We start from the raw sequence: 57,671 nt of genomic DNA on the forward strand, positions 1-57,671 counted from the left end.
GGCTCCACCGCATCACGGTCAATGCCTGTCTCGACCGGGCTCGCAAGGCTGCCTCCCGCAAGACCTCACCCGTCGACGACACCGAGCGGCTTGAGCAGCTCCTCGAGCCTCATGAGTCCGCCGAGGCGCCCGCAGAGCGCCAGGACCTTCACCGGGAGCTGCTGGCCGCGCTGGCGACACTTCCCGCTGACCAGCGAGCGGCGCTGGTCCTGGTCGACATGCAGGGATACCCCGTGGCAGAGGCGGCACGGGTGCTCGACGTACCCACGGGGACCGTGAAGAGCCGTTGTGCGCGCGGCCGGGCACGATTGCTCCCGATGCTCACTCATCTGCGCAGTGACACCGGGGATAGCCGTGGTCTTGACGGGGGAAGGAACCGGACGCCAGGGACATCCGTCCCACCGGCATCGGGACCAAAGGATGCAGGACCGAGTGATCCTGCTGCTGTGAAGGGCGGAGGTGGGCGCGCGTGACCTCCACGACCGGCACGGCTCAGCACCCGGATGTCTCCGAGATCTCCGATCTCACCGAGGGCCTCCTCGCACCGTCCCGCCAGGCCGCGGTCAGGCAGCATCTCGACGGCTGTGATCTCTGTGCCGATGTACGAGCATCGCTGGAAGAGATCCGCGGCCTGCTCGGCACGCTGCCCGGGCCGCAGCGCATGCCTGCCGACATCGCCGGCCGTATCGACGCCGCCCTGGCCGCCGAGGCGCTGCTCAACGCCACCGCCCCCGACGATGAGCCCGCGCATGTTTCACGTGAAACAGAGCCCGCGCTGCAGCAGCCCGACCGAGCACCCACCGACCGTCCCGCAGGACGCCCGCGCGCTTCCGTCGGCCCCGGCCGAACGGCGCAGGCTCGACGGCGCCGACGTACCGCCATTCTGAGGACCGCTTTCAGCATGGCTGCCGTGGGGCTCAGCGTTCTGCTCTTCCAAGCGGTCCGCACGGGCGACGATGCCGGCGGCATGAAGGCGGACCAGGGAATCAGCGCCACACAGACCGGAACGGTCTTCTCGAACGACTCCCTCCAAGGTCGCGTTCATACGCTGCTGGCCGCCGAGACCGTGAAGCAGGAGATCCCGGACGATGCCTCGAAGCAGGGGCCGCGCACGGGGCAGGAACCCTCTCTCAGCATCGAGTCCAGCCCGAATTCTCCGCTGCGATCCGGCGCACCAGTGCCTCCCTGTATCCAGCGGGGCACCGGCCGTACCGATCCCGCCCTTGCCGTCGAGCAGGGCACCTACCAGGGCACCAAGGCGTACCTCGTGGTGCTGCCGCACTCCAGCGACAGCTCTCAGGTCGAGGCGTACGTGGTCGATGCGGCGTGCGTCGACACCGCGCCAACAGGTAAGGCGGAACTCCTGCTGAGCCACGCCTACCCTCGCCCCTGAGACTGCCGCCGTGCCGCTCGGACACCGCGGGAATGCGCGCCCCGTAGGATCCGTTGGGTGGGGTGAGAGTCGTTGACCCGGCCCCAGTAGGCAGCAAGCAGTCTGCAGAGACGAGGAAGAAACCCGTGAGCGACGTCCGTAACGTGATCATCATCGGCTCCGGGCCGGCCGGCTACACCGCTGCGCTGTACACCGCGCGTGCGTCGCTGAAGCCGCTGGTGTTCGAAGGCGCCGTCACCGCCGGTGGTGCGCTGATGAACACCACTGAGGTGGAGAACTTCCCCGGCTTCCGTGACGGCATCATGGGGCCGGACCTGATGGACAACATGCGGGCGCAGGCCGAGCGCTTCGGCGCCGAGCTCGTCCCGGACGATGTCATCGCCGTGGATCTCTCCGGTGAGATCAAGACCGTCACGGACACCGCGGGTACGGTGCACCGCGCCAAGGCCGTCATCGTCACGACGGGCTCCCAGCACCGCAAGCTCGGCCTGCCGAACGAGGACACCCTCTCGGGACGCGGTGTCTCCTGGTGCGCCACCTGTGACGGATTCTTCTTCAAGGACCAGGACATCGCCGTCGTCGGCGGCGGCGACACTGCCATGGAGGAGGCCACGTTCCTCTCGCGCTTCGCCAAGTCCGTCACCATCGTCCACCGCCGCGACAGCCTCCGCGCCTCCAAGGCCATGCAGGAGCGCGCCTTCGCCGACCCGAAGATCAAGTTCGCCTGGGACAGCGAGGTGGCCGAGATTCACGGTGACCAGAAGCTCTCCGGTCTGACGCTGCGCAACACCAAGACTGGTGAGACCTCCCAGCTGCCTGTGACCGGCTTGTTCATCGCCGTCGGCCACGACCCTCGCACCGAGCTCTTCAAGGGCCAGCTGGAGCTGGACGACGAGGGCTACCTGAAGGTCGAGGCACCGTCCACCCGGACGAACCTCACCGGTGTCTTCGGCGCCGGTGACGTGGTCGACCACACCTACCGACAGGCCATCACCGCCGCAGGCACCGGCTGCTCCGCTGCCTTGGACGCCGAGCGCTTCCTCTCCGCCCTCGCGGACGAGGAGAAGGCCGCCGCCGCGACCGCCGTCTGACTCTGAGCCCCACACCCCACACCAGCAAGTTAAGGAGACCCCCGTGGCCCTCAAGACAGTGACCGACGACACCTTCGAAGAGGTAGTCCTCAAGAGCGACAAGCCTGTGCTTGTGGACTTCTGGGCCGAGTGGTGCGGTCCGTGCCGCCAGATCGCCCCGTCGCTGGAGGCCATCGCTGCGGAGCACGGCGACAAGCTCCAGATCGTCAAGCTCAACATCGACGAGAACCCGGCCACGGCCGCCAAGTACGGCGTGATGTCCATCCCGACGCTGAACGTCTACCAGCACGGCGAGGTCGCCCAGACCATCGTGGGCGCCAAGCCGAAGGCCATGCTCGTCCGCGAGCTCGACGCCTTCATCGGCGATGAGGCCACCAAGGTCTGACGCGCTTCGTTTCACGTGAAACACGGATGGGCCAACCCCGCTACGGGGTTGGCCCATCCGGCGTCTCCGGACACCCGTTACAACGGCCGCAGTGCGGGTTCCTTCTGTACCGCTCCCAAAAGCCGGTCCAGTGCCAGCTCCACGTCTTCCTTCCAGGAGAGCGTGGTGCGCAGCTCCAACCTCAACCTGGGGTAGGTGGGATGCGGGCGGACGGTCTTGAAGCCGACGGCCAAGAGATGGTCGGCAGGCAGGACACATGCCGGCTCTGTCCAGCGCGCGTCCCCGAAGGCCTCGATCGCCTTGAAGCCACGCCGCAGCAAGTCCTTGGCGACGGTCTGCACCATCACTCGACCGAGCCCCTGTCCCTGGTAGCCCGGCATGATCCAGGCAGTCATCAGCTGCACGGCATCCGGCGAGACAGGACTGGTCGGAAAGGCGGTGGAGCGCGGCACGTATGCGGGCGGGGCATAGAGAACGAACCCGACCGGGACCTCGTCGACATAGACGACGCGGCCGCAGGATCCCCACTCCAGTAGCACAGCAGAGATCCAGGCTTCCTTCTCCAGCTCGGGTCTGCCCGCTTTTACTGCGGCTTCTCCACTGACTGGATCAAGCTCCCAGAAGACACACGCTCGGCAGCGCTTGGGGAGGTCTGGAAGGTTGTCCAGCGTGAGTGGTACGAGCCGACGGCCCATGAAGGCTGCTCCTCACTTCCTTCGACTGCCGCGCCAAGAGCAGCGGACAACGCGCTCCGTTCCCGGAGCAGGCTGCCGATGAACCCGCCGACTGCGCCAAGGCTCAGGCCGGCCGTTACTAGCTGGCTGCGGCTCACCGATCGCATGGCTCGCCTTCCTCTGAGATGGGTCAAGGTGGATGCGCCATACCAGAACGCATCGTATCCACCCAGCGAGGACACGCCTACCGTGAGACGGCAAAGGGCGGACCGTGTTCCGCCGACTGCCGGACACGACCCGCCCTTGATCACTGCGCGGAGGCCTCAGGCCTCGTCGTCCTCCGAGGCTTCCTCGGAGAGACCGTTCTCCATGACTCGCCCCTCTCCCGGGGCAAGGGTGCCGAGGATGCGGTCCAGATCTTCTATCGAGGCGAACTCGACGACGATCTTTCCCTTCTTCTGACCGAGGTCGACCTTCACCCTGGTCTCGAAGCGGTCGGAAAGGCGAGACGCGAGATCAGTGAGCGCCGGCGACAGCCGGGCCCCGGCTCGAGGCCCCTTCGACTTCGGGGCGCTCGTGGGCCGCGAGCCCATCAGGGTGACGATCTCCTCGACAGCCCGCACCGACAGGCCTTCGGCCACGATCCTGTGTGCCAGCCGGTCCTGCTCCTCGGAGTCCTCCACCGAGAGCAGGGCCCGGGCATGACCGGCGGACAGCACACCGGCAGCCACGCGGCGTTGGACGGGGGGCGAAAGGCGGAGCAGTCGCAGCGTGTTGGAGACCTGCGGACGCGAGCGCCCGATCCGGTCGGCCAGCTGGTCGTGCGTGCAGTTGAAGTCCTTGAGCAACTGGTCGTAAGCGGCTGCCTCTTCCAGCGGGTTCAGCTGGGCCCGGTGGAGGTTCTCCAGAAGGGCATCCAGCAGGAGCTTCTCGTCCTCCGTGGCCCGCACGATCGCGGGGATGCGCTCCAGGCCCGCCTCGCGGCAGGCGCGCCAGCGACGCTCGCCCATGATGAGCTCGTACCGCTCGGGGGCCAGTTGCCGGACAACAACGGGCTGGAGCAGCCCAACCTCTTTGATGGAGGTGACCAGCTCGGCGAGCGCGTCCTCATCGAACACCTCACGCGGCTGGCGGGGGTTCGGCGTGATGGAGTCCAGCGGCACCTCGGCGAAGTGCGCACCGGCACTCGACACCGCATCGGAGGAAGGCTCTGGCTCCGACTCAGGCACACGCTGCTCGGGCGTCACAGGTCCCGGAGGAAGCGTGGCCACCTTCGCTGCGGCCACACCCCGCTCAGCTGTCAGTACCGGGGTCGCACCCGGAGACGTCGGGCCTGCCCCATCGGAGGGCAGCGGCTTCTCCTGCGGAGCGGCCGGGATCAGCGCACCGAGCCCACGCCCCAAACCTCTACGTCGCTCGCTCACTGGATCCCCTCCGACATGCTCTGCTGATTGTTCTGGCTGACCACATGCGCGGACTGGGCCTCATCGTGGACCCCGACCCCGCGCAGTGCGATCTCACGGGCTGCCTCAAGATACGACAGCGAGCCGCTGGAGCCCGGGTCGTACGTGAGCACCGTCTGCCCATAGCTGGGCGCCTCCGAGATTCGCACGGATCGAGGAATGCTCGTCCGCAGCACCTCGTCGCCGAAGTGGCTGCGGACCTCGTCCGCCACCTGCGAGGCGAGCCTGGTCCGACCGTCGTACATGGTGAGCAGGATCGTCGACACATGCAGCGCGGGGTTGAGGTGCCCGCGTACCAGGTCGACGTTCCGCAGGAGCTGGCCCAGGCCCTCCAGGGCGTAATACTCGCACTGGATGGGGATCAGCACCTCAGCGCCCGCGACGAGGGCGTTGACGGTCAGCAGGCCGAGCGACGGTGGGCAGTCGATGAGGATGTAGTCCAACGGCTGCTCGTAGGCCTGGATCGCTCGCTGAAGCCGGCTCTCCCGTGCCACCAAGGAAACCAGCTCGATCTCCGCACCGGCGAGATCGATAGTGGCCGGGGCGCAGAAAAGGCCTTCGACGTCCGGGACCGGCTGGACCACCTCGGAGAGCGGCTTACTCTCCACGAGGACGTCATAGATCGAGGGGACTTCGGCATGATGATCGATCCCCAGCGCCGTGGAGGCATTGCCCTGGGGGTCGAGGTCGATCACCAGAACACGGGCGCCGTGCAACGCAAGCGAAGCGGCAAGGTTGACCGTCGTAGTCGTCTTACCTACCCCACCCTTCTGGTTGGCGACCACCATGACGCGTGTCTGCTCAGGCCGTGGGAGACCCTCGCCGGCACGGCCCAGAGCCTCCACCGCCAGTTGGGCAGCACGACCAATGGGGGTGTCGTCCATCGGGGGCGGTGTTTCACGTGAAACATCCTCCCCCGCCAGCTCGGTACGGGGACCAGGGACCGGATCGGTCATCGGTCCCGCGATGTTGGCGTCGGACCGCAAGGATTCACTCTCCTCGGCTTCAGGCTCGCGATGAACAGAGCCTGCCATGCTTTCGGGGTCGTGAACCAGCGAGGCCGGTGGTTCTGTGGAGAATTCCACCTCTGTGGACAAGTCCGTAGCCCTCGCGAGGGGCTTACGGTCGCGCGGCGCGGCAGCCGCGCGACCGCGGCTGATGATTCCCTGCAGCAGTGAGCGACGTTTCACGTGAAACACGATGCACGCGCCGCACGGTCACATCGTTACGACACTCCGAAATGCGTACGTATGGGGACGGGGGCGGCAAGCAGCCGACAAAGTGCTCCCAGCTCGCCCGACTGGACTTATCGACGGCGACGGGTGCGCTCGGTACGGGCAGCCTTGGCCCGCTTGGCCGCGAATCTCACACCGCCCGGACTCTCTCCGACCTCGACCCGTACGACAGTGGAGAGCGGATCAACGATGCCCTCTCCGACATGCAGCACGGAGGTCTCCACGACCCCGAGTTTGCTGAGGGCCGCCCGGGCACCGTTGATCTCTTCCTCCGCGGTGTCCCCCTTGAGCGCCAGCATCTCCCCGTACGGGCGGAGTAGCGGAACGCCCCAGCCGGCCAGCCGATCCAGTGGCGCCACCGCGCGAGCGGTCACCACATGCACGGGCGGCAGCTTTCCGAGCATCTCTTCGGCCCGGCCGCGTACCACCGTGACATGGTCCAGCCCCAGCAGCTCGACGACCTCCTGGAGGAAGTTCGTGCGCCGCAGCAGCGGCTCAAGGAGTGTGATCTTGAGATCCGGGCGGACGAGAGCCAGCGGAATGCCGGGAAGCCCAGCGCCGGAGCCGACGTCGCAGACCGTGACGCCCTCCGGCACGACCTCGGAGAGCACCGCACAGTTCAGCAGATGCCGCTCCCAAAGCCGCGGCACCTCACGCGGACCGATCAGGCCGCGCTTGACTCCCGCATCCGCGAGCAGCTCCGCGTACCTGACGGCCTCAGGGAAGAACTCACCGAATACCGTCCGCGCCTCTTGTGGCGCCTGAGGAAGCTCTGCTGCCTCCGTCACCGGAACCGTCCTTCCATACCGCATTACCGCGCTGTGGTGGCTGACTAACAGGCTGACAAAATTCGGCCCCGTCTGCGAACACAGACGGGGCCGACAGAACGATGAAGGTCAGGCCGGGAGCACGACGACGAAGCGCTGCGGCTCCTCGCCCTCGGACTCACTGCGCAGACCCGCGGCCGCGACCGCGTCGTGCACAACCTTGCGCTCGAACGGCGTCATCGGCTTGAGCTTTACCGGCTCGCCCGTGTTCTTGACCTCGTCCGCGGCCTTGGCGCCGAGCTCGGCGAGCTCGGCGCGCTTCTTGGCGCGGAAGCCCGCGATGTCCAGCATCAGCCGGCTGCGGTCCCCGGTCTCCCGGTGCACCGCAAGCCGCGTCAGCTCCTGGAGCGCCTCCAGCACCTCGCCGTCGCGGCCCACGAGCTTCTGCAGATCCCGGCTGCTCGCGTCACTGATGATCGAGACCGCGGCTCGGTCCGCCTCGACGTCCATGTCGATGTCGCCGTCAAGATCGGCGATGTCGAGCAGGCCCTCGAGGTAGTCAGCGGCGATCTCCCCCTCCTGCTCCAGGCGGGTCAGGGTGTCGCCACCCTCGGCGGCGGCGGAGGTGGTGCCTTCCGTCACGGATGGACTCCTTCTTACTTCTTGGACGACGGGTGCTTGGGCCTCTGCTGGCCCTTGCGCTGTCCTGACTTGGCTTGGCGAGCAGTACCAGGGCCGGTCTTGCCGGCCGGCTTCGGCGTGGCGTCCTGCGGCTGGTCCTGCTTCTCCAGCGACGGCTTCACCGAGCCGGCTTGCTGGGGCTGGGCACCACCGGACTGGCGCTGGGCCTTGCTCTGACGCTTGGGCTGTCGCCGCGCGGCTGCGGCGGCCTCGGCCTCCGTAGCGACGGCATCGCTCTTGGTCACGGTGCCGTCCGCCTGGGCGGCGAAGCCCGCCTTGGCCAGGCCTGCGATGAACTTGCGCTCGTTGTCGTTGCGGTCGGAGCCCTTGGCGACGATGGCCTGGACCACGTTGCGCTTACGGCGGCCGCGCACCTCACCGTGAGCACTGACGCTCTTCAGCAGACGCTGCAGGTAGTTGTCCTGCGCCTTGGACCCCGGGGTGGGGTTCTGGTTGATCACGTACATCTGCTGGCCCATGGTCCACACGTTGGTGGTCAGCCAGTAGACAAGGACACCGACGGGGAAGTTGATGCCCATCACAGCGAAGATGATCGGGAAGATGTACATCAGCATCTTCTGCTGCTGCATGTACGGCGTCTTGACGCTCAGGTCGACGTTCTTCTGCATCAGCTGGCGCTGCGTGTAGAACTGCGACGCCGACATCAGGACGATCATGACCGCGGTGACGATGCGTACGTCAGTGATCGAAGCGTGGAGCGCCGCGACCTTCTCAGCGGAGTCCGTGAACTTCGCGGCGATCGGAGCGCCGAAGATCTCGGCCTGCCGGGCGCTGTCCACCAGACTCTGGTTGAGGACGCCGATGGTCTTGCCCGAGGCGATATTGCTGAGCACGTGGTACAGAGCAAAGAAGAACGGCGACTGCGCCAGGATGGGCAGGCACGAGGACAGCGGGTTGGTACCCGTGTCCTTGTACAGCTTCATCATCTCTTCGGACTGACGCTGTCGGTCGTTCTTGTAGCGCTCCTGGATCGCCTTCATCTTCGGCTGGAGCGCCTGCATGTTCCGCATCGACTTGATCTGCTTCACAAAGAGCGGGATCAGACAGATACGGATCAGCACCACCAGGGACACGATGGACAGTCCCCAGGCCCAGCCCGTGTCGGGACCGAAGACCGCCCCGTAAAGAGAGTGGAACTGGACGATGATCCAGGAGACGGGTGTGGTGATAAAGCTGAAGAGACTGGCAATCGTGTCCACTAATCAGGCTCCTTGAGCATTGGGCGAGGTCTCTGCGGCCGGGCTGGTCTCAGGTTGTTGCCCGCCCCTGCCGCTGCGCAGGTAGTCGCGCAGCAGCTCGTGCCAACGAGGTCGTTTGCGCGGTGGGACATGGTCCACGCCACCGGGCGACCACGGATTGCACCGCAGAATGCGCCAGGCGGTCAGCGCCGTGCCTTTCACCGCGCCATGCCGGTCGATGGCTGTGTATCCGTAGTGAGAACACGACGGGTAGTACCTGCAGACGGGCCCCAGCAGCGGGCTGATCGTCCACTGGTACAGCTTGATCAGAGCCAGCAGCGGGTACTTCATCGCGCGCCCCCTCCCAGCAGCCGCTGAAAGGCGGCGTCCAGGTCTCGGGCCAGCTGTGCATGGTCGGCGTCGCCCGCTCCGGGCAGCGCCCGTACGACCACCAGGCTACCGGGGGGCAGCTTCGGCAGGCGGTCGCGTATCAGGTGCCGCAGTCTGCGCTTCACCTGGTTCCGTACGACCGCGCCACCTACTGCCTTGCTCACGACGAAACCCGCACGCGTCGGGGGAGCGCTCTCCCCAGGCGCGTGCGGGTCCGTTGCACCGCTGCGTAGATGGACGACCAGAAGCGGGCGTCCGGCCCGGCGTCCTCGGCGTACCGCGATCGCGAAGTCCTCGCGCCGCCTCAGCCGATTCTCGGTAGGCAGCACGTCATGACCTGTTAGCGATCAGGCGGACAGGTTGGCGCGACCCTTGCTGCGGCGGTTCGCCAGGATGGCGCGGCCGGCACGGGTACGCATGCGCAGGCGGAAACCGTGGGTCTTCGCACGACGACGGTTGTTCGGCTGGAAGGTGCGCTTGCTCACTCGGGGGCTCCAGAAATGATTTGTGTGGTGGCGGGGCATCGCCTGGCTGTCACCGTGCGCCCACGAGTAGCTCGCAATACGCCCGAGTGCACCGCTTCACAATCACTGATCGTGATCTTTGCCCATCGGAGGCAGGCGGCAGCAGCCATCGACAACTCGACCTGGTTACGGTACGCGCGGCTACGCCATCCGGTCAAACCAGGGCCACCGCCGCGCCGACTGTGCACAGGCTGTGGACAACAACTTGAACCGCACGGGTCGGCCTGACTACCGTGACTGGACTCGAATTCCTTTCCTACCCGCCTGCCGGGCCTGACCGACCCGTCCCGAGAACCACACATTCGTGGGACCTGTGAGAGAGCGTGCCTTGTGGCTGACGTACCTGCCGATCTTGCCGCAGTGTGGCCACGAGTGCTGGAGCAACTCCTCGGAGAGGGCCAGCAGGGCATCGAGCCCAAGGACAAGCAGTGGATCGAGCGCTGCCAGCCGCTCGCGCTGGTGGCCGACACTGCTCTCCTAGCCGTCCCCAATGAATGGGGCAAGCGCGTCCTGGAAGGCCGGCTGGCGCCGCTGATCAGCGACACCCTCAGCCGCGAATGCGGCCGCCCGATCCGGATCGCGATCACCGTCGACGACTCCGCGGCCGAGCCGGCCGCCCCGCCGCCGCCCGTCCAGCAACAGCACCGCTATCAGGGCCCGCAGCACGACGAGTCCCGCCCGAGCGACACCTACGAGGGATACGGCCACCGGCCGCCGAGTGACGACGGTCTGCCGAACGTCCGCCCCGCCTATCCCGAATACCAGCAGCGCCCCGAGCCCGGGGCCTGGCCGCGCACCCAGGAGGAGCTGTCCTGGCAGCAGCCGCGGCTCGGCGGTTTCCAGGAGCGCGACCCCTACGCCACGGCCCGCCCCCAGCAGCCGCAGCACGACTACCGCTCGCCGATGCCCGACCGGGGGCAGTACGAGCAACAGCGTCCCGAACGGCACGAGTTGCCCGAACCGCAGACGCCGCGGCACGGCGGCCCACCCGTCGGGGGAGTACCCGGCGGTGGACCCGGCCCGTTGGGCGCACAGCCCGCGCCGGCCCCGGGCCCCGGCGAGCCGCACGCCAGGCTGAACCCCAAGTACCTCTTCGACACCTTCGTCATCGGCGCGTCCAACCGGTTCGCGCACGCGGCCGCCGTCGCGGTGGCCGAGGCACCGGCGAAGGCGTACAACCCCCTCTTCATCTATGGGGAGTCGGGACTCGGCAAGACCCATCTGCTGCACGCCATCGGGCATTACGCGCGGAGCCTCTACCCGGGGACCCGGGTGCGGTACGTGAGCTCCGAGGAGTTCACCAACGAGTTCATCAACTCGATCCGCGACGGCAAGGGCGACACGTTCCGCAAGCGCTACCGGGATGTGGACATCCTGTTGGTCGACGACATCCAGTTCCTCGCGAGCAAGGAGTCGACGCAGGAGGAGTTCTTCCACACCTTCAATACGCTCCACAACGCGAACAAGCAGATCGTGCTGTCCTCGGACCGGCCGCCCAAACAGCTGATGACCCTCGAGGACCGGCTGCGGAACCGTTTCGAGTGGGGTCTGACCACCGATGTCCAGCCGCCCGAACTGGAGACGCGGATCGCGATCCTCCGTAAGAAGGCGGTGCAGGAACAGCTCAACGCCCCGCCGGAGGTACTGGAGTTCATCGCCTCGCGGATCTCGCGCAACATCCGGGAGCTCGAGGGCGCGCTGATCCGGGTCACGGCCTTCGCGAGCCTCAATCGGCAGCCGGTCGACCTCGGGCTCACCGAGATCGTGCTCAAGGATCTGATCCCGGGTGGCGAGGACACCGCACCGGAGATCACCGCGAGCGCGATCATGGCGGCGACCGCCGACTACTTCGGACTGACGGTGGAGGATCTCTGCGGCTCGTCGCGGAGCCGGGTGCTGGTCACCGCGCGCCAGATCGCGATGTACCTCTGCCGTGAGCTAACCGATCTGTCGCTGCCGAAGATCGGTGCGCAGTTCGGTGGCCGCGACCATACGACGGTGATGCACGCGGACCGGAAGATCCGCGCGCTGATGGCCGAGCGGCGATCGATCTACAACCAGGTCACCGAGCTGACGAACCGCATCAAGAACGGCTGAGCGGGCTTCCACAGAGCCCTGAACAGGCTGTGGGCAGGGCTCCGAAGGGCGCCCCGGGACGCATTCCCGGGGCGCCCTTCGCGGTTCCGGGCCATCGCCACGCAACCGCGCCGCCACCGCCGCGCCATTGCTCTGTTCGAATACGGACCGCCGAGCGGCGGTTCTCCACAGATGTGGGAACGATCTTCCGTCCACAGCCTGGGGACTGCCGAGTTGTCCAGATTGCATCCACAGGGCCGACTGCTGAAGCATGATCGCGGCAGGTCAGCAGGTTGTGGATTTGTGGCCAACCGTGCTCCACAGACTGTGGACGGGCAGCTCGTCCACAGGGCGCGATCAAGGTTGTCCCCACCCGGCCCACAGGCCCGGCCGTGTTGCCCACAGCTTCTCCACACCCCTGTCCACTGTTCGGCAACGAAACGCCCGAGCTCACCGGACCGAGTGAAAGGCGTCACACCAAGGTGCTGGATTGGGCTGTGGGGAACCTGGGTAAAGCTGGGGACAGCGCTGGGGAGAAGTCCCTGTGGCCTGTGCATCGGGTGTGCAGAACTTTCGGTCGTCCACAGACAGCCAGGGTTGTCCACTGCTCCCGCCCACAGGACCCGTGGACAAAAAATCGGGTCTGACCTGCGTGGATGGCGTTATCCACGGTTTCCACAGGCCCTACTACTACTCCCACTTAGAGTTACCGGGGAATTCGCTTCGAAGAGGGCCCTGTGCACAACTCGGTGCCGGACCTCTGGCCGCCGCTTGTCTCGACTTGACCCCGAGCCGCACCGAGTGTCGGTGCGGTGCGTCAGACTGGTCTCCGGCATCGGCCCCTGGCTCCGGCTGGGAGCCCCGTGCCGACGACGAAGGCCAGCAGGGCGAGCGAGCAACAGCAGGAGGCGGTTCCGGTGAAGATCCGGGTGGAGCGCGATGTACTCGCGGAGGCGGTGGCGTGGGTGGCACGGAGCCTCCCGGCCCGTCCGCCGGCGCCCGTTCTCGCGGGCCTTCTTCTGAAGGCCGAGGACGGCGCTCTCAGCTTCTCCAGCTTCGACTACGAGGTCTCGGCGAAGGTCTCGGTCGAGGCGGAGGTCGAGGAGGACGGGACGGTTCTCGTCTCCGGCCGTCTCCTCGCCGACATCTGCCGCGCTCTCCCCAACCGCCCGGTGGAGATTTCCACAGACGGTGTACGGGCGACCGTGGTCTGCGGTTCCTCCCGCTTCACCCTCCACACCCTTCCTGTGGAGGAGTACCCGGCCCTGCCGCAGATGCCGACCGCGACCGGCACGGTCCCCGGCGAGGTGTTCGCCTCCGCCGCCGCCCAGGTCGCCATCGCCGCCGGCCGCGACGACACCCTCCCCGTCCTCACCGGCGTCCGGATCGAGATCGAGGGCGACACCGTCACCCTGGCCTCCACCGACCGCTACCGCTTCGCGGTCCGCGAGTTCCTCTGGAAGCCGGAGTCCCCGGACGCCTCCGCGGTCGCCCTGGTGCCCGCCAAGACGCTCCTGGACACCGCCAAGGCACTGACCAGCGGTGACACGGTCACGCTCGCGCTCTCCGGCTCCGGTGCCGGTGAGGGGCTGATCGGTTTCGAGGGCGCCGGCCGCCGCACCACCACCCGGCTGCTCGAGGGTGACCTGCCGAAGTACCGGACGCTCTTCCCCACCGAGTTCAACTCGGTCGCGGTGATCGAGACCGCGCCGTTCGTCGAGGCCGTGAAGCGTGTCGCCCTCGTCGCCGAGCGGAACACGCCGGTGCGGCTCAGCTTCGAGCAGGGCGTGCTGATCCTGGAGGCCGGCTCCAGCGACGATGCACAGGCTGTGGAGCGGGTGGACGCCCAGCTGGAGGGCGACGACATCTCGATCGCCTTCAACCCGACGTTCCTGCTGGACGGCCTGAGCGCCATCGACTCCCCGGTGGCCCAGCTCTCGTTCACCACCTCCACCAAGCCCGCGCTGCTCAGCGGCAAGCCGGCCGTGGACGCGGAGGCGGACGAGGCGTACAAGTACCTGATCATGCCGGTGCGACTGAGCGGCTGAGCGATGGAAGGCGCGTCAGCCCTTGCGCCCCTCGGTCGGGGTGCGGGGGTTGTCCCCACAAGATCGCAGTATGCCGGTGCGACTGAGCGGCTGAAGCCCCGCTCGGCCGCGCGGCCCGCTCACCTGCACTGTCCGTACGTATGAGCGGCCGACCCCACAGGTGTGTACCCGTGCCCCGGCGTAGGCTCGGACGCGGGTACGAAACGCCACACCGTAAGGAATCTGTCTGATGGAGCTCGGTCTCGTCGGCCTCGGCAAGATGGGCGGCAACATGCGCGAGCGCATCCGCCGCGCAGGCCACACCGTCATCGGTTACGACCGCAATCCGGACCTCGCCGATGTCCCCAGCCTTCAGGAGCTTGTGGACAAGCTCAAGGGTCCGCGCGTGGTGTGGGTGATGGTCCCGGCGGGTGCCGCGACCCAGTCCACCATCGACGAGTTGGCCGAGCTGCTGTCCCCCGGCGACATCGTCGTGGACGGCGGCAACTCGCGGTGGACGGACGACGAGAAGCACGCCGTCGAGCTGGGCATCAAGGGCATCGGTTTCGTCGACTGCGGTGTGTCGGGCGGTGTCTGGGGCCTGGAGAACGGCTACGCGCTGATGTACGGCGGCCATGAGGAGCACGTCGCCAAGGTGCAGCCGATCTTCGACGCGCTGAAGCCCGAGGGTGAGTTCGGCTCGGTGCACGCGGGCAAGGTCGGTGCCGGCCACTTCGCGAAGATGGTCCACAACGGCATCGAGTACGCCATGATGCAGGCCTACGCCGAGGGCTGGGAGCTGCTGGAGAAGGTCAGCTCGGTCACCGACGTCCGTGAGGTCTTCCGCTCCTGGCAGGAGGGCACGGTCATCCGTTCCTGGCTGCTCGACCTGGCGGTCAACGCGCTGGACGAGGACGAGCACCTGGAGAAACTGCGCGGTTATGCACAGGACTCCGGCGAGGGCCGGTGGACCGTGGAAGCCGCCATCGACAACGCGGTACCGCTGCCCGCGATCACCGCTTCGCTGTTCGCGCGGTTCGCGTCCCGTCAGGACGACTCCCCGCAGATGAAGATGATCGCGGCCCTGCGCAACCAGTTCGGCGGTCACGCGGTCGAGAGCAAGAAGTAATCCACAGGCTGTCGGTAAGGCCTGTTGGCAAGCGGTAAGCCGGGGGAGGTCGGCGTCCACCATGCATGTCACGCATCTGTCGCTGGCCGACTTCCGCTCGTACGCCCGGGTCGAGGTCCCGCTCGACCCGGGCGTCAGCGTTTTTGTGGGGGCGAACGGGCAGGGCAAGACCAATCTGGTGGAGGCCGTCGGCTACCTCGCGACGCTCGGCAGCCACCGGGTCGCCTCCGACGCGCCGTTGGTGCGGATGGGGGCGGACCGGGCGGTCATCAGGGCCGCCGTCACGCAGGGCGAGCGGTCCCAGCTGATAGAGCTCGAGCTCAATCCCGGCAGGGCGAACCGAGCCAGGATCAATCGATCGTCGCAGGTCAGGCCGCGGGACGTGCTCGGGATCGTACGGACCGTGCTGTTCGCGCCGGAGGATCTGGCGCTGGTGAAGGGCGACCCGGGGGAGCGGCGGCGCTTCCTGGACGAGCTGATCACGGCGCGCTCGCCGCGGATGGCAGGAGTGCGGTCCGACTACGAACGGGTGCTCAAGCAGCGCAACACGCTGCTGAAGTCGGCGGCCATGGCGCGGCGGCACGGCGGCCGCTCGATGGACCTTTCCACGCTCGACGTGTGGGATCAGCATCTGGCGCAGGCCGGGGCGGAGCTGCTGGCGCGGCGGCTGGATCTGATCGCGACGCTGCAGCCCCTCACCGACAAGGCGTACGAGCAGCTCGCTCCGGGCGGCGGCCCGGTCACGCTGGAGTACCGCGGATCGGCAGGCGGCTCCGCCCAGACGCGCGACGAGCTGTACGAGCAGCTGGTCGCGGCGCTCGCCGAGGTGCGCAAGCAGGAGATCGAGCGGGGGGTCACGCTCGTCGGGCCGCACCGCGACGAACTGCTGCTCAAGCTGGGCGAGCTGCCGGCGAAGGGGTACGCGAGCCACGGCGAGTCCTGGTCGTACGCGCTGGCACTGCGGCTGGCCTCGTACGACCTGCTGCGGGCCGAGGGGAACGAGCCGGTGCTCGTCCTCGACGACGTCTTCGCGGAGCTGGACGCCCGGCGGCGCGAGCGGCTTGCGGAGCTGGTGGTTCCGGGTGAGCAAGTGCTGGTCACGGCGGCTGTGGACGATGACGTTCCCGGGGTGCTGGCAGGGGCGCGGTACACGGTCGCGGACGGCGCGGTGGAGCGCGTATGAGCGAGAACGAGACGTCGGGGACTCCGGCGAAGGTGCCCGAGCCCTCCGGGGTGGACCTGGCGCGGGTCGCGCTGCGCGCGGCCAAGGAGCAGGCCCGGGCGCGGGGTGCTGCCGCACAGGAGAAGCGGCAGGCCAGGCGGGGTGGAGGACTGCGTTCCGGAGCGCGGGCGGACGGCCGGGATCCGCTGCCGCTCGGCTCGGCGATCAGCCGGCTGATCACCGAGCGGGGCTGGGAGACTCCTGCGGCGGTGGGCGGGGTGATGGGCCGCTGGCCGCAGATCGTGGGCGAGGACCTGGCGAAGCACTGTGTTCCGCTGCGGTACGACGACGATCCGGACGAGCGCGTGCTCACGGTGCAGTGCGACTCGACCGCGTGGGCCACGCAGCTGCGGCTGCTGGCGCCGCGGTTGGTGGCCCGGCTGAACGAGGACCTCGGGCAGGGCACGGTCCGCCTGATCAAGGTCTTGGGCCCGGGCGGCCCCGCGCACCGCTACGGCCCGCTCCGCGCCCCGGGCAGCACGGGCCCGGGCGACACGTACGGCTGACGACGTCCGGGGCGATGCGCCTCCGGGGCTCCTGGACGGCTCACGGCCCGGGCGAGCCGCGCCGCCCTCCCCCGGCGGAAAGCGGGGAAGGCCGGCGGCGGCTGCTCCCCTTGCCCCTGGTCGCGCCCGCTTCGCGGCGCGTTGGGCCCGGCGTACGCCACCGGTTCCGCACCGCGCAACCCGGGCGCGGAGGCGGTCCTGGCCGCGGTGGGCGGGGGCCGGCGTGGGGGCTGAAGCATCCGTGACTCATGAGGCGTCCCTCACCGTAGCCGGAGGTTGACAGGCCGAAGCGCTCAATGCCCGTGTGAGCCTCTTGGAGCCCCTTCCCGGATATGGGGAGTCGGTCGGCGCCCGTTCAGGGCGGCACATGCGGACTCAGGTACCGGCAAACCCCCATTCGTGTCGGCGGTACCGGTAGACTGGTGGACAATCCCGCTCGACGCGCGGGACGTCGATTAATGCCGAACGACGCAGCCGCTCCCGTTTGCCCGGAGAACGGCTTGTGCTGTGCCAGAAAGGGCGCTTCGTGGCCGATTCCGGCAACCCCAACGAGAACATTCCTTCCATTGCTGCCGACGGGACCGGCGAGGCCACCTCGTCGTACGACGCCAGCGCGATCACCGTCCTCGAGGGTTTGGACGCGGTCCGCAAGCGGCCTGGCATGTACATCGGCTCGACCGGTGAGCGTGGACTCCACCACCTCGTCTACGAGGTCGTCGACAACTCGGTCGACGAGGCCCTGGCCGGTCATGCGGACACGATCGACGTCACGATCCTCGCCGACGGCGGCGTACGCGTGGTCGACAACGGCCGAGGCATCCCCGTGGACATCCACCCGGTGGAGAAGAAGCCGGCCGTCGAGGTCGTCCTCACCGTGCTGCACGCCGGCGGCAAGTTCGGCGGCGGCGGCTACGCCGTCTCCGGCGGTCTGCACGGCGTCGGCGTGTCCGTCGTGAATGCGCTGTCGAGCAAGGTCTCCGTCGACATCAAGCGTGACGGCTTCCGCTGGACGCAGGACTACAAGCTGGGCGTGCCCACCGCGCCGCTGGCCAAGCACGAGTCCGTCGGGGACTCCGGCACGACGGTCACCTTCTGGGCCGACCCGGACGTCTTCGAGACCACCGAGTACTCCTTCGAGACGCTCTCGCGCCGCTTCCAGGAGATGGCCTTCCTCAACAAGGGCCTGACGCTGACGCTGACCGACGAGCGCGAGTCCGCGAAGGCGACGGTCGGCGCCGACGACCCCGACGCCGAGGCGGCGGCGGAGCCGCAGGCCCGTACGGTCAAATACCACTACGAGGGCGGCATCGTCGACTTCGTGAAGTACCTGAACTCCCGCAAGGGCGAGCTGATCCACCCCACGGTCATCGACATCAATGCCGAGGACAAGGAGAAGCTGCTCTCGCTCGAGGTCGCGATGCAGTGGAACTCGCAGTACAGCGAGGGCGTGTACTCGTTCGCGAACACGATCCACACGCACGAGGGCGGTACCCACGAGGAGGGCTTCCGCGCCGCGCTGACGGGTCTCGTCAACCGGTACGCGCGCGACAAGAAGCTGCTGCGCGAGAAGGACGACAACCTCACGGGTGAGGACATCCGCGAGGGTCTGACCGCGATCATCTCGGTCAAGCTGGGCGAGCCGCAGTTCGAGGGCCAGACGAAGACCAAGCTGGGCAACACGGAGGCGAAGACCTTCGTCCAGAAGATCGTCAACGAGCACCTCACCGACTGGTTCGACCGCAACCCCAACGAGGCCTCGGACATCATCCGCAAGGCCATCCAGGCCGCCACGGCGCGCGTCGCCGCCCGCAAGGCCCGCGATCTGACCCGTCGCAAGGGCCTGCTGGAGAGCGCCTCGCTGCCCGGCAAGCTGTCCGACTGCCAGTCGAACGACCCCACCAAGTGCGAGATCTTCATCGTCGAGGGTGACTCCGCCGGCGGCTCGGCCAAGTCCGGCCGCAACCCGATGTACCAGGCGATCCTGCCGATCCGAGGCAAGATCCTGAACGTCGAGAAGGCCCGGATCGACAAGATCCTGCAGAACACCGAGGTCCAGGCGCTGATCTCGGCCTTCGGTACCGGAGTCCACGAGGACTTCGACATCGAGAAGCTCCGCTACCACAAGATCATTCTCATGGCGGACGCCGACGTCGACGGCCAGCACATCAACACGCTGCTGCTGACGTTCCTCTTCCGCTTCATGCGGCCGCTGGTCGAGGCCGGGCACGTGTTCCTGTCCCGCCCGCCGCTGTACAAGATCAAGTGGGGCCGGGACGACTTCGAGTACGCGTACTCGGACCGTGAGCGCGACGCACTCGTCGAGCTGGGCAAGCAGAACGGCAAGCGGATCAAGGAAGACTCGATCCAGCGCTTCAAGGGTCTCGGCGAGATGAACGCCGAAGAGCTGCGGGTCACCACGATGGACGTCGAGCACCGCGTCCTCGGCCAGGTCACCCTGGACGACGCCGCGCAGGCCGACGACCTGTTCTCGGTGCTGATGGGCGAGGACGTCGAGGCGCGGCGCTCGTTCATCCAGCGCAACGCCAAGGACGTCCGCTTCCTCGACATCTGAGTCGGTCTCAGCTGACCGCACGAAAGGACTGAAGACCAGCAATGGCCGACGAGAACACTCCCGCGACTCCCGCCGCCACGGAAACCGAAGGGGAAGAGCAGCAGCTGCGGATCGAGCCCGTCGGGCTCGAGACCGAGATGCAGCGCTCGTACCTCGACTACGCGATGTCCGTCATCGTGTCCCGCGCGCTGCCCGACGTGAGGGACGGCCTCAAGCCCGTCCACCGCCGCGTGCTGTACGCCATGTACGACGGCGGCTACCGGCCCGAGAAGGGCTTCTACAAGTGCGCCCGTGTCGTCGGTGACGTCATGGGTACGTACCACCCGCACGGCGACTCCTCCATCTACGACGCGCTCGTCCGTCTCGCCCAGCCGTGGTCGATGCGGATGCCGCTGGTCGACTCCAACGGCAACTTCGGTTCCCCGGGCAACGACCCGGCCGCCGCCATGCGGTACACCGAGTGCAAGATGATGCCGCTGTCCATGGAGATGCTCCGGGACATCGACGAGGAGACCGTCGACTTCCAGGACAACTACGACGGCCGTAACCAGGAGCCGACGGTCCTGCCGGCCCGCTTCCCGAACCTGCTGGTCAACGGCTCGGCGGGCATCGCGGTCGGTATGGCCACCAACATCCCGCCGCACAACCTGCGCGAGGTCGCGGCCGGTGCCCAGTGGGCGCTGGAGCACCCGGAGGCCACCCACGAGGAGCTCCTGGACGCGCTGATCGAGCGGATCAAGGGCCCGGACTTCCCGACCGGTGCACTGGTCGTGGGCCGCAAGGGCATCGAGGAGGCGTACCGCACCGGCCGCGGCTCCATCACGATGCGCGCGGTCGTCGAGGTCGAGGAGATCCAGAACCGCCAGTGCCTGGTGGTCACGGAGCTTCCGTACCAGACCAACCCGGACAACCTCGCGCAGAAGATCGCCGACCTGGTGAAGGACGGCAAGATCGGCGGCATCGCCGACGTCCGCGACGAGACCTCGTCCCGTACCGGCCAGCGCCTGGTCATCGTGCTCAAGCGCGACGCCGTCGCCAAGGTCGTCCTCAACAACCTCTACAAGCACACCGACCTGCAGACGAACTTCGGCGCCAACATGCTGGCGCTCGTCGACGGTGTGCCGCGCACGCTGTCCCTCGACGCGTTCATCCGCCACTGGGTGACGCACCAGATCGAGGTCATCGTCCGGCGGACGAAGTTCCGGCTGCGCAAGGCCGAGGAGCGCGCCCACATCCTGCGCGGTCTGCTCAAGGCGCTCGACGCGATCGACGAGGTCATCGCGCTGATCCGGCGTAGTGACACGGTCGAGGTCGCGCGCGAGGGCCTGATGGGCCTGCTGCAGATCGACGAGATCCAGGCGAACGCGATCCTGGAGATGCAGCTTCGCCGGCTGGCCGCCCTGGAGCGGCAGAAGATCGTGCAGGAGCACGACGAGCTGCAGGCGAAGATCAACGAGTACAACCAGATCCTCGCCTCGCCCGAGAAGCAGCGCGCGATCGTCAGCGAGGAGCTGGCCGTCCTCGTCGAGAAGTTCGGCGACGACCGGCGCTCCAAGCTGATCCCCTTCGACGGTGACATGTCCATCGAGGACCTGATCGCCGAGGAGGACATCGTCGTCACCATCACGCGTGGCGGCTACATCAAGCGCACGAAGACCGAGGACTACCGCTCGCAGAAGCGCGGCGGCAAGGGCGTGCGTGGCACGAAGCTGAAGCAGGACGACATCGTCGACCACTTCTTCGTCTCGACCACGCACCACTGGCTGCTGTTCTTCACGAACAAGGGCCGGGTCTACCGGGCGAAGGCGTACGAGCTGCCGGACGCCGGCCGGGACGCCCGCGGCCAGCACGTCGCCAACCTGCTGGCCTTCCAGCCGGACGAGCAGATCGCCGAGATCCTCGCGATCCGCGACTACGAAGCGGTGCCGTACCTGGTCCTCGCGACCAAGGCCGGCCTCGTGAAGAAGACCCCGCTGAAGGACTACGACTCGCCCCGCTCCGGCGGTGTCATCGCGATCAACCTCCGGGAGACGGAGGACGGCAGCGACGACGAGCTGATCGGTGCGGAGCTGGTGTCGGCCGAGGACGATCTGCTGCTCATCAGCAAGAAGGCCCAGTCGATCCGGTTCACCGCCACGGACGAAGCCCTCCGCCCGATGGGCCGTGCGACCTCGGGTGTCAAGGGAATGAGTTTCCGCGAGGGCGACGAGCTGCTGTCGATGAATGTGGTGCGGCCCGGTACTTTCGTGTTCACTGCCACGGACGGCGGGTACGCGAAGCGGACCGCCGTCGACGAGTACCGCGTCCAGGGCCGTGGCGGCCTCGGTATCAAGGCCGCCAAGATCGTGGAGGACCGTGGTTCGCTCGTCGGCGCGCTGGTGGTCGAGGAGACCGATGAGATCCTCGCCATCACGCTGTCCGGCGGTGTGATTCGTACGCGAGTCAACGAAGTCAGGGAGACCGGCCGTGACACCATGGGCGTCCAATTGATCAACCTGGGCAAGCGTGATGCCGTGGTCGGTATCGCGCGTAACGCCGAGGCCGGTCGCGAGGCCGAGGAGGTCGACGGAACCGAGGGCGCCGAGGATGGTGTCGTGGCCGGGACCTCCGAGACGGCTGAGGTTGCCGAGGGCACGGAGCCCTCGGCTGGGGAGCACGAGGAGTAGAGCGTGAGTGGAGCCACGGGCGCCGGATCGGCCGCTGCTGAATCTGCTGCCGGAGCGAACGGTGCCCGTGGTTCCGTCACGGACTCCCAGGGGGTTACGGTGACCGACACCCGGGGGCCGCAGCCCCCCTTCGAAACCTATGGCGGGGAGCAGCAGGTGCAGCAGGGAACGCAGCCGTACCACCCGCCCCAGGCGTACCCCACGCCCCAGGGCGGGACGCAGGGCGGCCAGCAGCAGCCGGGACAGCCCGGACAGCAGGCGCCCGCCGGGGTGCCTGCCGGGGCGACCACTGCCGTCCGCAGGCCGCGCACCGGGGCGAGCACACAGCCGCGGACGCGGAAGGCGCGGCTGCGGGTGGCCAAGGCCGACCCGTGGTCGGTGATGAAGGTCAGTTTCCTGCTCTCCATCGCCCTGGGCATCTGCACGATCGTCGCGGCCGCGGTGCTGTGGATGGTCATGGACGCCATGGGCGTCTTCTCCACGGTCGGCGGGACGATCAGCGAGGCGACGGGCTCGAACGAGAGCAATGGCTTCGATCTGCAGTCGTTCCTCTCGCTGCCGCGCGTGCTCATCTTCACCTCGGTGATCGCGGTCATCGATGTGGTGCTCGCCACGGCGCTGGCGACGCTGGGGGCCTTCATCTACAACCTCTCCGCCGGGTTCGTGGGCGGAGTCGAGCTGACACTGGCCGAGGACGAATAGTCGGCAGGTCCGGGGGGCAGACAACCGATTTTGGGACTGCCCCCCACGTGCGCTAACCTTCAGGGGTCAGCGCGCAGCGCGGAGGGGCTATAGCTCAGTTGGTTAGAGCGCATCCCTGATAAGGATGAGGCCACAGGTTCAAATCCTGTTAGCCCCACAGTGACGATCGGCCCGGACGGAGACTCTCCGTCCGGGCCGATTTGTTTTGCGGGTACCGAAGTTGGGCCGTCCCGGAGGCGGGAGCCGGCCCGGACGCAGGTCACCGATCGGTATCGGTCGGTGTGTATAGTCGGGCGCCAGAAGTCTCCTACGTCAAGGAAAGACGAGGTCGCGCGGTGAAGAAGCTTCTCCTGGTCGCACTGGCCGCCATCGGCGGGCTCCTCGTGTACCGCCAGATCCAGGCGGATCGCGCCGAGCAGGATCTGTGGACGGAGGCGACCGACTCCGTGCCCGCAGGTTCGGGTGTGTGAGACGCAGACAAAGTCCGAGTGACAGAGCCCCGGCCGCTGAGCGGCCGGGGCTCTGCGCTGTCCTGGGCCCGTGGCCCGTGGCCCGTGTCGGGGCGCCGAGGCGCTGTTTCTGGACCGTGACACCGAAGCCCTTGAGTTCGCTTAAGCAAATGAATAGCTTGCATGGGCAAAGCTGAAGACTCGGGTGAGGGGGAACCGGTGAACGTACGACTTCATCGCCGTGCGAGGACGGCTGTCACCGTCGGCGGGGTGTTGCTCGGGCTGGCCGCGGCTCCGCTGCCGGCCGCGGCGGGTGCGGGGGTGGCCGGTGCAGAGGTGGCCGGCGCGGCGGCGGTCGCACCACGGGTGGAGGGCGGGAGCAGCCTGGTGATGGTGCTCGACTCCTCGGGCTCGATGGCCGACGACGACGGTAGGGGACGCACCCGCATGGAGGCCGCCCGCGAGGCCATCGGCACCGTCGTGGCGGCGCTCCCCGACGGCCACCCCACAGGCCTCCGGGTCTACGGCGCGGACCGCCCCAAGGGCTGCACCGACACCCGGCTCGCACGGCCCGTACGCCCGCTCGACCGGGCGGCCCTGAAGCAGGCCGTGGCCTCCGTACAGCCCAAGGGCGACACCCCCATCGGGCTGTCGCTCCAGAAGGCCGCCCAGGACCTGCCGAAGTCCCCGGACGGTGCGATCGGCACGCGCACGATCCTGCTGATCTCCGACGGGGAGGACACCTGCGGTACGCCGCAGCCCTGCGAGGTCGCCGAGCAGCTCGCCGAGGACGGCATCGGGCTGCGCATCGACACCGTCGGCTTCCAGGTCCGTGGCCAGGCCCGCGAGCAGCTGGAATGCATCGCGAAGGCCGGAAACGGTCGCTACTACGACGCACCGGACGCCGAGGCGCTGGCACGCCAGCTGCAGCGCGCCGCACAGCTGTCCGCGGACGGGTACCGCTTCCGGGGCAGGCCGGTGGAGGGCGCGCCGGAGCGGAGCGCGGTGCCCGCGCTCGTACCGGGTCAGTACCTCGACAGCATCGGGCCCGGGGAGAAACGGCACTACGCCGTCGACCTCGATGCCGTCTCCACGGTGGACTTCTCCGCGACGGCGGTGCCGCAGCCCGGGGCAGCGGTCGACACCTTCGACGCACTGCGCACCAGGATCGCGTACGGCACCGACAACTCCGGCGGCTCCTGTGAGACGAGCACCGAGCGCTTCCTCCAGAAGGAGGGCGCGACCCCGCTGACCTCGGCCGTCGCCCGTGTACCGAGCGAGAAGGGGTTCAAGAGCTGCGACAAGGCGGGCCGCTACTGGCTCGTCGTCGAGCGGGAGAGCAAGAAGGGCTCGGACGCCGCGCGCTGGCCGCTGGAGCTGACGTACGGGGTCGAGCAGCCGCTCGCGCAGGGAGTCAGCCCCGCCGAGTCCCAGCCCGAGTACGGCAAGGGCGGCAAGGAGGCGACCCTGCCGCTGGGCGACCCGAAGGACGTGACGGGCGGCACCGGGTTCAACGACGCCGAGGAGCTCGGCCAGGGTGTGTGGCGGGACCGGGTGCTGCCGGCCCAGACCCTCTGGTACAAGGTGCCGCTCGGCTGGGGGCAGCAGCTGCGGTACGACGTGGAGTTCGCCAACGAGCCGACGCTGAAGGACGGTTCCTCCCCGTGGTCGTACGGCGCCACCGAGGTGTACACGCCCGCGCGGGCACCGGTCGGCGGCGGCACCGGCGAGTTCAGCCCCGAGACCGTCTACAACGGCCGTCCGGCGGCAGTGCGGATGGGCACCGTTCCCGTTGCCTGGACCAACCGCCATGAGACGTATCCCAATGTCGTTCCGGTGCACGACAAGGGCCACTTCTACATCGCCGTGACGCTCGGTGCGAAGGCCGCCGAGATCGCGGAGAACCCGCAGATCGGTGTGGTGCTGCGGGTGGCGGTCCTCGGGGACGAGAAGGCCGGGCCGCAGCACGACGCCCCGGTCGTCGCGAAGAAGACGGACCACGAGGGTGATTCGGCCACGCGCGCAGACAGCGGTGGGACCGGCGGGGCAGGATGGACCGGCACTGCGACCGCCGCGGCGGCGGGCGGCGCGGCCGTACTGATCGCCGGGCTCGTGCTCGTGCTCGTACGGGCGCGACGCAGGGCGGCCATGGAGACGACAAGGGGAAGCGCGTAAATGACTCAGCGCAGCAGGGGCCGGGTGACGCTGGCCGGGTTGGCGGCGGTGTGCGCGGTGGCGGCGCTGCCGGGTCAGCCGGCCTGGGCGGCCGGCCGGCCCAATCCGTACGTCTTCGACGCCGACGTGCAGGCGGTCGAGGGCGAGGAGAGCACCGCGAACGCCAAGGCGCTGAAGGCCGGTACCACGTACCGCTCGTCCATCGGCCCCGGCGGGAAGCTCAACTACCGCGTGGACCTGGACGCCGAGAAGAACGCGTATGTGTCGGTGGTCGCCGTTCCCAAGCTGGGGACGAAGTTCGACTACAGCGACGGCATCAAGGTGAGCCTGCAGGACAGCAGGGGCAGCACCTGCAGCAGCAACGACGCCAAGGTGGGAAGCGGCAAGTTCGCGCGTCCCCTCGCCGCCTACGCCTACCGCACCGTCGACAAGGACAGGTCGACCTGTCAGGAGGCCGGGGCGTACAACGTCCTGGTCGAGCGGACCAGCGCGGCGACCTCCACCCCTGAGGACTGGGATCTGGAGATCCGGCATGAGACGGAGCCCGCCCTGAAGGAGCAGGGGCCGACAGCCGCGCCCAGCGAGTGGCCTTCCGCCTCTCCCGGGCTTCCCGCGGGAGGCCCGAAGGAGGCCACGGGCGGTACGAGCTTCAACGACGCCGCCGAGATCTCCGAAGGCGAGTGGACCAGCCGGATGGAGGCGGGCCGCACGTACTTCTACCGGGTGCCCCTCGGGTGGGGGCAGCAGGTCTTCGCCACCGCCGGCATCGGCAGCGCGCAGGGCGACGGCTTCGTCGTCGAGGCGCTGGCCATGCAGCTCTACAACCCGGTGCGGGGCTTCGTGGCCGACGGCACAGCGTCATTCAACGGCACGCAGAACCAGGCCGCGCTGGCTCCGTTGCCCAAGGTGGCGTACGAGAACCGCTACGACAGCGCTGACAAGGTCAACGGCATGCGGGTCGCGGGCACGTACTACCTTGCGGTCAGCCTCAACCCCGAGCTCAGCAAGAGGTTCGGCAAGGAGCCGTTCGGTGTGACGCTGCGGCTCAATGTCGAGGGCGAGGCGCAGGCCGCGCCGCCGTACGACGGGCCGCTCGGCGACTTCGGCGTCTCCGAGGGCGAGAAGGCGGAGAAGAGCGACACGATGAAGCTCGTCGGCGCGGCCGGTGTCGGCGCGGGGACGGTGCTGGTGCTCGGGCTGGGGGCGTGGACGCTGATGGCGCGGCGCCGCGCGGCGCAGACGCCCGCGGCCGGGTCCTCGGACGCCCCGGCGACCGGGAACGCGCAGACGCAGTACGGACCGCCCGCCGCCTGGTGAGCGGCACGGTCAGGCCTGGGTGAACGCCCAGATGCCGACCGCGAAACAGACCAGCGCCACGAGCAGCACCGGGATCGCCACCTTCGGGGGCGGTCCCGGCCGCTTTTGCCGGGCGGACACGGGCGCATGGGGCACCGTGTGCGCCTGAACGGGAACCTGATGGCCCTGAGCGGTGTACTGACGAGTGAGAGCTTGTTCGTACGGAACCGCGGACGTCTGGGCCTGGGAGAAGTCCGGCGCTGCGGAGTGATGGGGGGAGGCCGCATGCGCGGGGACGGGCGCGGTGGGCTGTGCGGGGGGAGTGAACGGCAGGCCCGGCTGCGGCGGCGGTGTGGTCTGCTGCGGCGGCGGGGCGAGATGGAAGGAGCCGGTCTCGGAGCCGGCGGGCATGGACGCCGGCTGACCGTCGCCGGGCTGCGGGCCCGTGTGCTGTCCGGCCTGACTGCCCGTCTGCTGCCCGCTCTGCTGCCCCGTCTGCTGTCCGTGCCGGGGGTCGTGCTGCTGCCCGTGCTGGGTGTACTGCCCCGACTGTACGGGCGGCGCGTCGGAGGTCTGGGGGCGCTGGGCTTCCCCGATGGTGGCGGCCGCGGCGGTGGCGGCGGGCGTGACCGGGCCGGGCGCCGCGGGTCCCTCGGGGCCGAATCCGGCGGGAAGCGGCCCGATCTGGTCGAAGACCTCGACCGGTTCGTCGTCGATGCCGGGCTCGGGCAGCATCTCGACGGCCGCGGTGAGAGCCTTGCGCGCACCCGTGGCCGTGCGGAACCGGGCCTGCGGGTCGGGCTGGAGCAGGCCCGCGAAAACCTGCCACAGCGGCTCGGGAACGCCCTGCGGGGCGCCCGGGGTGCCGTGCGCCGCGAAATACTCGATCAGGGCCCGGGAATCGGGCTTCTGGCCCTGGATCAGATAGAGCGCCACGAGCCCGACCGCGAAGAGGTCGGCCGGGAAGTCCGGTTCCGCGCCCATCATCTGCTCGGGCGCGAAGTAACCGGGCGTCCCCACAACGTAGTTGGTCTCGGTCAGGCGCGGCTCTCCCTTGCGCATGGAGATGCCGAAGTCGGACAGCCGCAGATGCGGCCGTCCGGTTCCGGTGGCCTCCAGCAGGATGTTGGCCGGCTTGATGTCGCGGTGCACAACCCCCTCGGCGTGCACCGCGGCGAGACCGGAAAGCAGCTGGTCGAGCAGAGTGCAGACGAAGCGCGGCGGCAGCGGGCCGTAGTCGCCGATGACGTGCGCCAGCGACCCGCCGCTCACCAGATCCATGGTGAACAGGACCTTGTCGTCGTCCGCGGCCCAGCTGGCCGGGGCGAGGACATGCGGGTGGTCGATGCGCAGCGCCTGCTCGCGGACGAAGCGCAGCAAGGTGTGCGCGTCGCTCTGCTGCAGGACCTTGGCGGCCACATAGCGCCGCCGCCGGTGGTCCCAGGCACGCCAGACCGCGCCGACTCCACCGCGACCGATCGGGTCGATCAGCTCGTACCGACCAGCGAAGACCTCACCCATTGCGCTGCGCCCGCTCCCAGTTCCCTGTTCCGGCGTCCTGCTTCGTTCAGCTCTGGTGCGACTCGTAGTGGGCGACCGCCTCCGCGGTGCGTCCGGCGCCGTACACCCGGAGGAACTCTGCCAGTTCCGGGTGGCTCGGGGCGAGGGAGTCCGCCGCATCGATGATGTCGCCGGCCGCCGCGACCGACCGCAGCAGCGACTGGATCTCGCGGACCACCCGGCGTACCGTCGGCGCGCCCGAGCTGGTCGCGGTCTGGCCGGTGCCGGTGAGCACCGAGCCGCCCTGCGACTTCTTGATCTCGTCCATGCGGTCCGTGGCCTCGGCGGCGCTGACACTGCCGTCGGCGACCTGCCCGGCCAGCTCCTGCAGGGCCTGGACGCGCTGGACGACGGCCGGGTTGCCGATCTTGGCGCGCTGGCCGCTCATCAGCTGGGAGAGCATCGGAGCCGACAGCCCGAGCACCGCCGCGAGCCGCGCCTGGTTCAGGCCCAGATCGTCTATGAGCCGACGGAAGAGCGCCCCCAGCGGCTCCCCGTACCAGCTGCGCTGGAGCTCTCTGGCTCTTGCGCTGGCGTCCTGCTGTGCTGCATCCATGTGCGTCTCCCCATCGCTACCCCTGACGTGGCTTCGCTGCTGCGAACCCGACGAGCATCTTACGGAGAGTGGTCGGATACCGGGAGTCCCAATCCTTTTGCGAGATCGGGGGGGTGACCCGGTACTCTGGTCTGCGTTCCGGGGCCTTAGCTCAGTTGGTAGAGCGCTGTCTTTGCATGGCAGATGTCAGGGGTTCGACTCCCCTAGGCTCCACAAGATCAGACCCCTCTGACCTGCGAAAGCGCGGTTGGAGGGGTCTTTTGTCCCGTTTCCCCGCCGACTGGCGGCTTCAGAAGTCCGATTTGTCGGCGTGGGGGCTCCTGCTCCCCCGTGGATTCCCGGGGCCTGCCTGCCGCCCGGGCGCCGCTCGTCCCGGAGCCGGCCGGGCCCGTCGACGCCGGGCACGCGTTGTGGCGGCCGTGGGAACCCCACCGGTCATGGACATCGACCCCTGCGTACGGGCGCACGGCCACGACCCGGCCAGGGTGCTGCTGAGAGCCGTGGCTCGTGAAAGAGGGTCAGTCGCCCGAGCGGCGTCCGCGGCCGAGCACGGTCTCGATACCGTGGCGGCGTTCACCGAGGACCCGCTCACAGGTGGCGGCCTCCGCGGCCGGGCTGAATGCCTCTTGGGTGTGCGCTGACGCGCGTCGGGCCACCGCCGCCGCGGTATCGGCGGCCATCAGGTCGGCGTTGACCGCCGAGGCGGCCGTTACTCCGGAGGCCGCGGCCACCGCGACGCCGGCCATGAGATCGGTGACATTGCCCGCCACCCACACCCCTGCGACACCGGTGAACCCGCTCGCGTCCGACTCCACGTAACTGCCCACGCCCATGGGGTGTTCGACGCTGGTCAGGCCGAGACCCGAGAGCAGCTCGCCTCGGGCTTCGAAACGCGGCGCCACGGCCAGAGCCCGCACCGGCACGCACGTACCCGCAGCCAGCCGTACACCGGACAGCCGGTCGTCGTCGATGTCGAGACCGACCACCTCGCCGTCGACCACTGCGATACCGCGGGCGGCCAGGTGCTCCCACTGTTCGTCGGTCAGGTCGCCCGCGGTGTGCCGGAACAGGGTCACATCCGGCGACCACTGGCGGAACAGCAGCGCCTGGTGCACCGCCCCCGGACCGGTCGCCAGCACGCCGATCGGCGCGTCGCGCACCTCCCAGCCGTGGCAGTAGGGGCAGTGCAGGACGTCACGGCCCCACCGCTCACGCACGCCGGGAACGTCAGGAAGCTCATCGATCAGGCCCGTGGTCACCAGCAGACGCCGCGCGCCGTGGCTCCGGCCGCCCGCGGTGTCCACGACCAGGTGTTCGCCGGCCCGGCGGACGCTGGTGGCCAGGTCCGACACGATCTGCCCGCCGTAACCGGTGACCTCCTCCCGGCCGGCCCGCAACAGCTCGCCCGGCGCGAGGCCGTCGCGGGACAGGTACCCGTGAACCCCGGAGGCGGGAGCGTTGCGGGGCTCCCCGGAGTCGATCACCAGCACCGAACGCCGGGCCCGGGCCAGAGTCAGCGCAGCCGACAGGCCGGCCGCGCCGCCCCCGACCACCACAACGTCCACATCGGCGATGTCTCGCTCGTTCATCTCAGTCATACCGACACCCTGCGACCGGCACGAGAAAGGCGGCAACGTTCTTTGCCGGTTCAGCAAGGAGTCAGCATGGAGTCAGCAAGGAGTGGGTGCCGCACGGCGTGTGGGTGCGCGCGGATGCGCCGCAAGCGTTCGTGTCCGGGAGTGTCGAGGAGTGTCGGGGAGCACCTCACCGGCGGAATCGCCCGCGTCGTCATCATCGGCACCGCGGGAGCGGAGTGTCCGGCAACGCTGAGCGTCCTCGTGTATGCCCGCATCGTCGCAGGTGGCGGCGTTGACGACGGGCGGTGGCGGATGTGCCGTCACCACGTGCCCGGCCGGCCGCGCTCCCAAGGGCTTCTCTACAGCGCCTTTGGGCTGCGCGCATGCGCACCTACGCCACACGGGTGGTGTTCATCGGAAGAACTGCCGACCCGTGGCGTAGATCCCACGAATCCCAAGATGCGTCCACATCATGAGGAAGGTATGTAAAACGCCCAATCCGAAAGTGAGGGGTCATGGCCGCCGTCAAGGTCACCTCGTTGTGGACCGCCTTCATCTCCCTGCTCGTCACCCTGCTCGCCTCGCTGGGATTCGTGACCTCCGCCAAGGCGGCTCAGCAGCCCTCGGCTCAGCAGCCGGAAGGGCCTGCCGGGCAGGAGCCCACGGCTCAGGAGCGCTCGGCCCAGGAGCCCACAGCTTCGGAGCGCTCAGCTCAAAGACGCACCGCGCACGGGCGTGGGGAGACGGCGGACGTGGGGTACGGCCCGTGGCAGGGGGTGTTCCGTTCGAAAGGCCCGCGTGACCGGTCCCTGCCGCCGACGATCAAGCAGCGCATCGGTGCGGAAGCGCACGGCACCTCACCGGCGGTACGGCACATGCCCGCCCAGAACGACTCCGGACTGTCGGCAGCGCTGGCGTCGTCGGCTTCGTGGGCCGCTCAGGACTCCTCGCCCGTCACCGACGCCGAGCGCGTCGCGGCATGAGGCGCCGGGAAGCTCTCGGCTCGCCCGGCGCCCGATGCGACGCTCAGCGACGGTCCTCGCGGTCCGAACCGGCCTCCGCCTGCTTCGCCTGAACCTCCGGGTCCAGCACCGACTCACCACTCCCGTCGCTCCCGTCGACCGACGACAGTGAGCGGTCCGAGACCTCGGTGGGAGCGGGAGGCTCGACCAGCCAGTCCGGGTTGGCCTGCTTGTCCCACCACTTCCACGCGGCGAACAGCCCCACGGCCACGACACCGAGAATGGCCGCGCCCTTCACGGCGCGACCGCACCTGGCCCGCCGCTCGTTCTTCTTCGCAAGCTTCTTGATGTCCTTCGCCGAAACCTGACCGCGCAGCGCGGCCAGGGCAGCAGCGGATCGGGCCACGGCCTCCTGCCCCACGGGCTGAGCGACCGCCACGGCCTGCTCGATGCGCGGCGTGGTGTAGTCCGCTGCCTGACGTGCGGCGTTCCGGGTCATGACGGCGGCCCGGTGAGCCGCGTCGTCCACCTTCGGCGGCACATGCGGTGCGACGTAGGCCTTGTACTGGGTACGAGCCTGACGGCGCGCCTGATGCGCGGCTCGCGTCACCTTGGGCGCGACGCGCACGCGAGCCTGGTGCGCGTAGAGCGCGGCTTGGTCCTTGGCCGTGCCGGCGTAGGGCGCCACCACTTCCGCGGCGTGCAGCACGCTGTCCTTCGCCGTACCGGTCGCGGCGCGCACGCTGTCCATGCGGGTCACGGGGATCCTCCTCCTCGGTGGCGTTCGCGGGGGTCTGGGGTGTTGTCGACCCAGGTAAGGCACCGTGCGCCTTTCCGCCCTTTCGGAAATCATGCCTGCTGAGCCCGGGCTCGGCATGCGGGACGGGCATCCGGGTCATTTTCTTCGTCGACGGCTCTTCCGTGCGAGGATCGGTAGACGTCAGAGAAGACTTACGGAAGGCAGATCGTGGCCGAGCAGCTTTACGCCACCCTGAAGACCAACCACGGCGACATCGACATCCGGCTCCTGCCGAACCACGCGCCGAAGACGGTCAAGAACTTTGTGGAGCTCGCGAAGGGCGAGCGCGAGTGGACGCACCCGGCGACCGGCAAGAAGTCCACCGACAAGCTGTACGACGGCACGGTCTTCCACCGGGTGATCAGCGGCTTCATGATCCAGGGCGGCGACCCGCTGGGCAACGGCACGGGCGGCCCGGGATACGAGTTCGCGGACGAGTTCCACCCGGACCTGGCCTTCGACAAGCCGTACCTGCTGGCCATGGCCAACGCCGGCCCGGGCACCAACGGCTCGCAGTTCTTCATCACCGTGGCCCCCACCGCCTGGCTGACCCGCAAGCACACCATCTTCGGTGAGGTCGCCGACGAGGCCAGCAAGAAGGTCGTGGACGCCATCGCGACCGCGCAGACCAACCCGCGCACCGACCGCCCGCTGAACGACGTGGTGATCGAGTCCGTCGTGGTCGAGACCCGCGAGGCCTGAGACCCGTACGGGAACCATTCCGCCCCGCTCGGCCGTATGACGAGCGGGGCGGCGGACTGCGTACGAAACGTGTACGAACGCAGAAGCGCCGCGCATCGGACGAGGGGACCCCATGGATCAGGCGCCAGGAAGCCCGGACCAGCCTCGCGCGGCGGACGGACTGCCGAGCTGCTACCGCCACCCGGGCCGGGAGACGGGTATCAGCTGTACCCGCTGCGAGCGGCCGATCTGCCCGGACTGCATGGTCGACGCCTCGGTGGGCTTCCAGTGCCCGGAGTGCGTCCGCACGGGGTCGGGGACGGGCCACGCGCCGACCGCCAACCGGCCCCGTACGATCGCGGGCGGCTCGATCGCGGCCGGTGACCCGCATCTGGTGACCAAGATCCTGATCGGTCTCAATCTCGCGGTGTTCGTGGCGGTCCTCGTCGACCGGGAGCGGGTGGTCGGCGAGCTGGTCCTGGTCGGAGCCTGGCCCGCGCCGCCGTACCTCGTGTCCGACGGCGTCGCCGACGGACAGTGGTACCGGCTCCTCACCTCGATGTTCCTGCACCAGGAGATCTGGCACATCGCCTTCAACATGCTGGGGCTGTGGTGGCTGGGCGGGCCGCTGGAGGCGGCGCTCGGCCGGGCGCGCTATCTGGCGCTCTATCTGCTCTCCGGCCTGGCGGGCAGTGCGTTCGTCTACCTCCTCGAGGATCCGACGCAGGGGACGCTGGGTGCTTCCGGCGCGGTCTGGGGTCTGCTCGGTGCCACCGCCGTGCTGATGCGCCGGCTCAACTACGACATGCGCCCGGTGATCGCGCTTCTCGCGCTGAACGTGCTCTTCACCTTCACCTGGAGCGGGATCTCCTGGCAGGCCCACATCGGCGGGCTCATCGCCGGTACCGCCATCGCCTTCGGCATGGTGCACGCGCCGCGCGAGCGACGGGCTCTGGTGCAGTACGGGACCTGTGCACTCGTACTGCTGGTGATCATCGTGACCGTGGTCGTGAGGACGCAGTCGCTCACCTGAGCATGAGCTTTCCCCAAAGTTGTCCACAGAGTGTGCCGGATCTTGTGCATCCTGTGTGAACGACTGCGCCCCTCATCCCTGACCTGGGTTTTCCCAGGAGAGACAAGGGGCGGACAGGGTCGGCGGCCGTTGCTGCAACGGCCGCAACAGTCACACCGGCGTCAACGTCCGCTGAGTTATCCACAGATCGTCTGACCTTTTCCTCACTCTGTGGACGACGCTGTGGATAACTCGGGGCAGAGCTTGACAGCCGCTATGCCGGCGCTACTTCCACTGTGTGGACACGGCGAAGCCGCCTGCGATGAAGCCGAAGCCCACCACGATGTTCCAGTTGCCGAGCGACTCGATGGGCAGGCGGCCGTCGGTGACGTAGAAGACGACGATCCAGGCCAGTCCGATCAGGAACAGAGCCAGCATCACGGGAGCGACCCAGCTGCGACTGGTCAGCTTGATGTTGGTCGCCTGCTTCGTGGCCGGCGGCGTGAAGTCGGCCTTCTTGCGGATACGTGACTTCGGCACGAGGGACTCTCCTGTCGATGCGCTGCGTGGCCGCGCAGGGAAACTGTGACTGGCGCCGGGTACGGGAGCGAGGGGGACCAAGGGCTCCCCCCGGGCGTCCGTTAGCGTAGTCCTTCCGCGGCGCCTGAAGGGTAAGGGTACGTTGAGCAATTCCGCCGACTCCCCCGGTGGGCCGGTCCGCCGCATCGCCTGGCGGCCGGTCCGGCTGCTGACCGCTGCCGTTTTCGCACTCGCCGGACTGATCTTCGTCACCAGCTTCATCACGGCCAAGGGCACCAACCTCCGCACCGACGACTCGCTGCTGAAGCTCTCCGATCTGATCCAGCAGCGCAGCGACAAGAACGCCGGACTCGACGAGTCCACGGCGGCGGTCCGCAAGGACGTCGACGCCCTCGCCAGCCGCGACGACGGCTCCACCAAGGCCGAGGACGCGAAGCTCCAGGCGCTGGAGGAGGCCGCGGGGACCAAGAAGCTCAGCGGTCAGGCCGTCACGGTCACCCTCAATGATGCTCCCCCGAACGCCCAGGCGGCCCCTGGCTACCCGGAGCCGCAGGCCAACGACCTGGTCATCCACCAGCAGGATCTGCAGGCCGTGGTCAACGCCCTCTGGCAGGGCGGTGCGCAGGGCATCCAGGTCATGGACCAGCGCCTGATCTCCACCAGCGCCGTGCGCTGCGTCGGCAACACGCTGATCCTCCAGGGCCGCGTCTACTCGCCGCCGTACAAGGTGACGGCCGTCGGCGACCCGGGCGATCTCCAGCGCGCGCTGACCGCCTCCCCGGCGATCCAGAACTACCAGCTGTACGTGACGGCGTACGGGCTGGGCTGGAAAGTCGACGAGCACGAGGCGGTGACTCTCCCCGGCTACTCGGGCACAGTGGATCTCCACTACGCGAAGCCCGTGCAGTAGCCCCCGGGGAGGCCGGCCGGTGTCGGTGCGACTGATCGTCAGGACGTTCAGCGAGATATGCATCACCACCGGCACCGTGATCGTGCTGTTCGTGGTGTACGTGCTGTTCTGGACCGGCGTGAAGGCCGAGGGCGCGACGGACGGGGAGATCGTCAGGCTCCAGGAGGAGTGGACCCGGCTTCCGGTCGCGTCACCGGCATCTCCGGAACCTCAGGCATCTCCGGCGCCCCCTGCCCCCGTTCCCGCCCCGGCCCCGAAGGCGTACGAGGACGGAAAGCCCTTCGCCGTCATGTACATCCCCCGCTTCGGCGCGAGCTGGGACTGGCCGGTGCTGGAGGGCACGTCGGCCGGGACACTGAAGAAGGGACTCGGGCACTACGCCGCCACCGCCCGGCTCGGCGATACCGGGAACTTCTCGGTGGCCGGCCACCGGCGTACGTACGGGGACCCGTTCAAGGACTTCCCGGAGCTACGGCCGGGTGACGCGGTGATCCTGACGGACGGGACGACGTGGTTCACGTACCGGATCCGGAACAAGCCGTACCGGACGGTCCCGAGCGATGTCGCCGTCATCGACCCCGTCCCGGGCCGGTCCGGCTTCGAAGGAGCGGGCCGCTATCTGACGCTGACCACCTGTGATCCGGAGTGGGGCAGCAGCCACCGGCTTATCGCCTGGGCGCATCTGGACGCCACCCAGCCTGTGACGGAAGGCAAGCCGGAAGCTTTCCACAGCTGACCCACGGGCCCCTCGCGCCCTTTAGTCTGGTCCCGTACCGAACGGAAAGGCACAGCATGTACGGCTGGATCTGGCGGCATCTGCCGGGCAACGCATGGGTGCGGGCGTTCATCTCGCTCGTGCTGATCCTCGCGGTCGTCTATGTGCTGTTCCAGTACGTCTTCCCCTGGGCGGAGCCGCTGCTTCCGTTCAACGATGTGACGGTGGACGGCCAGTGAGCGCGCGCATTCTCGTCGTCGACAACTACGACAGCTTCGTCTTCAACCTCGTCCAGTACCTGTACCAGCTGGGCGCGGAGTGCGAAGTCGTGCGCAACGACGAGGTGTCCACCTCGCATGCGCAGGACGGCTTCGACGGAGTCCTCCTGTCGCCCGGCCCCGGCGCGCCGGAACAGGCAGGGGTGTGCATCGAGATGGTCCGCCACTGCGCCGCGACCGGGGTGCCCGTCTTCGGCGTCTGCCTCGGCATGCAGTCGATGGCGGTGGCGTACGGCGGCGTGGTCGACCGTGCGCCGGAGCTGCTCCACGGCAAGACCTCCCTCGTGCTGCACGAGGGCAAGGGCGTCTTCGCAGGGCTGCCCTCCCCCTTCACCGCGACCCGCTATCACTCGCTGGCCGCCGAGCCGGCGACGGTCCCGGACGAGCTGGAGGTCACGGCGCGTACGGAGGACGGCATCATCATGGGGCTGCGCCACCGTGAACTGGCCGTGGAGGGTGTGCAGTTCCACCCCGAGTCGGTGCTCACGGAGCACGGTCATCTGATGCTCGCCAACTGGCTTGAGCAGTGCGGGGACACGGGCGCGGTGGGCCGTTCGGCAGGGCTCGCGCCGGTGGTGGGCAAGGCTCTGGCGTGAGCGGCGAGGGGGGATCGCCGTGGTTCCGGGCCGGGGATGTCCCCGAGCAGCCCCGGGAGCCGCAGGAGTGGTACGACCCCGAGGGCTATCAGCAGGACTGGTACGGGCAGCAGGCGCAGCCCCCGTACATACCTGAACCCGCGCCGGAACCTGCACCGGAGTACGCGTATCCCGTACCGGAGCCCGCGCATTCCGTAACGGATGCCTTTGCCGTACCGGACCACGTACCGGACCCCGTGCCCGACGACGAGACCGTCGCGCTGCGGACCTCCGGCACCCACCGTGCCGCGAGCGCGGCGCCCGATCAGCCCACCGGGGGCCGCGCGGAGCGCCGCAGGGCCGCCAAGGCCCGCGGCAGGCGCCGCGCCGCGCCCACGACGACGCCGCAGCCGCCGGGGGGCGGCACCCCGCTGTCCCGGGTCGAAGCCCGCCGGGCCGCCCGCGCGGCCAAGGACAGCCCGGCCGTCATCGCCAGCCGCGCCTTCGGTGAGCTCTTCATCAGCATCGGCGTGCTGATGCTGCTGTTCGTCACGTACCAGCTGTGGTGGACCAACATCCGCGCCGGGCAGGAGGCCAACGCCGAGGCGAACAAGATCCAGGACGGCTGGGCGAAGGGCCGCGCGCCGGGTGCCTTCGAGCCGGGCCAGGGCTTCGCCATCATGCACATCCCCAAGCTCGACGTGGTCGTCCCGATCGCCGAGGGCATCAACAAGCACGCGGTGCTGGACCGGGGCATGGTCGGCCACTACGGCGAGGGCAAGCTCAAGACCGCGATGCCCGAGGACAAGCAGGGCAACTTCGCGGTCGCCGGCCACCGCAACACCCACGGCGAACCGTTCCGCTACATCAACCAGCTCACTCCCGGCGATCCGATCGTCGTCGAGACGCAGGACGCCTACTTCACGTACGAGATGGCGGCCATCCTGCCGCAGACGTCGCCGTCGAACGTCGGGGTGATCGGGCCCGTACCGTCCGGCTCAGGATTCACCAAGCCGGGCCGCTACATCACACTGACCACTTGCACACCCGAATTCACGAGTACGTATCGAATGATCGTGTGGGGCAAGATGGTCGACGAACGGCCGCGCAGCAAGGGCAAGCCGGACGCGCTCGTCGGCTGACGGACGACCGTACTTCAGGACGACGGAAAAAACGGAAAACAGGGACAGGGACAGGTGCAGTGGCACGTGCGCGCAGCCGGATCGCCGGCGTCATCAGTGTCTTCGGCGAGCTGCTGATCACCGCAGGGCTGGTGCTGGCCCTGTTCGTCGTCTACTCGCTGTGGTGGACGAACGTCCTCGCCGACCGCGAGGCCTCCAAGGACGGCAACCGCGTACGCGACCGCTGGGCGGGCGGTCCCGGCGCGCTGGACACCAAGGACGGCATCGGCTTCCTCCATGTGCCCGCCATGAACAACGGTGAGGTCCTGGTCAAGAAGGGCACCGACCCGGACACCCTCAACCGCGGTGTCGCCGGCTACTACACCGACCCCATCAAGTCGGCCCTCCCGTCCGACAAGCAGGGCAATTTCACGCTGGCCGCGCACCGCGACGGCCACGGCGCGAAGTTCCACAACATCCACAAGGTCAAGACCGGGGACTCGATCATCTTCGAGACCAAGGACACCTGGTACATCTACAAGGTCTACAAGGACCTCAAGGAGACGTCCAAGTACAACGTCGACGTCCTCCAGCCGGTCCCGAAGGAGTCGGGTACGACCAAGCCCGGCCGCTACATCACCCTGACGACCTGCACGCCCGTGTACACCTCGGACTACCGGTACATCGTGTGGGGCGAGCTGGAGCGCACGGAGAAGGTCGACAAGGACCGTACGCCGCCGGCGGAGCTGAGCTAGGGCCGGACGCCCTGGGACAGACCCAGGGCAAGACCCAGGGCAAGACCTAGGACAGACCCCAGGACAGTCCCTGGGCGTGTCTGAGAAGTAGCGCCGGCCGCACGCGTACGGGAGCGGACAGCGAGAGGCCCCGGGCCCCTGAGTGGGTGCCGGGGCCTCTCGCTGTCCGTTACGGGCCTCCAGGGCCTACGGGGCCGTCGTCGGGCCGGGCAGGGTGCCCGGACGTCCGTCGGCTAACCGTCGCGTCCGCTGAAGAAGCCGCCGCCACCGTTGTTCCCCTGGTCGCCGCTGATGGTGAACAGCTGGATCGGGGTGGTGGCCGGGTCCGCCTGGGTGCCCGGAGCCGGGTTCTGCTGGATCACCTTGGCGTTGTCGTTCGAGTCGCCCTGCACCTGGATGTTGGAGTAGCCGGCCTGCTGAAGCAGCGCCTTGGCCTCGCCCAGGGTCCTGCCCCGTACTTCCGGCACCTGGCTCTGCGGCGTCTGCGGGCCCTTGGAGACCTGCAGTGTGACCGTAGTGCCCTTGGGTTCCTTGGATCCCGCTGTCGGGTCCTGGGCGATGACCTGGCCCAACGGCTGATCCGAGTCGACGTCCTGCCGCACGACCGTGTATCCGAGCGTCGTCAGCTGCTGGTTGGCGGGGTCGAACTGCTGGCCCACCACGTCCGGCACGGGCTTCGTGGACTGCTTGGCGATCTTCAGGGTGACGGTGATGCCCTTCTCCGCCTTGGAGTTCCCCGGGGGATCCTGCGAGACGACCGTGCCGGCCTCCTGGTCGGAGTCGACCGATTCGGTCTCGACCTTGAAGCCCTTGTTCCTCAGCTGCTTCGTCGCGTTTTCCTCGGACTTCTCCGTGACGTCCGGCACCTCGACCAGCGGCGCGCCCTGCGAGACGACGACCTGGATGGTGTCGCCCTCTTCCATCTTGCCGCTCGCCGGCGTCTGGCTGCAGACGCTGTTCTTCGGCTGGTCGCAGCGGGCGGTCCCGGACTGGACGACCTTGACGTTCACGTTGGTCCCCAGCTGCTGGGCTTCATCAAACGGCTTTCCGACGAGCTGTGGCACGTCGATCTTGCCGGTGCCGCCGCCGCCTCCGCCGAAGACCGACTTGCCGATGAGGATCGCGCCGACCAGAACGAGGATGCCCGCGAGCACCAGCAGGATCGTCGACGTGTTCGACTTCTTCTGGCGCCGGCGGTCAGGGCGGTCGTCGTAGCCGTATCCGCCGTCGTCCGGGCTCATGGGCGGCAGCATCGACGTCTGGCCCGCCGGGTCGGTCGGGCGCAGCGCCGTCGTCGGCCGGTCGTCACCGTGCTGCGCACCGTACCCGCCGTAGCCGACCGCGCCCATCGCCGCCGTCGCCGCGACCGGCTGGCCGTCGAGGCAGGCCTCGATGTCGGCCCGCATCTCGTCGGCGGACTGGTAGCGGTAGTCGGGGTCCTTGACCAGCGCCTTCAGTACGATCGCGTCCATCTCGGGCGTGATCTCGGGGTCGAAGTTGCTGGGCGGCTGAGGCTCTTCCCGTACGTGCTGGTAGGCGACCGCGACCGGGGAGTCCCCGACGAACGGCGGCCGGACCGTCAGCAGCTCGTACAGCAGGCAGCCGGTGGAGTAGAGGTCGGAGCGCGCGTCGACCTGCTCACCCTTGGCCTGCTCCGGGGAGAGGTACTGGGCGGTGCCGATCACGGCCGCGGTCTGCGTCATGGTCATGCCCGCGTCGCCCATGGCGCGCGCGATGCCGAAGTCCATGACCTTGACCTGGCCGGTACGCGTCAGCATGACGTTCGCCGGCTTGATGTCGCGGTGGACGATGCCGTTGCGGTGCGAGTACTCGAGGGCCTGGAGGATGCCGATGGTCATCTCCAGCGTGCGCTCGGGCAGCAGCTTGCGCCCGGAGTGCAGGAGCTCTCTGAGTGTCGAGCCGTCGACGTACTCCATCACGATGTACGGGATGGAGACGCCCTCTACGTAGTCCTCGCCGGTGTCGTACACGGCGACGATCGCAGGGTGATTCAGCGAGGCGGCCGACTGGGCCTCACGGCGGAACCGGGCCTGGAAGGACGGGTCGCGGGCGAGATCGGCCCGCAGCGTCTTCACGGCGACGGTGCGGCCGAGCCGGGTGTCGTGGGCGAGGTAGACCTCTGCCATGCCACCACGGCCGAGCACCGAGCCCAGCTCGTACCGGCCGCCGAGGCGACGCGGCTCTTCCATAACTGTTCCAGCCCTCTCCGTCAGTCCCGACCGCACCCGTGTGTGTGCTCCGGCGGTGTGCTGTTCGCGCATACGCTACCGGGCAGGCAGCACCGCATCCGCCCAAGGCCGGGACCTGATATGCGACCGGTATCGCATTGTGCGGTTATGAGGCGGGACGAGGCCAGGACAGTGACCCTCGTCACTTGCCGATTACAGCCTCCATCACCTGCTTGGCGATCGGTGCGGCGAGACCGCCACCGCTGATGTCGTCACGGGCGGTGCCGCTGGAGTCCTCGACCACCACGGCGACCGCGACCGGCGAGCCGCTGTCGGTCTTGGCGTACGAGATGAACCAGGCGTACGGGCGCTTGCTGTTTCCCACACCGTGCTGGGCGGTACCCGTCTTGCCGCCGACCGTCACACCGTCGATCTTCGCGTTACCGCCAGTGCCGTTCTCGACGACGTTCTCCATCATCTCCTGGAGGAGCTGCGCGTTCTTCTCGGAGATCGGGCGGCTCATCTCCTCGGGCTCGGTCTTCTCCAGCACGTCGAGGTTGGGGGCCTCGAGCTGGTCGATCATGTACGGCTTCATCAGCTTGCCGTCATTGGCGATCGCGGCGGTGACCATGGCCATCTGCAGCGGCGTGGCGGCCGTGTCGAACTGGCCGATCGAGGAGAGCGCGTTGCCACCGCGGTCCATGTTCTTGTTGTAGACGGAGGCGGAGGCGCGGACCGGCGTGTCGATCTCCGGGTTGTTGAATCCGAACTTCTCGGCCGTCTCCACCATCTTGTCCCGGCTGACCTTGTCACCGAGGTTCGCGAAGACGGAGTTGCAGGAGACCTCCAGAGCCTTGTTCAGGCTCGCCTTCTCGCAGCCGCCGGCGTGGTTGACCATGGGCTTGCGCGACAGCGGGATGATGTACGGCTCGGGCGTGTCCGTCGCGGCGTTGATGTCCGAGACCACGCCGTGCTCCAGAGCGGCGGCGGCGGTGACGACCTTGAACGTGGAGCCGGGCGGGTAGGTCTCGCGCAGCGCGCGGTTCAGCTTCGGCTTGTCCTTGTCCTTCTCCAGCGCCAGCCAGGCCTTCTCGTCCTTGCCCGAGTAGCCGGCGAAGGTCGAGGGGTCGTACGACGGCGTCGACGCGAGCGCGAGGATCCTGCCGGTCTGCGGGTCGATGGCCGCGACGGCGCCCTTCTTGTCGCCGAGGCCCTTGTACGCGGCCCGCTGGGCCTTGCCGTTCAGGGTGGTGACGACGTTGCCGCCCTTCTTCTTGTCGCCGGTGAACATCGCCATCGTGCGGTCGAAGAAGAGCCGGTCGTCGTTGCCGGTGAGTATGCCGTCCTCGAGCTTCTCGATCTGGTTGGCGTCGTAGGCCTGCGAGGCGTAGCCGGTGACGGGGGCCCACATGGGGCCGTCGATGTAGGTGCGCTTGTACTTGAAGTCGGTGTCGGACGTCGCGACGGAGCCGGTGATGGGCTTGCCGTCGACGATGATGTTGCCGCGTTCCGCCGCGTACCGCTCGATCTGGATCCGGCGGTTCTTGCCGTTGGTGTTCAGATCCTCGGCCTGGACGTACTGGAGCCAGTTGGTGCGGATCAGCAGGGCGAGGACAAGGAGCCCGCAGAAGATCGCGATCCGGCGCAGGGGCTTGTTCACGGGCGGACCACCTGGGTCATCTCGGCGTCGGGGGACGGGGCAGGTGCGGGCGCGGGCCGGCGCGCGGTGTCACTGATACGGATCAGAATCCCGATCAGTGCCCAGTTGGCGAGCACGGAGGAACCGCCGTACGCGACGAACGGCATCGTCATGCCCGTCAGCGGGATGAGGCCCATGACTCCGCCGGCGACGACGAAGACCTGGATGGCGAAAGCGCCGGAGAGGCCGATCGCGAGGAGCTTCCCGAACGGGTCACGGGCGGCGAGCGCCGTGCGTACGCCACGCTCGACGATCAGACCGTAGATGAGCAGGAACGCCATCATTCCGGCCAGACCGAACTCCTCGCCGACCGTGGCGAAGATGAAGTCGGAGTTGGCGGCGAAGCCGATGAGGTCGGAGTTGCCCTGGCCGAGGCCGGTGCCGAGCACACCGCCCGCGCCGAAGGACATCAGGGCCTGGCCGATCTGCTCGCTCTGCCGCCAGGTCTCCTCCGCGAACGGCTCGAGCCAGAACTGGACACGCTGCTGGACGTGCGGCTCGAAGCTCGCGACGCTGACCGCGCCGACCGCGGACATCAGCAGACCGAAGACGATCCAGCTCGTCCGCTCGGTGGCGACGTACAGCATGATCACGAACAGGCCGAAGAACAGCAGCGACGTGCCGAGGTCGGTCTCGAAGACCAGGATCAGGATCGACATGGCCCAGACGACCAGGATCGGTCCGAGGTCACGGCCACGCGGCAGGTAGAGACCCATGAAACGGCGGCTGGCCAGGGCCAGGGCGTCGCGCTTCACCATGAGGTAACCCGAGAAGAAGATCGCGATGATGATCTTCGCGAACTCACCGGGCTGCAGGTTGAGAGGGCCGAGGCTGATCCAGATCTTCGCGCCGTTCCGGGCGGGGAAGAACATCGGCAGGATCAGCAGGACCAGAGCGGCCGCCATGGAGATGTACGTGTAGCGCTGCAGGATCCGGTGGTCCTTGAGCAGCAGCAGTACGGCCACGAAGAGCGCGATGCCGATCGCCGAGTACAGCAGCTGCTTGGGGGCGTCGGGGCTGAAACCGCCGAAGGCGCGCTCGGCACGGGCGATCAGCCGCGGCGACTGGTCGAGGCGCCAGATGAGCACCAGGCCGAGCCCGTTGAGCAGGGTCGCAAGCGGCAGCAGCAGTGGATCGGCGTACTTGGCGAACTTGCGCACCACGAGATGGGCCACGCCCGCCAGCAGCCCGAGGCCGAGACCGTATCCGATCATGCCGGTGGGCACGCTGCCGGTGAGCGCGAGGCCCACATTGGCGTACGCGAACACCGGAATGACGACGGCGAACACGAGCAGCGCCAGCTCGGTGTTGCGGCGGCTCGGCAGTTCGATCGCGCCGATGGTGGTCGTGTTGGTGACAACGCTCATGGTGGAGAAAGGCCCCCCTACGGGTGCTTACTGCTGGCCGCAGTTCGAGGCCAGCTTCTTTTCCTCCTCCGAGAGGGTGGGGCCCGGAGAGGGAGTAGCTGCGGTCGGCTTGGTCTGGGCGGACTGGGTGGAGGGCTTCGTGCCGGTCGTGCCGCCGGCCTGGCCCTCTCCGGGCGGCGCGCTGGGCGCGCGGTCCACGGCGGCGCTGCGCTGCTCCTCCTTCTTGCAGACCGCGGCCTGATCGGCGAGCTCCTGGATCTTCTTGCGGGCGTCGCCGAGGCTGCTTCGGGGGATCGTGTCCTTGACCTGCTTCTGCTGGTAAGGCGCCAGGTACTTGAGTTCGATCTCGGGGTGGTCCTGCTCGACCTTCGAGAGCGAGACCCCGGGCAGGTCCTGGCTGATGCCCCGGTACAGCGCGACGTGGCTGTCGTTGACGCCGACGTAGTACTGGGTCTGCGTCCAGCGGTATGCGCCGTACAGACCGCCGCCGACCACAGCGAGCGCGAGCCCGATGTAGAAGGATCTCTTCAGCCACTTCCGGCCGGAGCGCGGCTTGACGAAGTCCTCGTCCGTGTACGCCCCGAAGCTGCCCCCCGGCGGCATGCCGCCGTAGCCCACCTCGTCGCCACTGCCGGGCGGGCCGAAGCCGCCGCCCGGGGGCGGCGGGGTGGGGCGGCCGAGGCCGGCCGCGCGCCCCGCGGGGGTCTGCATGGCTCCGCCGTCGTTCAGCTGGGCCTGGTTCTCGGCGACCGCGCCGACGACGACCGGGGTGTCGCTCAGCTGCCCGGCCAGGGTGTCGTTGGAGTCGGTGTCGAGGACGTCCGCGACGATGCAGGTGATGTTGTCGGGGCCGCCGCCGCGCAACGCGAGCTGGATCAGCTCCTGCACGGTCTCCTGCGGACCCTGGTAGCTGGCGAGGGTGTCCTCCATCGTCTGGTGCGAGACGACGCCGGACAGTCCGTCGGAGCAGATCAGATAACGGTCACCGGCCCGGACCTCGCGGATGGAGAGATCGGGCTCGACGTGGTCGCCGCTGCCCAGCGCGCGCATCAGCAGGGAGCGCTGCGGATGGGTGGTGGCCTCTTCCTCCGTGATCCGGCCCTCGTCGACGAGCCGCTGCACCCAGGTGTGGTCCTGGGTGATCTGCGTGAGCACGCCGTCACGGAGCAGATACGCGCGGGAGTCCCCGACGTGGACGAGGCCGAGCCGCTGGCCGGTCCAGAGCAGCGCGGTGAGGGTGGTCCCCATGCCTTCGAGCTGGGGGTCCTCCTCGACCATCACACGCAGCTGGTCGTTGGCCCGCTGTACGGCCGTACCGAGCGAGGTGAGGATGTCCGAGCCAGGGACGTCGTCGTCGAGCTGGACCAGCGTGGAGATGACCTCGGAGGAGGCGACCTCACCGGCGGCCTGGCCGCCCATGCCGTCGGCGATCGCGAGAAGGCGCGGGCCGGCGTAGCCGGAGTCCTCGTTGCCTTCCCGGATCATGCCTTTGTGCGATCCGGCGGCGAAGCGCAGTGACAGACTCATGCGCACCTCGCCCGTCGGATCGGGGTACAGCCGGTCTCGAGCCACACTGCCCACCCTCCGGTCGGGAGCCGCCTGCCCCGGCCCACTGCCGGGACCGCCGCGGGGCCCGCTGTGGGTACCGCCGCCGCTCGCTCGCTCCGCTCGCTCATTGTCGTACTACTTCCGCAGCTCGATGACGGTCTTGCCGATGCGGATCGGCGCGCCCAGCGGAATCGGTGTCGGGGTGGTGAGTCGGGTCCGGTCGAGATACGTGCCATTGGTGGACCCGAGATCCTCGACGATCCACTGGCCGTCACGGTCCGGGTAGATCCTGGCATGCCTGCTGGACGCGTAGTCGTCGTCCAGCACGATCGTGGAATCGTGCGCGCGGCCCAGCGTGATCGTCTGGCCCTGCAGCGCGACCGTGGTGCCGGTCAGGCTGCCTTCGGAGACGACCAGCTTGGTGGGTGCCCCCCGGCGCTGGCGGGTGGCCTGCTGGCGCTGCTGCGGAGGCGCGGCAGCCTGACGGGCGGCCTGTTGCGGCCGGGCGTCGGCGTTGCGGCGTGAGCCGCGCTGCGTGACGCGCGTACCGAACAGGTCGCTCCGGATGACCTGGACGGCCACGATGACGAACAGCCACAGAACGGCCAGGAAACCCAGCCGCATGACCGTAAGGGTCAGCTCTGACATTGCCCCCGCTTCACCCTTCGGCTTGCCGGTAAACGATGGTGGTGCTGCCCACGACGATCCGCGAGCCGTCGCGGAGCGTAGCGCGGGTGGTGTGCTGCCCGTCTACCACGATGCCGTTGGTAGACCCGAGATCCTGGATCGTCGAGGGCGTTCCGGTCCGGATCTCACAGTGCCGGCGCGATACGCCGGGGTCGTCGATCCGCACGTCGGCGTCGGTGCTGCGGCCCAGCACCATCGTCGGGCGGGAGATCTGGTGGCGGTTGCCGTTGATCTCGATCCAGCGGCGCACCTGGGTACCCGGCATCGGGCCAGGGGCCGCGGGACGGGCTGCCGTGGGCGCTGCCGGGCCGGGACGTCCCACGCCGGGCGGCGGGGCGGACGGCATGGGAGGCGCGCTCACGGGAGGGTAGCCGTAGCCGCCGCGTGCGCCGCCCTGCGGGGCGGGCGGACCGGCGGGAGCACGCTCGGGCGCCTGTGACGTACTCGACGCGAGCGTACGGCTGCGTACCCGGTACAGACCGGTGTCGAGGTCGTCGGCCTTCTCCAGATGGACCTTGATCGGGCCCATGAAGGTGTAGCGCTGCTGCTTGGCGTAGTCCCGGACCAGGCCGGAGAGCTCGTCGCCGAGCTGACCCGAGTACGGGCTGAGGCGCTCGTAGTCGGGCGCGCTCAGCTCCACGATGAAGTCGTTGGGGACGACGGTCCGGTCGCGGTTCCAGATGGTCGCGTTGTTGTCGCACTCGCGCTGGAGGGCGCCCGCGATCTCGACCGGCTGGACCTCGGACTTGAAGACCTTGGCGAAGGTGCCGTTGACCAGACCTTCGAGCCGCTGTTCAAAACGCTTCAGGACTCCCATGGGGCACCTCCTCCGTCGATGTCGTCCTGGTACTGCTTACTGATCGTATCCACGCGTCGGGAAATCGGCTGGTTCCCCTTGTCTGCCCCGTCGATGAGTGTCACCTCTCACACGGATCTCCACATGGATCGTAGAGGCGGCCTCCTGACAGTGTCCCGCACTCCCGGTGCACCACGGAGGAGCGGGGGGATGTGCACCCGGGAGGAGTGGCGGCGGCCGCGCTCCGTTCCTTGCCTTCGGTGCTTCCCCTTGTCTTCTCTTCCGCCTGGGCCGGGCCGAAACCGGCCGAGGCCAGGCGGAAGGAAAGGGATGTGAATCCACCCTCCGCACCGTGCTAATCTTCTGCATGTCGCCAGGCGCTCGCACCGAACAAGTGAGAGACACGGCGGCAACACCCAATGCGCGGGTGGCGGAATAGGCAGACGCGCTGGATTCAGGTTCCAGTGCCCGCAAGGGCGTGGGGGTTCAACTCCCCCCTCGCGCACCATGAGAAACCGATGAAACGGGTTCTCGCCAGAGACGAAAGTCCTGGTGAGGGCCCGTTTCTCGTTGTTCGGGGCGTTGCGGTCCAAGCTGAGGGCGGATTCAGGCGGTTTCTACGTGAACGAGTCCACACCGTGTCATATGTCACGATGCGGGCCGTGATCTTTGGGTGATCTTCAGCTGGTGCGGCTGGAGTTGATCAGGGGCCGACAGGCGCCGACGCGGGGCCACTCGGCCCAAGCGCCCGAGACGCCCGCCGGGACATGCTGGCCAGCGACCGGGCGATCGGGGAAGGGACGACGCCATGAAGGCACTCGTCTTCCATGGACCTGGACAGACGACCTGGCAGGATGCCCCGGATCCGGGCATCGAGGACGCCGCGGACGCGATTGTCCGCGTCGATGCGGTCACCATTTGCGGCACCGACCTGCACATCATCAAGGGAGATGTGCCCGAGGTCACCCCGGGAAGGATTCTCGGGCATGAGGCCGTGGGCGAGGTCGTGGAGACCGGGAGACGTCCGTACCGTCCGCCCCGGTGACCGGGTACTGGTGTCCTGCATAGCTGCGTGCGGGCGCTGCCGCTTCTGCCGGGAGAGCAGGTACGGGCAGTGCCGGGGCGGTGGCGGCTGGGTCCTGGGCCACCTGATCGACCGCACCCAGGCCGAATACGTACGCGTGCCCTTCGCCGACCTGTCCGTGCACCCGCTGCCCAGCGCCGTCGACAGCTACGACGCGGTCCTGCTGGCCGACATCTTCCCCACCGCATACGAGGTGGGCGTCCTGAACGGGAACGTCCGGCCCGGCGACAGCGTGGTCGTGGTCGGCGCCGGGCCGATCGGGCTCGCCACGACACGGCCCGCCTCTGCACCCCAGAGCAGATCATCGCCGTCGACCTCGCCGATTCCCGCCTGACCGCTGCCCGGGCCCTCGGCGCCGACGCGACGGTCAGCGCGGACGAAACCCCGGAAGAGCTGGTTGAGGACGTCACGAAGGACTCGGTGCCGATGTGGTCGTCGAAGCGGTCGGCGTGCCCGAGGCGTTCGACATGTGCACCCGCATGGTGCGCCCCGGAGGCCGCGTCGCCAACATCGGTGTCCACGGCAAGCCTGCGGTCCTGCACCTCGAAGACCTGTGGATCAAGGATGTGACGATCACGACCGGTCTCGTCACCCATCGCTTTGAGCCGGGGCAGATGGAGGAGGCGTACGACGTGTTCTCCCGAGCCGCCGAGACCGGCGCTCTCAAGGTGGTGCTCGGCGGCCCCCCGCACAACGCTGTCACCCGACCTGACCAGCTGCGCCTGCCTGGCCACCACGAGGGGAAGTGAGCAAGATGCCGCAGTCGGCAACCGGACGCTCCGGCGCAGGGGCCGTGCACGGTCAGCGCGGTGACATCGGACGCCGCGTGGCGGCCCGCCGCGAGGAGCTCGGGCTGTCCCGTGAGGAGCTGGCCGCGCGCAGCGGCGCCGCTGCCGCCTACATCACCTACGTCGAGGAGCGGTCGTCCACACCCGGCATCGGAATCATGCTCCGCCTCGCCGACGCCCTGGAGACCACGGTCCCCGAACTCACCGGAGCCACGGCCGATCAGCCGCCGGGCAGGACCTCCGGCCCGCGCAACACGGAACTGCTCGAACTCGGCGACGAGGAATGCCGGGACCTGCTGTCCACGCACGGCGTGGGGAGAGTAGCCGTCGTCACGCCCGAAGGACCGGCCGTCGTGCCGGTCAACTACCTTTTCGCCGGGGGTGAGATCGCCTTCCGTACGGCTCCGCATACGGTGCCCGCTTCCGCTGTGGGAGCCGAAGTGGCCTTCGAGGTCGACCACATCGACGATGCGTTCAGCCAGGGCTGGAGTGTCCTCGTCGTCGGGCCGGCGCGCGCTGTCACCGACGGCGACGCCGTGCGGCGGCTCGAGGCCGAAGCCCGCAGCCTTCCCTGGGCCGGTGGACAGCGCGAGATGTGGGTGACGGTGACTCCCACGCGCATCACCGGCCGCCGGGTGACGAACCCACAGGCGGGTCCGCCGTCCTCCACCGGACGCCCATCGCAGTGAGCACCGGCATGGTCCTGGCGAGCCCGAGCCCGAGCCCGAGCCCGAGCCCGAGCCCGAGCCCGAGCCCGAACCTGAGACCGAGCCTGAGATCGAGACCGAGCCCGAGACCGAGCCCGAGCCCGAGACCGAGATCGAGACCGAGATCGAGACCGAGATCGAGACCGAGGCCTGGGCAGGTCCGAGGACGGATCGCGGGAGTCGGCCGGCCGGGGCAGGCCTCACTCCGTTCGCTGCGTGCTGCGGGCCGTCACACGATGTCGAGGACGTCGGTCACCGGCCTGCGCGGAGTCGCGGGACCCTCCGGCCCGTACCCGAGGCGGATCACCATCTGAACGTGACCCATCGGCACCTGGGTCGCGCACAGCCCAGCGCAGCTCGGGCCATTCCAATGCCTGGGAGGTCAGCGATGTGACCAGGCCGTCCTGGGTGGCCTGAAGCAGCACCCTTTCCATCGCCTGGCCGGCCCGCAGCCAGTCGACCGGCTTGTCGCCGGTGGTGCCCAGCAGCGCGAGACAGGGCCACTTCTCGAACGTCGCCGCCTCCCGGCCGGGAACCGGTCGCCCGCCGGCGAAGTCCCGCACCGGGGACGTGACGTCCCGTTGCCGAGGGCCGAACGCGTAGGCGGGAATTCCCCCATTGCGCGAGTCGTCCTCTTCCGTTCCCGTGCCGGTCCACCGGGCCAGCTCCTCCCGGGCCTCGGGGTCGAGCGCCTCGCGCCCCTCGGCGTCGTGAACCAGGTCGAGCACCTCTCGCACATGCCAGGCCTCGGGAACGTGCAGCCGGGCGCCTTCGAGGAGTGCCGCGCCGCGCAGCCCGTCCAGCACTTCCGCCGGGATCTCCTCGCCGGTGAAGGGGAAGCGGCTGGTGTGCCGACGGCGGATCGCCGGGTGGAGGCCGGCGAGATCGTCGTCCGGGCGCCTGGGCAGGTCGAGGCGGACCTCGGCGAGCAGCCAGGGATCGGCGAGATCGGGGAGCAGCGTGGTGACCGGATCCCTGCCTGCGTGAGCGACGGCCACGCGCAGATTGAGAATGGCGGCGCCGCACCCGAGGTGCAGGGCACGATGCGCCGGGTCGGTTTTCGGCAGCGTGCGTTCCAGGTCGGCGTGCAGCTGCAGTGAACCCTTGTCCCGCAGGAAGCGGAATCTCCACGGCTGGGCGGGGTGCATGGACGGAGCCGCCGTGGCGTCCTCGACGAGGGCTGTCACGGAGGCCGCGTCGATCGGTGTCAGGGACACAAGATCCTCCGGTGGCGGATGGTGCATGGACGACGCCCGCGGCTGGTGCGGACGGTCAAGCACGTTGCTGTGGCTGATCACTCCGATCCGCAGGGGGTGATCCCCGGATGGCACTCACCCGGGCTCGACGATCACGGCAGGGTGGACATCAGCAGCCCCTCCGCTGTGCTCGGGCCGCCTCGGCAGCACTGCGCTCCCTCGCTCCCTCATGGCTTTCCGGTGCCTTTCCGGTGCCTTTCCGGCCTGCCGGTCAAGCCGCTCCCGATCACCAACGTGGAGCGTGCGGCGCCTCGCCGCAAAGGGACCTTCTGGCCCGCCGCGGACATCTTGTGGTTCTCACTCCGGCCACGTGCCGGTGACGCGGCGGCTGAGGTGAGTTCCGCTCTGTGGCACGCCTTCGCGAAGCTGGGGATCAATTCGAGGGGGGAGTTCACGCGGCTCGTCCTCCACCGCTCCACAGGGACGCCAGGTCCCGGGGCCGCCGCCCGCGGTCCTCGCCGGGCAGCCAGGGGCAAGTGACCGGACGGGCAACCGGGGATGCTCTCTCGCGGTCCGCCGGATCACGGTCGGAGACTGAGGCGCAAGGACCCCATCGCGCCGGTCATCCGCCCTCTGCCGGGGGCGGATGACCGGCGGTCGCCCCGCACAGCGCGGCCGACCGGTCGCCGCAGGTTCGGCGCGCCTGTGCGTGGCGCCACGACCTTCGTTGTTCGGGGGCGCTACGAAAGTGGGCCGCGGGCGGCGCCGGTTACTGTCTAGGGTGCGGGCGTGGACGCGTCATCGAACATATGGGCCGGGGTACGGGCAGGACTGCGGTGGCTTGCCCCGCCGGAGCTGTGGTCCCGGCGCAGGGTCGCGGGCGAGACCGTCCTCGCACTGCTCCTGGGGCTCATTGGCGCCGGGCTGGCCGATGTGCTGGGGGCTACCGGGCCGGCCGCGCTCGGCGAGGGCGCCGCGGTAGCCCTGCTGTCGCTGCTGCGGCGCAGGCTGCCGGCGAGCGTGCTGGCGGTGACCTCCGGGCTGGCGCCGGTGTGCTACGGGTTGCTGCCACTGATGTTGGTCGTCGGCTGGTCGGCCGGCCGGCGGATCGCGGGCGCGGGCCGGGCACTGATCGCGTTCAGCGTCGCGTACGCGCTCCACCTCGCCGTCACGCTCATCGACGAGTGGCCGCCGCACATCCCCGTGATCATCCTCCTGTTCACCACGCTCGGCTTCCTGGCGACGACGGTCGTGCCCGGTCTGGCCAGCCGCTACTGGACGCAGCGCAGGACCCTGCTGCAGACCCTTCAGGAGCGCAACGCCCAACTGCTCCGTGAACGCGCCATGGTGGCCGGGCAGGCGCGGCTGCGTGAGCGGCAGCGGATCGCTCAGGACATGCACGACAGCCTCGGGCATCAACTGGCGCTCATCTCCGTGCACACCGGCGCTCTGGAAGTCGACCGTGAGCTGACCTCCCACCAGCGGGAGGCAGTCGGGGTGCTCCGCGAGGCCTCGGTGACCGCGATGCACGAGCTGCGCGAGGTCGTAGGGATCCTCAGGGACGGGGTGGAGGCGCCCGCGCCCGTGGACGAGTCGGGGCGTGCCGCGCGCGGAACAGCCGGTATCGAAGGGCTTGTCGAGGCGGCTCGGGTCGCGGGCACCACAGTGGAGCTGCGGCGTACGGGAGAGGCCAGGCCGCTCGCGGCGGCAGCCGACCATGCGGCGTACCGCATCGCCCAGGAGGCACTCACCAACGCGTACAAGCATGCGCCCGGCGCTGCCATCACCGTGGAGCTGCGGTACGAGCCCGACTCCTTCGTCGTCGAGGTCGTCAACGAGCCTGCGTCCGCCGGTGGCGTGGGTGAGGTCGTCAGCGGCGGACAGGGGCTGACGGGCCTGCACGAGCGCGCTCGGCTGGTCGGCGGCATGGTGCACGCGGGGCCGGCCTCAGGTGGCGGCTTCCGGGTGGCGGGCGTGCTGCCCTACGGCGTCGTGGAGGCCGCGCGCCCCCTGGGTGCCGAGCCCTTCGTCGATCAGACGGACGACTTCCGGCAGCAGTCGGCGGCGGTCCCGCTCGGGAACGGTGTTCCGGTCATGGACTGGACCGTTTCGGAGAAGGAGTTGGCGATGGGCGGCAGGATCGGGACCCGGAGCAGGAGCGGCGGGATTGCGCTGGGGTGCGGCATCGCGGTGGCAGCTCTGGTGCTGCTGGTCGTGGTGGGTGTCCTGGGGGTGTTCTTCCTGATGGGCTCCATGAACGAGGCGATCATCGACCCCGGCAAGTACGAAGCGATCGAGGTCGGCACGTCCGAGAAGGCCGTACGCGACCAGCTGCCGAGCGGCGACTCGATCGCGACGGTGGGGCTGCACAACAAGGGGCCGAAGAAGCCGGAAGGATCGCGGTGCCTGGTGCTGATGTCGTCCGAGACGGGAGACAGCATGGAGGAGGAGCCGGTGTTCCGGTTCTGCTTCAAGGACGGCAAGCTGATCGAGAAGAAGTCGTACGACGTGAAGCGTTAGCGACGTGCAGTCGGCGACGTGGAGCGCCGGCGACGTGAAGTGTCGGCGATGTGAAGTGCTGGGCCGGCGCGCGGTCTTGGGCTTGGCTGTGGGGCCAGGGGTCGGGCCGTGGGCTGGGCAGCGAGGCGGTCCGCGGCCCGGGTAGTGAGCCGAGGCGTGCGCCCGGCAGAATGCCAGGCCCGGGCGCCGCGGTGTCGCCTCGGGTGGGAGCAAGTCCGAGGATGCAGAGGGAGTTCCTGTGACCGGTTCGCCGATCCGGGTCGTGATCGCCGACGACGAGCCGCTGATCCGGGCCGGTATCCGGATGATCCTCACCTCCGACCGGGAGATCGAAGTGGTGGCGGAGGCGGCGAACGGCCGCGAGGCCGTCGACCTGGCTCGGTCGCACAGTGCGGACGTGGTGCTGCTCGACATACAGATGCCGGTCATGGACGGTCTCACCGCCCTGCCGGAGCTGCGCAGAGCGGTGCCGGCGACACGGGTGATCATCCTGACGACCTTCGGCGAGCGGGAGAACGTGCTGCGGGCGCTGGAGCACGGCGGTGCCGGGTTCCTGCTCAAGGACACCGCGCCCGCGGAGCTGATCCGCGCGGTGCGCGCGGCCGCCGCCGGAGACGCCTATCTGTCGCCCGGCGCCACCCGGCATGTGGTGGACCAGCTGGCCTCGGGGCGGGTCGCGGCGCGTGGCGAGGAGGCCAGGGCGAGGGTGACGGCGCTGAGTGACCGGGAGCGGGACGTGCTGGCGCTGCTCGGAGAGGGGCTGTCCAACGCGGACGCGGGGCGGCGGCTGCATATGAGCGAGGCCACGGTGAAGACCTATGTGAGCCGGATCCTGGCCAAGCTGGAGTGCGAGAACAGGGTGCAGGCGGCGCTGCTGGCGCGGGACGCGGGGCTGTAGCGGCGCCGGGTTCGGCGCGGCCCTGGCTGCGGCGGCCACTGGCTGTGGCTGTGGCTGTGGCTGTGGCTGTGGGCGCGGCGCGGCGCGGCGTGGCGTGGGCGTGGCTGTGGCTTTGAGGCTGGGCCCGGCTCGGCCGGGGTGCGGACTCTTCGCCATACGCTGCGATGTTTCACGTGGAACATCGGCGGCGGAGGGGCGGGGAGGGGCGGGGACGACTGAGCCGCCCCCGCCTTAGCCGTCACGCGGCGAGTCGTGCCGCCAGTTCCTTGGCCTTCTGTACGGCCTCTTCGAACGCCTTGGTGCGGGACGCCTCTGCGAGCGGGATCAGCTGGGCCATCTCCGGCTTGGTCGGGGCGAGCGTCAGCTCGGGAACGATGAAGTCTACCTCGGCGCCGAGCATGCCGGTGAAGACCTTCTCCAGGTAGTTCTGGACGAACTCGAACTCTTCACGCGGAGTGCCGGGGGCGTACGAGCCGCCACGGCTGGCGACCACGGTGACCGGGGTGCCCGCCACCGGCCCGTCCGGGCCCGCGTTGTGGCCCACGATGATCACCTGGTCAAGCCACGCCTTGAGCGTGGAGGGGATCGTGAAGTTGTACATGGGCGCCCCGATCAGTACGGCGTCGGCAGCGGCGAGTTCGGCGGCGAGCTCGGCGCGGAGCGCGTTGCCCGCGCCTGCGGAGACCGCGGCGAAGTCCAGGTGGGGCAGCGGGTTCGCGGCCAGATCGCGGTAGACGACCGTGCCCTCCGGGTGCTCCTCCTGCCAGGCCTTCACAAAGGCGGCGGTGACGTCGCGCGATGCGGAGCCCTGGGGGAAGACGGCGGAGTCGAGGTGCAGCAGCGTGGCCATGAGTTTCTCCATGAGGGGGCGGGCGGCGACCGGAGGGCGCACCCGTGGATAAGTTCCGTGCGTAACTACGAATACCATAGGTACTTACTTTTTCTCACCCCCTCACGAGATGGCAGTACTCTGGCTCCATGGCTGAACACGGGGAGCACACGTGCAAGAAGGTCGACGGGGGGATCACGCGTGTCTTCGGGCTGTTCGGCAAGCGCTGGACCGGGCTCATCGTGGCTGTGCTGATGCAGCGGCCCGTGTACTTCGCGGAGCTGCGGCGGGCGATCCCGGGTATCAGTGAGCGCATGCTCTCCGACCGGCTGACCGAGCTCGGCGCGGCCGGGCTGGTCGTGCGGGAGGTCGACGAAGGGCCGCCCCTGCGCGTCGCCTACCGTCTGACGGAGGCCGGCGCGGCGCTGGAACCCGCGCTCAAGGAGCTGGGGCGGTGGGCGGAGGCGTATCTGCCGGACGGTGTCCGCGGCGGCGGAGCGTGCTGACCTGACCGGATGCGGCTCACGACCTGCTGGGGCGGGGTGCGCGCGAGGTTATCCACAGGGGGAGACGGCTGCCGGGCTGGACGGTACGGTCATGGGCAGTTGATGTTGTACGGCGACGGGGGAGGCGGTCCCGCCATGGGTGAGGTGGAAGCGGTCGTGCCGGTCCAGCGGACGGCTTCGGGAGACGTACGCGTTCCGGAGGTCCCTGGCTTCGCCCCGCGCATCGCGGGCACTGTGCCGGACTCGCCGAAGGAGGCCGGCAAGGCGTTGCGGGACCGGGTGCCGCGCTCGTCGCACGATTCGCTGGTGATGCCGGCGGGGCGGCCGGACGCGGTGCGGGCCGTGGAGGAATCCAGCCGCGGCCGGGTGCCCGAGCTTGCGCCGATCCGGGTGGGACGGATGGCCGCGACGCCCTTCGCCTTTCTGCGCGGCGCTGCCGGGCTGATGGCGCACGACCTGGTGGGCACGCCGGTCACCGGCGTCCCGGCGCAGATCTGCGGCGACGCGCACGCGGCGAACTTCGGCCTTTACGGCGACGCACGCGGACGCCTTGTGATCGACCTGAACGACTTCGACGAGACCGTGACCGGGCCGTGGGAGTGGGACCTCAAGCGGCTCGCCACCTCGATCGTGCTGGCGGGGCGCGAGGCGGGCGCCGACGAGGAGACCTGCCGCAAGGCCGCGTTCGACGTGGCCGGGGCGTACCGGCGGACCATGCGCCTGCTGGCCAAGCTCCCGGTCCTGGACGCGTGGAACGCGATCGCGGACGAGGAGCTCGTCTCCCACACGGACGCCCGGGACCTCCTCGGCACGCTGGAGCGGGTCTCGGAGAAGGCCCGCAGCAACACGAGCGCGCGGTTCGCCGCCAAGTCGACCGAGGCCGGGCCGGACGGGGGCCGCCGGTTTGTGGACGCCCCGCCCGTGCTGCGCCGGGTGCCGGACGCGGAGGCGGCCGCTGTCGCGTCGTCGCTCGGCTCGTATCTGGAGACCCTCTCCGAGGACCGGCTGCCGCTCCTCGCCCGGTACGCGATCCACGATGTGGCGTTCCGGGTCGTCGGCACCGGAAGTGTGGGGACCCGGTCCTATGTGGTGCTGCTGATAGACCACCGGGGCGAGCCCCTTGTGCTCCAGGTGAAGGAGGCGCGGGCGTCCGCTCTGCTGCCGTATCTGAAGGCCGCCGGCTTCGACGCATCCGAGGTGGAGCACGAGGGACGCCGCGTGGTGCTGGGGCAGAAGCGGATGCAGGTGGTCAGCGACATCCTGCTGGGCTGGACGACGGTGGAGGGCCGGCCCTTCCAGGTGCGGCAGTTCAGGAACCGCAAGGGCAGCGTCGACCCGGCAGCCCTCGCGGCCGACCATGTGGACGACTACGCACGCATGACGGGCGCGCTGCTGGCCCGCGCGCATGCGCACAGTGTCGATCCGCGGCTGGTCGCCGGCTACTGCGGGAAGAACGAAGAGCTGGACGAGGCCGTGGCGGGCTTCGCCGTGGTGTACGCGGACCGTACGGAAGCGGACCACGCGGAGCTGGTGGCGGCCGTACGCAGCGGTCGGATAGCCGCCGAGCTCGGGGTGTGACGGGCTTGAGGCCCGGCCGCCCGCCGGGGTGGCCGGGCCTCTGCCATACGCTGGGCAGGTGACCCAGGATGCTCCCGGGGGCCCGACGACCCGGAACGACGACGAGCAGGACGACCACCGCGTGGACGAGCAGAACGTGCAGGGCGCGCAGAACACGCAGGGTTCGCATGGCGAGCGGGATGCGTCGGCGGGTGGTGAGCGCCCCGAGGCACGGCTGGAGAAGGCCGTGCGCGCGGCGGAGCAGGCGCTGATCGAGTTCGAGATCGCGGTGGAGACCTTCCGGGTCGAGGTGGAGAACTTCTCCCGCCTGCACCACCAGAAGCTCGGCCCGATGTACTCCCGGCTGGACGAGCTGGACGCCCTGATCGCGGAGGCCCGCGCGGCAAGGAGCGGCGACCCGGAGGACCTGCGCAAGGCGCAGGAGGCACGGGCCATCGTGATGCCGATGCCCGGCGTCGAGGAGCTCTTCCACAGCTGGATCGATTCGGACGGCCTCTCGCCCGAGGCCGCCGCGATGCTGACCGACCGGGCCGTGCAGCCGCCGAAGCGGGTGCGGCCCACCGAGGAGGTGCGCAAGCTCTACCGTGAGCTCGCCCGCAAGGCCCACCCGGACCTG

At 69.0% G+C, this 57,671-nt stretch carries 52 protein-coding genes, 3 tRNA genes and 1 pseudogene (2 of these 56 only partly in view); 34 read left to right on the forward strand and 22 right to left on the reverse strand.

Translation table 11 applies throughout. The features are described 5' to 3' along the window. From sigM to trxA, 4 genes are all read left to right on the forward strand, one after another. Positions 1-473: the 3' portion of an RNA polymerase sigma factor SigM gene (sigM, locus tag AC0699_RS11965; RefSeq protein WP_478658798.1), read on the forward strand. Its footprint begins 232 nt before the window's first position; 473 of the gene's 705 nt are visible here — the last part of the coding sequence; its start codon lies beyond the left edge, outside the window; it ends in the stop codon at positions 471-473. Then, complete coding sequence (locus AC0699_RS11970; protein WP_478658800.1) at positions 470-1,393, forward strand: anti-sigma factor; 924 nt, start codon at positions 470-472, stop codon at positions 1,391-1,393. The genes sigM and AC0699_RS11970 overlap by 4 nt, the downstream gene beginning before the upstream one ends. Before the next feature lie 125 nt (positions 1,394-1,518). Further along, a complete protein-coding gene (gene trxB / locus AC0699_RS11975; RefSeq protein WP_478658803.1) occupies positions 1,519-2,484 on the forward strand; it encodes a thioredoxin-disulfide reductase in 966 nt (321 codons plus the stop codon). A gap of 43 nt (positions 2,485-2,527) precedes the next feature. Further along, the gene (trxA, locus tag AC0699_RS11980) at positions 2,528-2,869 is read left to right on the forward strand and encodes a thioredoxin (protein WP_453659758.1); all 342 of its coding nucleotides are present in this window, start codon (positions 2,528-2,530) and stop codon (positions 2,867-2,869) included. Between the two features lie 77 nt (positions 2,870-2,946). Here the strand turns inward: trxA and AC0699_RS11985 are convergent, their stop codons facing one another. The 9 genes from AC0699_RS11985 to rpmH form a co-directional block, all read right to left on the reverse strand. After that, positions 2,947-3,564, reverse strand: a complete 618-nt coding sequence (locus AC0699_RS11985) for a GNAT family N-acetyltransferase (protein WP_478658806.1) — start codon at positions 3,562-3,564, stop codon at positions 2,947-2,949. Between the two features lie 302 nt (positions 3,565-3,866). Continuing rightward, on the reverse strand, positions 3,867-4,967 hold the full coding sequence (locus tag AC0699_RS11990) for a ParB/RepB/Spo0J family partition protein (protein WP_478658808.1): 1,101 nt from the start codon (positions 4,965-4,967) through the stop codon (positions 3,867-3,869). Continuing rightward, complete coding sequence (locus AC0699_RS11995) at positions 4,964-6,040, reverse strand: ParA family protein (RefSeq protein ID WP_478659099.1); 1,077 nt, start codon at positions 6,038-6,040, stop codon at positions 4,964-4,966. Before AC0699_RS11995 ends, AC0699_RS11990 begins: the two co-directional genes overlap by 4 nt. A 272-nt stretch (positions 6,041-6,312) precedes the next feature. Beyond that, positions 6,313-7,029: a 16S rRNA (guanine(527)-N(7))-methyltransferase RsmG gene (gene rsmG, locus AC0699_RS12000; protein WP_469768159.1), complete on the reverse strand. Its 717-nt coding sequence runs from the start codon at positions 7,027-7,029 to the stop codon at positions 6,313-6,315. A gap of 108 nt (positions 7,030-7,137) precedes the next feature. Beyond that, the gene (locus AC0699_RS12005) at positions 7,138-7,650 is read right to left on the reverse strand and encodes a Jag family protein (RefSeq protein ID WP_469768160.1); all 513 of its coding nucleotides are present in this window, start codon (positions 7,648-7,650) and stop codon (positions 7,138-7,140) included. A 14-nt stretch (positions 7,651-7,664) separates the two neighbouring features. Further along, entirely contained in the window at positions 7,665-8,909 is a 1,245-nt protein-coding gene (gene yidC, locus AC0699_RS12010; protein ID WP_478658811.1) for a membrane protein insertase YidC, read from the reverse strand. A 3-nt stretch (positions 8,910-8,912) separates the two neighbouring features. Then, complete coding sequence (yidD, locus tag AC0699_RS12015; RefSeq protein ID WP_453659765.1) at positions 8,913-9,239, reverse strand: membrane protein insertion efficiency factor YidD; 327 nt, start codon at positions 9,237-9,239, stop codon at positions 8,913-8,915. Beyond that, entirely contained in the window at positions 9,236-9,607 is a 372-nt protein-coding gene (gene rnpA / locus AC0699_RS12020; protein WP_453659766.1) for a ribonuclease P protein component, read from the reverse strand. The genes yidD and rnpA overlap by 4 nt, the downstream gene beginning before the upstream one ends. A gap of 18 nt (positions 9,608-9,625) precedes the next feature. Next, a complete protein-coding gene (gene rpmH, locus AC0699_RS12025; protein ID WP_018846094.1) occupies positions 9,626-9,763 on the reverse strand; it encodes a 50S ribosomal protein L34 in 138 nt (45 codons plus the stop codon). 369 nt (positions 9,764-10,132) lie between these two features. Between rpmH and dnaA the strand changes: the two genes are divergently transcribed. The 12 genes from dnaA (at position 10,133) to AC0699_RS12085 (ending at position 26,643) form a co-directional block, all read left to right on the forward strand. After that, the gene (gene dnaA, locus AC0699_RS12030; RefSeq protein ID WP_478658815.1) at positions 10,133-11,899 is read left to right on the forward strand and encodes a chromosomal replication initiator protein DnaA; all 1,767 of its coding nucleotides are present in this window, start codon (positions 10,133-10,135) and stop codon (positions 11,897-11,899) included. 896 nt (positions 11,900-12,795) lie between these two features. Further along, on the forward strand, positions 12,796-13,926 hold the full coding sequence (gene dnaN, locus AC0699_RS12035; RefSeq protein WP_358665142.1) for a DNA polymerase III subunit beta: 1,131 nt from the start codon (positions 12,796-12,798) through the stop codon (positions 13,924-13,926). Positions 13,927-14,155: 229 nt separating this feature from the next. Beyond that, entirely contained in the window at positions 14,156-15,034 is an 879-nt protein-coding gene (gene gnd / locus AC0699_RS12040) for a phosphogluconate dehydrogenase (NAD(+)-dependent, decarboxylating) (RefSeq protein ID WP_453659768.1), read from the forward strand. 61 nt (positions 15,035-15,095) lie between these two features. Further along, the gene (recF, locus tag AC0699_RS12045; RefSeq protein ID WP_478658818.1) at positions 15,096-16,217 is read left to right on the forward strand and encodes a DNA replication/repair protein RecF; all 1,122 of its coding nucleotides are present in this window, start codon (positions 15,096-15,098) and stop codon (positions 16,215-16,217) included. After that, entirely contained in the window at positions 16,214-16,762 is a 549-nt protein-coding gene (locus AC0699_RS12050; RefSeq protein WP_478658821.1) for a DciA family protein, read from the forward strand. The genes recF and AC0699_RS12050 overlap by 4 nt, the downstream gene beginning before the upstream one ends. Positions 16,763-17,264: 502 nt before the next feature. Beyond that, the gene (gyrB, locus tag AC0699_RS12055; protein ID WP_478658823.1) at positions 17,265-19,334 is read left to right on the forward strand and encodes a DNA topoisomerase (ATP-hydrolyzing) subunit B; all 2,070 of its coding nucleotides are present in this window, start codon (positions 17,265-17,267) and stop codon (positions 19,332-19,334) included. Between the two features lie 41 nt (positions 19,335-19,375). Further along, complete coding sequence (gene gyrA, locus AC0699_RS12060) at positions 19,376-22,000, forward strand: DNA gyrase subunit A (RefSeq protein WP_478658826.1); 2,625 nt, start codon at positions 19,376-19,378, stop codon at positions 21,998-22,000. Positions 22,001-22,099: 99 nt separating this feature from the next. Then, positions 22,100-22,702 (forward strand): DUF3566 domain-containing protein, encoded by a 603-nt coding sequence (locus tag AC0699_RS12065; RefSeq protein ID WP_453659773.1) that lies wholly within the window; start codon positions 22,100-22,102, stop codon positions 22,700-22,702. An 83-nt stretch (positions 22,703-22,785) separates the two neighbouring features. Then, positions 22,786-22,859: transfer RNA gene (locus AC0699_RS12070), tRNA-Ile, on the forward strand. Positions 22,860-23,037: 178 nt separating this feature from the next. Continuing rightward, positions 23,038-23,172 (forward strand): DLW-39 family protein, encoded by a 135-nt coding sequence (locus tag AC0699_RS12075; RefSeq protein WP_003958712.1) that lies wholly within the window; start codon positions 23,038-23,040, stop codon positions 23,170-23,172. A 198-nt stretch (positions 23,173-23,370) separates the two neighbouring features. After that, positions 23,371-25,326 carry a vWA domain-containing protein gene (locus tag AC0699_RS12080; RefSeq protein WP_478658829.1) on the forward strand — a complete coding sequence of 652 codons (1,956 nt, stop codon included), beginning with the start codon at positions 23,371-23,373 and terminating at the stop codon, positions 25,324-25,326. Further along, complete coding sequence (locus AC0699_RS12085) at positions 25,327-26,643, forward strand: hypothetical protein (RefSeq protein ID WP_478658832.1); 1,317 nt, start codon at positions 25,327-25,329, stop codon at positions 26,641-26,643. Positions 26,644-26,652: 9 nt separating this feature from the next. On the opposite strand, the gene AC0699_RS12090 is transcribed toward AC0699_RS12085, so the two are convergent. Next, positions 26,653-28,143: a serine/threonine-protein kinase gene (locus AC0699_RS12090; protein ID WP_478658835.1), complete on the reverse strand. Its 1,491-nt coding sequence runs from the start codon at positions 28,141-28,143 to the stop codon at positions 26,653-26,655. A gap of 46 nt (positions 28,144-28,189) precedes the next feature. Then, positions 28,190-28,738 (reverse strand): helix-turn-helix domain-containing protein, encoded by a 549-nt coding sequence (locus tag AC0699_RS12095; RefSeq protein WP_469768171.1) that lies wholly within the window; start codon positions 28,736-28,738, stop codon positions 28,190-28,192. 140 nt (positions 28,739-28,878) lie between these two features. On the opposite strand from AC0699_RS12095, the gene AC0699_RS12100 reads away from it, so the two are divergent. Further along, a tRNA-Ala gene (locus AC0699_RS12100) sits at positions 28,879-28,951 on the forward strand. A 305-nt stretch (positions 28,952-29,256) separates the two neighbouring features. On the opposite strand, the gene AC0699_RS12105 is transcribed toward AC0699_RS12100, so the two are convergent. Continuing rightward, entirely contained in the window at positions 29,257-30,336 is a 1,080-nt protein-coding gene (locus tag AC0699_RS12105; RefSeq protein WP_478658839.1) for an NAD(P)/FAD-dependent oxidoreductase, read from the reverse strand. A gap of 494 nt (positions 30,337-30,830) precedes the next feature. On the opposite strand from AC0699_RS12105, the gene AC0699_RS12110 reads away from it, so the two are divergent. After that, positions 30,831-31,298, forward strand: a complete 468-nt coding sequence (locus tag AC0699_RS12110) for a DUF6344 domain-containing protein (RefSeq protein WP_478658841.1) — start codon at positions 30,831-30,833, stop codon at positions 31,296-31,298. Positions 31,299-31,341: 43 nt separating this feature from the next. Here the strand turns inward: AC0699_RS12110 and AC0699_RS12115 are convergent, their stop codons facing one another. Next, on the reverse strand, positions 31,342-32,037 hold the full coding sequence (locus AC0699_RS12115; protein WP_478658844.1) for a DUF5324 family protein: 696 nt from the start codon (positions 32,035-32,037) through the stop codon (positions 31,342-31,344). A gap of 207 nt (positions 32,038-32,244) precedes the next feature. Here AC0699_RS12115 and AC0699_RS12120 point away from each other — a divergent pair, with 207 nt between their 5' ends. Then, positions 32,245-32,778: a peptidylprolyl isomerase gene (locus AC0699_RS12120; RefSeq protein ID WP_453667550.1), complete on the forward strand. Its 534-nt coding sequence runs from the start codon at positions 32,245-32,247 to the stop codon at positions 32,776-32,778. Positions 32,779-32,890: 112 nt separating this feature from the next. Beyond that, the gene (locus tag AC0699_RS12125) at positions 32,891-33,790 is read left to right on the forward strand and encodes a rhomboid family intramembrane serine protease (protein ID WP_478658847.1); all 900 of its coding nucleotides are present in this window, start codon (positions 32,891-32,893) and stop codon (positions 33,788-33,790) included. Positions 33,791-34,054: 264 nt separating this feature from the next. Here the strand turns inward: AC0699_RS12125 and crgA are convergent, their stop codons facing one another. After that, positions 34,055-34,309: a cell division protein CrgA gene (gene crgA, locus AC0699_RS12130; protein WP_478658850.1), complete on the reverse strand. Its 255-nt coding sequence runs from the start codon at positions 34,307-34,309 to the stop codon at positions 34,055-34,057. 142 nt (positions 34,310-34,451) lie between these two features. On the opposite strand from crgA, the gene AC0699_RS12135 reads away from it, so the two are divergent. From AC0699_RS12135 to AC0699_RS12160, 6 genes are read left to right on the forward strand one after another with little or no spacing between them, the layout of a single operon-like run. Then, complete coding sequence (locus AC0699_RS12135; protein ID WP_478658853.1) at positions 34,452-35,219, forward strand: DUF881 domain-containing protein; 768 nt, start codon at positions 34,452-34,454, stop codon at positions 35,217-35,219. 19 nt (positions 35,220-35,238) lie between these two features. Then, positions 35,239-35,955: a class E sortase gene (locus tag AC0699_RS12140; RefSeq protein ID WP_478658856.1), complete on the forward strand. Its 717-nt coding sequence runs from the start codon at positions 35,239-35,241 to the stop codon at positions 35,953-35,955. Positions 35,956-36,011: 56 nt separating this feature from the next. Continuing rightward, on the forward strand, positions 36,012-36,173 hold the full coding sequence (locus AC0699_RS12145; protein ID WP_469768177.1) for a hypothetical protein: 162 nt from the start codon (positions 36,012-36,014) through the stop codon (positions 36,171-36,173). Beyond that, positions 36,170-36,808, forward strand: a complete 639-nt coding sequence (locus AC0699_RS12150) for an aminodeoxychorismate/anthranilate synthase component II (RefSeq protein ID WP_453667916.1) — start codon at positions 36,170-36,172, stop codon at positions 36,806-36,808. Before AC0699_RS12145 ends, AC0699_RS12150 begins: the two co-directional genes overlap by 4 nt. After that, positions 36,805-37,929 (forward strand): class E sortase, encoded by a 1,125-nt coding sequence (locus AC0699_RS12155; RefSeq protein ID WP_478658861.1) that lies wholly within the window; start codon positions 36,805-36,807, stop codon positions 37,927-37,929. Before AC0699_RS12150 ends, AC0699_RS12155 begins: the two co-directional genes overlap by 4 nt. A 59-nt stretch (positions 37,930-37,988) precedes the next feature. Beyond that, a complete protein-coding gene (locus AC0699_RS12160; RefSeq protein ID WP_478658863.1) occupies positions 37,989-38,663 on the forward strand; it encodes a class E sortase in 675 nt (224 codons plus the stop codon). A gap of 233 nt (positions 38,664-38,896) precedes the next feature. Here AC0699_RS12160 and pknB read toward each other — a convergent pair whose 3' ends face one another. From pknB to AC0699_RS12190, 6 genes are all read right to left on the reverse strand, one after another. Further along, complete coding sequence (gene pknB / locus AC0699_RS12165) at positions 38,897-40,873, reverse strand: Stk1 family PASTA domain-containing Ser/Thr kinase (RefSeq protein ID WP_478658865.1); 1,977 nt, start codon at positions 40,871-40,873, stop codon at positions 38,897-38,899. 181 nt (positions 40,874-41,054) lie between these two features. Then, positions 41,055-42,512, reverse strand: a complete 1,458-nt coding sequence (locus AC0699_RS12170) for a peptidoglycan D,D-transpeptidase FtsI family protein (RefSeq protein WP_478658867.1) — start codon at positions 42,510-42,512, stop codon at positions 41,055-41,057. Further along, on the reverse strand, positions 42,509-43,918 hold the full coding sequence (locus AC0699_RS12175; protein WP_478658869.1) for an FtsW/RodA/SpoVE family cell cycle protein: 1,410 nt from the start codon (positions 43,916-43,918) through the stop codon (positions 42,509-42,511). The genes AC0699_RS12170 and AC0699_RS12175 overlap by 4 nt, the downstream gene beginning before the upstream one ends. A gap of 27 nt (positions 43,919-43,945) precedes the next feature. Next, entirely contained in the window at positions 43,946-45,445 is a 1,500-nt protein-coding gene (locus AC0699_RS12180) for a Stp1/IreP family PP2C-type Ser/Thr phosphatase (RefSeq protein WP_478658871.1), read from the reverse strand. 156 nt (positions 45,446-45,601) lie between these two features. Next, on the reverse strand, positions 45,602-46,114 hold the full coding sequence (locus AC0699_RS12185; protein WP_266380397.1) for an FHA domain-containing protein FhaB/FipA: 513 nt from the start codon (positions 46,112-46,114) through the stop codon (positions 45,602-45,604). A gap of 10 nt (positions 46,115-46,124) precedes the next feature. Next, complete coding sequence (locus tag AC0699_RS12190; protein WP_478658875.1) at positions 46,125-46,970, reverse strand: FhaA domain-containing protein; 846 nt, start codon at positions 46,968-46,970, stop codon at positions 46,125-46,127. Positions 46,971-47,370: 400 nt separating this feature from the next. On the opposite strand from AC0699_RS12190, the gene AC0699_RS12195 reads away from it, so the two are divergent. The 3 genes and pseudogenes from AC0699_RS12195 (at position 47,371) to AC0699_RS12205 (ending at position 49,510) form a co-directional block, all read left to right on the forward strand. Beyond that, positions 47,371-47,457 (forward strand) — tRNA-Leu (locus tag AC0699_RS12195). A gap of 300 nt (positions 47,458-47,757) precedes the next feature. Continuing rightward, positions 47,758-48,782 (forward strand): annotated as a pseudogene (locus tag AC0699_RS12200) (alcohol dehydrogenase catalytic domain-containing protein). Between the two features lie 5 nt (positions 48,783-48,787). Continuing rightward, positions 48,788-49,510, forward strand: a complete 723-nt coding sequence (locus tag AC0699_RS12205) for a helix-turn-helix domain-containing protein (RefSeq protein ID WP_478658878.1) — start codon at positions 48,788-48,790, stop codon at positions 49,508-49,510. Positions 49,511-49,728: 218 nt separating this feature from the next. On the opposite strand, the gene AC0699_RS12210 is transcribed toward AC0699_RS12205, so the two are convergent. Continuing rightward, positions 49,729-50,745: an Acg family FMN-binding oxidoreductase gene (locus AC0699_RS12210; RefSeq protein ID WP_478658881.1), complete on the reverse strand. Its 1,017-nt coding sequence runs from the start codon at positions 50,743-50,745 to the stop codon at positions 49,729-49,731. A 768-nt stretch (positions 50,746-51,513) separates the two neighbouring features. Here AC0699_RS12210 and AC0699_RS12215 point away from each other — a divergent pair. Both AC0699_RS12215 and AC0699_RS12220 read left to right on the forward strand, forming a co-directional pair. Continuing rightward, positions 51,514-53,244 (forward strand): sensor histidine kinase, encoded by a 1,731-nt coding sequence (locus tag AC0699_RS12215; protein ID WP_478658883.1) that lies wholly within the window; start codon positions 51,514-51,516, stop codon positions 53,242-53,244. A 238-nt stretch (positions 53,245-53,482) separates the two neighbouring features. Continuing rightward, positions 53,483-54,142, forward strand: coding sequence for a response regulator transcription factor (locus tag AC0699_RS12220; protein WP_478658885.1), 660 nt, complete (start codon positions 53,483-53,485; stop codon positions 54,140-54,142). 238 nt (positions 54,143-54,380) lie between these two features. Here AC0699_RS12220 and AC0699_RS12225 read toward each other — a convergent pair whose 3' ends face one another. Next, entirely contained in the window at positions 54,381-54,992 is a 612-nt protein-coding gene (locus tag AC0699_RS12225) for an FMN-dependent NADH-azoreductase (RefSeq protein ID WP_478658888.1), read from the reverse strand. A 128-nt stretch (positions 54,993-55,120) separates the two neighbouring features. On the opposite strand from AC0699_RS12225, the gene AC0699_RS12230 reads away from it, so the two are divergent. The 3 genes from AC0699_RS12230 to AC0699_RS12240 all read left to right on the forward strand — a co-directional run. Beyond that, positions 55,121-55,477, forward strand: coding sequence for a winged helix-turn-helix transcriptional regulator (locus tag AC0699_RS12230; RefSeq protein WP_453658576.1), 357 nt, complete (start codon positions 55,121-55,123; stop codon positions 55,475-55,477). A gap of 135 nt (positions 55,478-55,612) precedes the next feature. Then, positions 55,613-57,055 (forward strand): DUF2252 domain-containing protein, encoded by a 1,443-nt coding sequence (locus AC0699_RS12235; protein WP_478658891.1) that lies wholly within the window; start codon positions 55,613-55,615, stop codon positions 57,053-57,055. 58 nt (positions 57,056-57,113) lie between these two features. Continuing rightward, positions 57,114-57,671 carry the 5' portion of a J domain-containing protein gene (locus AC0699_RS12240; RefSeq protein ID WP_478658894.1) on the forward strand. Its footprint extends 354 nt past the window's final position, so 558 of the gene's 912 nt are visible here — the first part of the coding sequence; it begins with the start codon at positions 57,114-57,116; the stop codon falls past the right edge of the window.

This window comes from Streptomyces sp. NPDC043870 (genome assembly GCF_056435785.1).

Excerpts from the sequence above, each read along its gene's own strand:
- AC0699_RS11985 (WP_478658806.1), bottom strand. The coding sequence starts at position 3,564 with ATGGGCCGTCGGCTCGTACCACTCACGCTGGACAACCTTCCAGACCTC.
- AC0699_RS11995 (WP_478659099.1), bottom strand. The coding sequence starts at position 6,040 with ATGGCAGGCTCTGTTCATCGCGAGCCTGAAGCCGAGGAGAGTGAATCC.
- yidD (WP_453659765.1), bottom strand. The coding sequence starts at position 9,239 with ATGAAGTACCCGCTGCTGGCTCTGATCAAGCTGTACCAGTGGACGATC.
- gnd (WP_453659768.1), top strand. The coding sequence starts at position 14,156 with ATGGAGCTCGGTCTCGTCGGCCTCGGCAAGATGGGCGGCAACATGCGC.
- recF (WP_478658818.1), top strand. The coding sequence starts at position 15,096 with ATGCATGTCACGCATCTGTCGCTGGCCGACTTCCGCTCGTACGCCCGG.
- AC0699_RS12050 (WP_478658821.1), top strand. The coding sequence starts at position 16,214 with ATGAGCGAGAACGAGACGTCGGGGACTCCGGCGAAGGTGCCCGAGCCC.
- gyrA (WP_478658826.1), top strand. The coding sequence starts at position 19,376 with ATGGCCGACGAGAACACTCCCGCGACTCCCGCCGCCACGGAAACCGAA.
- AC0699_RS12085 (WP_478658832.1), top strand. The coding sequence starts at position 25,327 with ATGACTCAGCGCAGCAGGGGCCGGGTGACGCTGGCCGGGTTGGCGGCG.
- AC0699_RS12090 (WP_478658835.1), bottom strand. The coding sequence starts at position 28,143 with ATGGGTGAGGTCTTCGCTGGTCGGTACGAGCTGATCGACCCGATCGGT.
- AC0699_RS12095 (WP_469768171.1), bottom strand. The coding sequence starts at position 28,738 with ATGGATGCAGCACAGCAGGACGCCAGCGCAAGAGCCAGAGAGCTCCAG.
- AC0699_RS12105 (WP_478658839.1), bottom strand. The coding sequence starts at position 30,336 with ATGACTGAGATGAACGAGCGAGACATCGCCGATGTGGACGTTGTGGTG.
- AC0699_RS12110 (WP_478658841.1), top strand. The coding sequence starts at position 30,831 with ATGGCCGCCGTCAAGGTCACCTCGTTGTGGACCGCCTTCATCTCCCTG.
- AC0699_RS12125 (WP_478658847.1), top strand. The coding sequence starts at position 32,891 with ATGGATCAGGCGCCAGGAAGCCCGGACCAGCCTCGCGCGGCGGACGGA.
- AC0699_RS12145 (WP_469768177.1), top strand. The coding sequence starts at position 36,012 with ATGTACGGCTGGATCTGGCGGCATCTGCCGGGCAACGCATGGGTGCGG.
- pknB (WP_478658865.1), bottom strand. The coding sequence starts at position 40,873 with ATGGAAGAGCCGCGTCGCCTCGGCGGCCGGTACGAGCTGGGCTCGGTG.
- AC0699_RS12175 (WP_478658869.1), bottom strand. The coding sequence starts at position 43,918 with ATGAGCGTTGTCACCAACACGACCACCATCGGCGCGATCGAACTGCCG.
- AC0699_RS12180 (WP_478658871.1), bottom strand. The coding sequence starts at position 45,445 with ATGAGTCTGTCACTGCGCTTCGCCGCCGGATCGCACAAAGGCATGATC.
- AC0699_RS12185 (WP_266380397.1), bottom strand. The coding sequence starts at position 46,114 with ATGTCAGAGCTGACCCTTACGGTCATGCGGCTGGGTTTCCTGGCCGTT.
- AC0699_RS12190 (WP_478658875.1), bottom strand. The coding sequence starts at position 46,970 with ATGGGAGTCCTGAAGCGTTTTGAACAGCGGCTCGAAGGTCTGGTCAAC.
- AC0699_RS12205 (WP_478658878.1), top strand. The coding sequence starts at position 48,788 with ATGCCGCAGTCGGCAACCGGACGCTCCGGCGCAGGGGCCGTGCACGGT.
- AC0699_RS12225 (WP_478658888.1), bottom strand. The coding sequence starts at position 54,992 with ATGGCCACGCTGCTGCACCTCGACTCCGCCGTCTTCCCCCAGGGCTCC.
- AC0699_RS12230 (WP_453658576.1), top strand. The coding sequence starts at position 55,121 with ATGGCTGAACACGGGGAGCACACGTGCAAGAAGGTCGACGGGGGGATC.
- AC0699_RS12235 (WP_478658891.1), top strand. The coding sequence starts at position 55,613 with ATGGGTGAGGTGGAAGCGGTCGTGCCGGTCCAGCGGACGGCTTCGGGA.